Consider the following 55644-nt stretch of genomic DNA (forward strand, 5'->3'; position numbering starts at 1 on the left):
GTGTCTTCAAGCTGGACGGCCGGCCCTGCGGGGTGACGCCGGCCAGGTAGGGCCGCGGTCACAGGGGAGCGTTGCCCGCGGGCTGCGGCAGGTCCTCCCCGACGACGGGCCGGCCGGAGCAGCCGCGCTGCGCCGCCTTCCAGCGCCTGGCCGCACGGGTGCTGCGCACAAGGTGGTTCAGCACCGGATTCCTGTCCCCGGCCGGCTCCGCCACGTCCCGGCCCACCTGCCCGTCGATGGTGCGGGTGGGGCGGCGGGGAGCCGTACCTCCGGCATGAGGGGCGCCCGACCCGCGGGGCCGGCCGAGACGCTTCGGCCGGCCCGGCCCGGCGGAGACGTCAGGCGACCGTGTGCACCAGCTGCGAGGTCAGCTCGTAGCGGGCACCGACGACCGCGAGCTTCCCGGTGGCGATTCTCGCCGCCAGGTCGGGCTCCTGGGCGAGGAGGCGCGTGACCATCCCGACGTTGCGGGTGATCGTGGAGTCGACGCGTGCCGCGCCCTGCTGGGAGTGGTCTATGGCCGGCCGTATCCGGTCGGCGATGTACTGGATGTGAGCGGGGAGTTCCTCCCCGGTCTCCTCCGCGTGCACCGCCGCGGTCACCGCGCCGCAGGACTGGTGGCCGAGCACCACGACCAGGGGAATGTCCAGCTCCAGGACCCCGTACGCGACACTGCCGAGGACCGCCTCGTCGAGCACCTCGCCGGCGGACCGCACGGTCATCAGGTCGCCGAGGCCCTGGTCGAAGACCAGTTCCGGCGGCACCCGCGAGTCGATGCAGCCGAGGACCACGGCGAAGGGTGCCTGACCGGATATCAGTTCCTCGCGCACGGCAGCGGTCTCGTGCGGGTGCTGCTGCCGGAAGGTCCGCCAGCGGCGGTTGCCGGCCGACAGTTCGCGCAGGGCCCGCGCGGGAGTGTCCGGCCGTGGTCGGCGGGCCGTTGCCGGTCCGGGGGACGCCGAGGCCGGCGTGCCTCCCACTACGAGGGCGCCGGAGGCCAGGGCCCCGCCCGCGACGGCGGCGCGCAGCAGGGTACGACGGCTTCCGCCGACGGATGAGTTCGTTCCCGGTGTCTGCTTCACGAAGCGAACGTAGATCCATCGGCGGCCGGGCCGTTCGTTCATGTGTTTTCTTTGCGCACGCTTGATCAATCCATGCCCTGAGAGGCGTGACAGGGTGTCAGGCCGGTGACTTCACCGACATCAGCAGATGCTGATGGAAGTGCTGTCCCGCATCGTCGGCCGGCTGCGTGCCGGCGTCCGACGCACCGCTGAGCAGAGCCCGCTGACCGGGCCCCAGCAGGCGGAACCGCACGCTGTCCGTGTCGAACGACGACAAGGCGTCCGCGAGGTACGACGGGTTGAACGCCACGGTCATCTCCGGGGCGCCGTCCAGGGCGGCGGGCAGCTGCTGGGAGGCGACATCGTCCTCGTAGCCGGCGTGGAGGCGGACCGAGTCCGCGGAGAACGACAACTGCAGCGGGCTGTCGCCCTCCGCGACCACCGACACCCGCTTCACCGCCTCGAGCAGCGGCGCCCTGGCCGTGAGCGCCACGGCGCCGTCCGGCAGGGCGAAGAGCTTGTCGTGCCCAGGCAGCCGGCCGTCGAGGAGCCGGGTGGTGAGCCGCATCCCCGCGTTGTCGAAGCCGATCGTGCCGCCGTCCAGCGCGATACGGACCGTGCCCGACCGGTCCAGCGACCGGGCGATGTCGGAGAGCCGCCGCGCAGGCACCACGACATCCGCGGACGCCTGCGGCGACAAAGGCTTCCAGCCGAGCGTGCGCACCGCGTACCGGTACCTGTCCGTCGCGGCGAGCGTCATCGTCTCCCCGTCGACGCTCAGACGGATGCCGGTCAGCACGGGCAGCGAATCGTCGCGCCCGGCAGCCACCGCCACATGCGCCACGGCGGCGGCGAACACCGCCGCGTCCACCGCACCGCGGAATTCGGGCAGCGCCGGCAGAGAGGGACGCTCCTCGCACGGCAGCAACGACATGCCGAAGCGGGCGCCGGAGCCGCTCACCGCGAAACGTCCGCCGTCGACCGCGCACCGTACCGTCCCGCCCGGCAGGACCCGGCAGATGTCCAGCAGTCTGCGGCCCATGACTAGCACCTGCCCCGGCTGCTCGACGTCGGCCTCGACCTCGATCCGGGCCGAGGCCTCGTGGTCCAGCCCCGAGATCCGCAGCAGACCGCCGGCGCGTGCCTCGAGCAGCAACCCGCCCAGCACGGGCACGGGGGACCGCGCCGGCAGCACCCGCGCCGCCCACGCGACCGCGTCCGTCAGTGCCTCGCGCTCCATCCGGAAGTCCATACCAGCCCTCTTTCCTCGGTGATGGGGACCGTATCGGCAGCCACTGACAACGCCCGGTCGCGAAGCTGGCAAGATCGTCGGTCCGACGGGGAACGGAGCAACGGCATGAACGACGCGGACGAGCACCGCACCACGGGGCGCCGGGCCTTCGCACAGCGGCTCGGCATCCGGCTGCCGTCCAGAGGCAGTTGGGGTACGGACCACCGCGGCCACTCGCGTTTCCGCCGGGGACGCGTCCTTGCCGCCCTCGCCGTGCTCGTCGCCTGCCTGCTCGCCTTCCACCGCGCCGTGCCCAACGCCGTCGGCAGGATCGGCAGCCTCCTGGAGACGTTTCTCCCGTGGCTGGGTCTCGCCGTCCCCCTGCTGCTGATCGCGGCTCTGCTGCGCCGTTCCGTCACCGCGCTCGTCGCACTGGTGCTGCCCGTCGCCGCCTGGTCGTTCCTCTTCGCGCCGCTCCTGCCGCCCTCGTCGGGGGAACAGGCCGGCCTCGTGGCGGTGCAGCACAACGTCAGCGACGTGAACACCGACCCGGCAGGCACGGCACGGGCCCTCCTGCGCGTACGCCCGGACCTCGTCGCCGTCGAGGAGGTGACGCCCGCCGGGCTGCCCGCCTACGAGAAGGAGCTGGCGCGGCACCTGCCGTACCACGCGGTCGTGGGGACCGTCGGCCTGTGGTCGGCGCATCCTCTGGAGGACGTACGGCCGGTGGACATCAAGCCCCGTGGCTTCGGACCGGGATGGAACCGCGCGCTGCGCGCCACGGCCGTGACCCCGCAGGGTCCCGTCGCCGTCCACGTCGCCCATCTGCCCTCGGTGCGCCTGGGACCGCGGCACGGCTTCAGTTCGGCGTCGCGCGACGAGAGCGCCCGGCTGCTTGGCGCCGCGCTCGCCGCGGAGCGGGAGGCCAGTGTGATCCTGCTGGGCGACCTCAACGGCACGGTCGACGACCGTGGTCTCGATCCGGTCCTGGCACAAGTGACGGTGACGGGCCCGGGCTTCGCGTTCAGCTGGCCGGCGTCCTTCCCTGTCGCCAGGATCGACCAGATCCTGGCCCGGTCGGCGGCGGTGACCCGCGTCCGTTCGCTGCCCGCCACCGGCAGCGACCACCTGCCGATCGCTGCCACGATCACCCTGTGACCGCCCCGTCCGGCTGCCGGGCGCTCCCCACGCGACCGCTGCCGGTCGGCCGCCCTCCTGCGACCGCAGAGTCGGCCGCCGCCACGGTGACTGCCCGGGCGGCCTGCCGCCCGTAACCGCTGCCCGCCCGCACGCCCGCCCCCACGGTGAACGCCCGCGCCGCCCCGCCCGTACTCCACGGCAGCCGTCGAGCCCGAGGAGGTCAGCAGCCGATGACCGGACGTCGCCGTACCCCTGTTACCGTCACCGTCGCACTGATCGGCGCCGTACCACTGCTGCTGGCCGCCGGCGGACCCGCCCTGGCCCACGGGACACCGACCGACCCGGTCAGCAGAGCCGCCGTCTGCGGACTCGACGGAGCGCAGCGCGCGTCGGGCGCGTGCCGGGCCGCCGTCGCCGCGAACGGGGGAGCCGCGCTCGGTGCCTGGGACGACCTGCGGCTGCCCGGCGTCGAGGGCAGGGACCAGGAGGCCGTACCCGACGGGCAGTTGTGCAGCGCGGGCCTCGACGCCTACCGCGGCCTGGACACCGCGCGTACCGACTGGCCCGCCACGCCGCTGAAGGCGGGTGGCACGTTCACCCTCACCTACCGCTCCAGCATCCCGCACGAGGGAACCTTCGAGCTGTACCTGACCCGGCAGGGGTACGATCCGTCCACGCCGCTGCGGTGGGCCGATCTCGGCACCCGCCCGTTCGCGACGGCCACCGACCCCGCGCTCACGGACGGCGCGTACCGGATCAGCGGACGTCTGCCCGCGGAGCTCACGGGACGGCATGTGCTCTACACGGTATGGCGGAACACGGACACCCCCGACACGTACTACTCGTGCTCGGACGTGATCCTCACACCCGGGGACGACGGTCGGGCCGCGACGCAGCCCGGAACCCCGCCCGCGCAACAGCCTTACGACCCGGCCGGCCGGACCTCCGGCCCCGCGACGCCCGGACGGCCCGCCGAGTCCGCCCCGTCCCAGGTGCCCGGTGGACCGGCCTCTGATGAATCGCCGGGCGGCGCTCCTTCTCCGGCACCACCGTCCTCCGACCAGGCCGCACCGGCGCCCGCGGGCAGCGCCTCCGGCGACCGTCCCATGGTCCTGTTCGGCGCGGCAGCCGCCGCCCTCGCCCTGGTCTCCGTCTGCGGATCGGTGGTCCTGCGGCGCCGGAACCGCCTCTGACAAACCGTCACCGAGCGGCCGCGAAACCGGCTGCCCGGCGAAGGCACGCCCGCCGACAGCCCAATTCCGGGTGCCGAACGGACACCGGAGCCATCATGAAAGCAACCCCAGCGGCCCGCCGGCCCTCTTCCCTCCATGCAACGGGCCCACCGGGAAGCGCAGCCCGCCCGCACCACAGCTGCATGGAGTGACATGACAACGGTCCACACTTCGGTCGTCGTGCCGTGCTTCAACGAGGACGACGTCCTCGACCTGTTCCATCAGGAACTCGTCGCGGCACTCGAGCCGACCGGCACGGAATTCGAGATCTGCTACGTCGACGACGGCAGCGGCGACGGGACCGGAGCGCGCCTCAAGCAGCTCGCCGCAGCGGACCCACGCGTCCGCTACACGTCCTTCAGCCGCAACTTCGGCAAGGAGTCCGCGATGCTCGCCGGACTGCGCATGTCCCGCGGGGACGCCGTCGTACTCATGGACGCCGACCTTCAGCACCCGCCCCACCTCCTGCCCCGCATGCTGGAACTGCACCGCCACGGCTACGACCAGGTCGTCGCCCGCCGCGACCGCACCGGCGAAGGCACCCTGCGGACGGTCCTCAGCCAGGGCTACTACCGGCTCGTCCGCCGCTTCATGGACGTCGAAGTCCTCGACGGCGCAGGGGACTTCCGGCTGCTGTCCCGCAGGGCCGTCGAGGCCGTGCTGAGCATGCCCGAGTCCAACCGCTTCTCCAAGGGACTCTTCTCCTGGATCGGCTTCGACACCGTCGGCTTCGCCTACACCAATGTGCAGCGGGCCGCCGGAAGCTCCAAGTGGGGCGGCCGGCGGCTGCTCAACTACGGCATCGACGGTCTGCTGTCCTTCAACACCCGGCCGCTGCGCCTGGCGATCCACACCGGGCTGTGGCTCTTCCTGTCCGCGCTCGCCTACACGGTGTGGATCATCCTCAACGTCGTCCTGGACGGCGTCGACACCCCCGGCTACGCGACCCTGATCGCGGCCATAGTGGGACTCGGCGGAATCCAGCTCGCCACCCTCGGGGTCATCGGGGAGTACGTGGGCCGCATCTACCACGAGACCAAGCGCCGGCCCCACTACGTGGTCCGGGAGACCGAAGAGACAGGCGCCACGCAGGCCGGGGCGCCTGTCAGGGAAGCCGCTCTGAGTAAGTGACCTTGTCCAGCCGGTAGTAGTCGGCGACGCACTGCGCGGGCCACACCTTGCGCCCCTGCCGGCCGAACGGCTCCAGCATCCTCGCCACCGGCGTGGGCGTGTACGGGAGTTCCCTCGCGCCCCGTGCCGCTCCCTCGCGCAGATACCGGTCCTGGCGGTCCCAACGCTCCGCCCGCACCTGCATGTCGCGGCCCAGATCGACCAACGGGCCCACCAGGCTCAGCACCGTGGCCGCGCACACGGCCGCCACGGCCGCGACGGTCACCGCGGACCGCCGGCCGCGTACGTACGGCCGCAGCGAGCGCCCCAGGAAGGCCCCGGCCACGACGAGGAGCCCCACGAGGAGCAGCAGGTAGTCGTTCCACGTCCGTTCGGTGGTCACCACCCGTTCCCCGAAGACCGGATAGGTGATGACGGTGCACAGCCAGCCCGCGACCAGGAACGCCGCCGCGCCGAGCCCCACCAGCAGCAGCGGCCGCGGCAGCAGCACCGGGGCCCGGCCGGGCCGGCCCCGCGCCACCAGCCCCAGCAGCATTCCGGCGGCCACCGCGCCCAGATACTGCCAGGTGCCGAGGACCCTCCCGAGGATCTCCGCGTAGCCGTGCAGCGAACCCAGCAGCGAGTCGGGGGACAGCATCGACGCGCTCTCGGCGCCGTAGCGCTCACGGCGGTTGCGGGAGCCGGGGGAGAAGAACAGCAGCAGGGTCCCGACCACGACACCGGCCGCGCCCGCCACCGACCAGATCCGGGCGACGCGGCGCACCGGCGCCGCGAGGATCCGGTGCGCGAAGAGCACCACGCCCGCGAGCACCACCAGCGCGACGACCGACGCCTCCTCCGACAGCGTCCCCATGAACACGCCGGCGAACGCGGCCGACACCACTGCGGCGGTCCTGCCCGCACGGCCGCGTGAGCACAGCAGCGGCAGCACGGAAGCGCACGCGAGCACCGGCGCCACCGTGTGCGACACGGACGCGGCGGGCCAGTAGAACGTCTTGTACGTGTTGGGCGTGGCGAAGAGGAAGACGGCGCAGACCATCGCCGCGACGAACAGCGGCACACCGCGCGGCACCTCCTGCCCGGCCCTGCGCAGCAGCCGTACGACCAGGGCCCACAGCAGCACCAGCATGACGAGCCCGCTGACGAGCCCGAACCACTGGTGACCCGCGACCGGGAACTCGGCGTACAGACCGACGAGCAGGCCGTTGCCCAGCCGCCCGTTGTCGGTGAACCAGAACTTTCCGATCAGTCCGGAGATGCCGTCGTCCCGCACCACCGGCAGGAAGCACCACTCGTCGGCGCTGGGCCGCACATGACGTCCGAACCACGACGCGACCGCCAGCAGTCCGAGCGGCAGACCCGCGAGGACGAACGGCCAGAGCCCCGCCCACGCCGCCGGGCCACCACGCCGCCCCTCGGGTCGCCCCACCGCCCCCGCCGGCCCGCCCTGGTCGTCCACTTCACTCGCGACGGTGACGCCCGATGCGCCGACGGCCATATCACCACTGCCTTTCCGCAAACCACTGGTCCGGCACCGAAGAGGCGAATTCCCGGTGCACCGTTCCATCAGCATCCAGCGGCAACCGGCAGCGACGCCGGTGACGCGCAGGGGTGGACGCTCGGAGAGCGTCCAGCGGCGGCGGTCCCGGCCCGGCCCGCTCGGTCGGGCAAGGCCGTTCAGGACGGGGGTACGGGACGCGCGGCGAGGAGGGCGATGTCGTCGGCGCTGTCGGCGCCCAGCCCGATGAGGAGTTCGTCGCAGAACACGTCGAGAGGTTCATGTGCCAGCGCGGCGGTGTGCTGGCGGAGCCGGACCATGGCGCGGTCGAGGGACTCGTCGCGGCGCTCGATGAGCCCGTCGGTGTAGAACAGAACGGTCGAGCGGGCCGGCAGCATGTGCCTCGCCACGGAGCGCGGCATGTCGGGGTCCATGCCGAGCAGCAGGCCCGCGCCTTCCTCGAGGTAGCGGGTGTCGCCGTCCGCGGTGGTCAGCAGCGGCGGAAGATGCCCGGCCGAGGAGTAGGTCAGCTCCCAGGGACCGGCCGCTGGGCCCTTGACGAGTCCGTAGACGCAGGTCGCGGTGGCCTCCCGGTACAGGCTGTGGTTCGCCATGTCCAGGCGGCGCAGGACGGTGTCCGGCGGCTCTTGACGGTCGATGGCGATGCCGCGCAGCATGCTGCGCAACTGGCTCATGGCGATTGCGGCGTCGAGGTTGTGTCCGCTGACGTCACCGATGACCAGCGCGGTGTCCCCGTTGGGGACGACGAAGCTGTCGTACCAGTCGCCGCCGACCTGTGCGGTGGTCGAGGACGCGGCGTAGCGGGCGGCCAACTCAAGGTGTTCGACGTCCGGCAGCACGGGCAGCAACGAGCGCTGGAGGCGTTCGGCGATGCTCCTGGTCTCCTGGTACAGGCGGGCGTTGTCGACTCCCAGGGCGAGTCCGCGGACCAGGTCGTCGACCAGCGGCAGATCCGCTTCTGCCCCTACGGGTGGTCCCCTTGAGCAGGCAGGATCGTCCGGCCGCCCGTACCGGCCCCGGTATAAAGAACCCATGACTGCCGATGCCCCCGTGCCCACCCGCCCCGCGACGCTCGAGGACGTGGCCAGGGTGGCGGGCGTCTCCCGGGCCACCGTCTCCCGGGTGATCAATGGGGCGCCGACGGTGGACCCCGGGCTGCGGGGGATCGTCGAGGAGGCCATAGCGGCGACCCGTTACGTCCCCAACCGCGCCGCCCGGTCCCTGGTGACCCGCAGGACCGACTCGATCGCGCTCGTCGTCTCGGAGCAGGAGCAGCGGTCCGGCGCGACTCCGTTCGTGGGGCGGATGTTCACCGACCCGTACTTCGGGCGCGTGGTGAGCGGACTGCTGGAGGTGCTGCGGCCGGCGGGTGTCCAGATGATGCTGATGCTGGTCGACGACGAGACCTCGCGCGGGCAACTGCTGTCGTACCTGCGCCAGGGCCATGTGGACGGCGTCGTGCTGGTCTCCTCGCACGGATCCGACCCGCTGCCGCAGTTGATCACCGGCACCGGACTTCCGGCCGTGCTCTCGGGACGCAGCAGCCGCAGCGGCCGGCTGACCTATGTCGAGGTGGACCAGCGGGCCGGTGCCGAACTGGCCGCCGAACACCTGGTGTCGCTGGGCCGCCGCCGGATCGGCACGGTGACCGGGCCTCAGGACATGCCCGCGGGGCAGGAGCGGCTGGCGGCGTTCCGCAGTGCGCTCGCCCGGCACGGGATCGACGATCTGGCGTGGGTGGAGGGTGACTTCACGCATGTGGGTGGCGCTGCCGCCATGAAGCGGCTGCTGGCGCGGAGGCCCGACCTGGACGGCGTTTTCGTCGCCTCCGACCTGATGGCCATGGGCGCGCTGCCGGTGCTTTCCCGCGAGGGCCGGCGTGTGCCCGAGGACGTCGCCGTGGTCGGCTTCGACGACAGCAACGCCGCGCAGGCGTGCGACCCGCCGTTGACGACGGTACGGCAGCCGGTCGAGGAGATGTCGTCCGAGATGGCGAGGCTGCTGCTGCGGCAGATCCGCGAGCCGGGCGACCCCCTCCCCTCGGTGGTCTTCCACCCTTCGCTGGTGCTCCGCGAGTCGGCCTGAGCAGGCGCCGGGGCCGGGGTCTGAGCCGTGCGGTTGTGAGAGAGCGCTCCATCACGGGAGCGCTCTCCCTGCTCCGTGAAACATCGCCTGCGTGCGGCGTATTGGGTGAATCAGTGAAAGCCAACAGCACCTCCGGCACCCCTCTCTGGCCCCAAACTGCCTGAAAAAGTTCGGGACTTGAAGTCTACGGCCCCAATGTGCCGCCTGCTTCGGTGAGTTGTTGCACATGTCTTGACGGCGGCGTAACGCGCGGAGAATCATCCGTGTACCCGAGAGAGCGCTCTCTCGGCAGGTTGAGCCTGACTTCCGTGCACAGCGCCTCCGTACACAGCACCAGCACCCGCCCCTGACCTCCTCAGGAGAGACAGCCATGCCCGCTGCCCCCACAAGACAGCTCGGACCACCCCCGAACCTCGCGCACCACCGGCGGCGCGGCACCGTCGCGCTGATCGTCACCGCCATGGTCGCCGCTCTGCTCGGCCTGCTGCCCGCGGCTCCTGCGCAGGCCGCACCCGTCCTGCTGTCCCAGGGCAGGACGGTGACCGCCTCGAGCCAGGAGAACGGCGGCACGTCCGCCGCCAACGCCGTCGACGGCAACGCCGGCACCCGCTGGTCGAGCGCCTTCGCGGACCCGCAGTGGATCCAGGTCGACCTCGGCGCGAGCGCCACCGTCACCCAGGTCGTGCTGGCCTGGGAAGCGGCGTACGCCAAGGGCTACCGCATCGAGCTGTCCGGCAACGGCACCGACTGGACCACCGCCCACTCCACGACAGCCGGCCCCGGCGGCACGGAGACCCTGAACGTCTCCGGCACCGCACGCTACGTGCGCATGTACGGGACAGCCCGGGCCACCCAGTACGGCTACTCGCTCTGGGAGTTCAAGATCTACGGCACCATGAACGGGGGAGGCGGCCCCGAGATCCCCGGGGGCGGCGACCTCGGTCCCAACGTCCTCGTCTTCGACCCCTCCACGCCCGACATCCAGGGAAAGCTCGACGAGATCTTCCGCCGCCAGGAGTCGGCGCAGTTCGGCACCGACCGCTACCAGCTGCTGTTCAAGCCGGGCACGTACAACAACATCAACGCGCAGATCGGCTTCTACACCTCCATCTCGGGTCTCGGGATCGACCCGGACGACACCACGTTCAACGGTGATGTGACGGTCGACGCCGGCTGGTTCGACGGCAACGCGACCCAGAACTTCTGGCGCTCCGCGGAGAACCTCGCCCTCAACCCGGTCAACGGCACCAACCGCTGGGCCGTCTCCCAGGCCGCCCCCTTCCGCAGGATGCACGTCAAGGGCGGCCTCAACCTGGCCCCCAGCGGCTACGGATGGGCCAGCGGCGGCTACATCGCCGACAGCAGGATCGACGGCACGGTCGGGCCGTACTCCCAGCAGCAGTGGTACACCCGCGACAGCTCCGTCGGCGGCTGGACCAACGGCGTCTGGAACATGACGTTCTCCGGCGTCCAGGGCGCGCCCGCCACCGGCTTCCCGAACCCGCCGTACACCACGCTGGACACCACACCCGTCTCCCGCGAGAAGCCCTTCCTCTACATGGACGGCGGCCAGTACAAGGTGTTCGCCCCTGCCAAGCGGGTGAACGCGCGCGGCACTTCATGGGGCAACGGCGCACCGCAGGGCGAGTCGATCCCGCTCGACCGGTTCTACGTCGTCAAGCCCGGCGCGACCGCCGCGACCATCAACGCCGCGCTCGACCAGGGCCTCCACCTGCTGTTCACGCCCGGTGTCTACCACGTCGATCAGACGATCAACGTCAACCGCGCGAACACCATCGTGCTGGGCCTCGGGCTCGCCACGATCATCCCCGACAACGGCGTCACGGCCATGAAGGTCGCCGACGTGGACGGTGTGCGGCTCGCGGGCTTCCTCATCGACGCGGGGCCCGTCAACTCGCCCACCCTGCTCGAAGTCGGCCCCCAGGGCGCGTCGGCCGACCACGCGGCCAACCCCACCACCGTGCAGGACGTCTTCATCCGCATCGGCGGGGCCGGCCCCGGCAAGGCCACCACCAGCATGGTCGTCAACAGCGACGACACGATCATCGACCACACCTGGGTCTGGCGCGCCGACCACGGCGACGGCGTCGGCTGGGAGACCAACCGGGCCGACTACGGTGTCCGCGTCCACGGCGACGACGTGCTGGCCACCGGCCTGTTCGTCGAGCACTTCAACAAGTACGACGTCGAGTGGTACGGCGAACGCGGCCGGACGATCTTCTTCCAGAACGAGAAGGCATACGACGCACCCAACCAGGCCGCCATCCAGAACGGCGCCACCAAGGGCTATGCGGCCTACCGCGTCGACGACTCCGTGAACACCCACGAAGGATGGGGGATGGGCAGCTACTGCTACTACAACGTGGATCCGACGATCCGTCAGGACCACGGCTTCAAGGCCCCGGTCAAGCCCGGCGTGAAGTTCCACAGCCTGCTGGTCGTCTCGCTCAGCGGCCACGGCCACTACGAGCACGTCATCAACGACACGGGCTCTCCCACGTCAGGGACCTCGACGGTGCCTTCGACCGTCGTCAACTTCCCCTGACACGGCGACAGGCGGGCCGGCGCCGACGGCCCGCGGCCGCACGGGAGCGAGGGGCGTATCCCCCGGTACGGGCACGACGATGCCCGTCCGGCGGGTACGCCCCTCGACCACCGTCGCGGGAGAGTCCTTACGGGCAGCGGTAGGTGAACCGCGCCTCAGCGGAGTGCCGGGACGGCGAGACGACCTTCAGTTCCGCACTCGCGCGGTACTCGCCCCGTCCCTCGAACGTCCACAGCAGGTGCAGCCGGGCCTGCTTCTGGCCGCGCACCACCCGCTCGCGCAGCAGCCCGGAGTCGGTGCCGTCGCTGCGCACCCAACGGTAGGTCAGAGTGCCGGGCAGGCCGTCGGTTCGGACCACGCCGACGACGTCGGCCGTCCCGCCGCACCCGGGCCCGTCCGGCGAGGTCCTGACCACCACGTCCCGCACGGCCACGCCCGGCCCGTACCGCTGCCAGGCGAGGAATCCGAGCACGGCCAGGAGCACGGCGGCGGCCAGCGCGTACCGGCGCAGACCGCGCCTGCGCCCGTGCGGCCCGCGGCCGTCGGCGGGCTGCCCGGCGAGCGTCCCGTGCCACACCCCGGCGGCCGTGGTGCCGCTTCCGTGCTGCCGCACGAACGCGGTCACTCCCGGGCCGAAGCGCAGGACGTTCCCCTCGACGCGGTCGGGGACCGGCCCCGGTTCGGGACGTTGGAACCAGTGGCTGCCCAGCGCGGTCGCGCTGTACTCGTCGGCGTCGCCCGCGGGCGTGCGTGGGTCGCTCACAGGACCGGGCACCCCCTCCTGGTCAGGAGCTGCTGCGTGGAACTGCCGCTCGCCGCCGCCGGATCGGTGCCGGCCTGCAGGGCCCAGTAGCAGCCCGTGCCCTGGAACGTGTGGTCCAGAGCGAGGGTGTACTGCGTCGCGCCGCTCCGCTCGAAGGACTGTGTGCTCTCGACGGCGCCGAGGACCCCCTGCTCGTTGCTCGTGAACCACGAGACGACGACCTTCACGGGGCCGGTCCCGGAAGTGACGACGTCGACGGTCGCGGCGGCCGTCGACGTGCCGGTCTGCCGGAAGCCCGTCACGGAGACCGACTTGACCTGCACCGGCGCGACGGTCGGCGGGGCGCTGGTCGTCGGCTGCGTCGACGGCTCGGTGGAGACGGTCGGGGTGGGGGAAGCGGCCGGCGCGGACGTCGTCGGCGGGGTCGGCGGCGTGGACGACGTCGCGGGCGACGGGTCGTCGGGCCCGGTGGTCGTGACGGCCGACGGGGAGAGCGGGACACCGTCCGACGGCGACGGCCCGGGGCCGCCGTCGCTCTCAGCCACCGGCGAGGCCGAGCCGCCCGGCATCGCGCTGGTCGTCGCCACGGCCTGCGCGGTCGTCCCCGTGCCGGCGTCCTCACCGGCCCGCGCCGCGACGGCGATCACCGCGACCACGGCCAGCGCGGCGACGCCGACGAGCGCCTTGCGCAGCGCCGGGGGCACATACCCGCCGGCGCCGATGCCCGAGCCGATGCCCGCCCCCGCGCCGGGACCGGCGCCGATCGACGTCGTCGCCCTGTCGGTGGTCCCCGCGGGCCCGCCGGCCGACGGGAAGAGCAGGGGCAGCAGCGCGGCGAGCGCCGCCAGCTTGCGCTGCCCCCGCTCCTCCCAGTCGGGCCCGTACGCCGCCCGGGCGATCGTCTCGAGCTCGGCCACGAACGCCGCCGCGTTCGCGGGCCGTTCCGCCGGCGACTTGGCGAGCCCTCGCCGGATGAGGGGACGCACCGGCTCGGGCGCGTCATGGTCGGGGACCGGCGCGCCGATGTGCTGGAGCGCCAGCTCGGCGAAGTTGTCGCCGCGGAAGGGCTTGTGGCCCGTCAGGCACTCGTAGAACGTCGCGGTCGCGGCGTACACGTCGGCGGCGGGCGAGGCCGGTTCGCCGTTCCACTGCTCCGGCGCCATGTACGCCGGGGTGCCCGCCACCCCCGGTGTGCTCCCTCGGTGCGCGGCGATGCCGAAGTCGACGAGCTTGGAGGAGCCGTCCGCCGCGACGAGCACGTTCTCCGGCTTGTAGTCCCGGTGCACCACCCCCGCGCCGTGCGCCGCGGCGAGGCCGAGCAGCGAGCCCTTCAGCACGGCCAGCGCCGCCTCCGGACCGGTAGCGCCCTCCCGGAGCAGCAAGGTACGCAGCGCGATGCCGTCGACCAGCTCCATCACGATGGCGGCGCCCTGCGGCGCCTCGACGTACTCGTAGAGCCGCACCACGTACGGGGTGTCGAGACCGCCCAGCAACTGGGCCTCGGCGCGGAACTCGCGGACGAAGCCCGAGTCCGCGCGCAGCCGCTCGCTGAGGTACTTCACCGCCACCGGCACGCCGGTGGAGTCGTGTACGGCGAGTACGACACGCCCGCAGCCGCCCGCACCGAGCTCCCGGGACTCGGTGTACCCGGGCACCGACCAGGTGTTCATCACGTTCCCCCTGCCCACGCGCTGTCCCCACCACAGACACATTTCTTTCACGTCCGGTTCCCGCCGGGGGGAGGGCGTGCGGCGCCTGCGAAGCTCCGGCGTGCACTTGGCATGGACCTGACCCTGGAGTTCGGCTACGCTCCGGCCGAGCGCAATGAGAGCGCTCTCAACCCGTCTCTCGACACGCGCTCCAGTACGGCCTGTTCCATCCCCCACGATGCTGGAACAACGAAAGGTCAACGCCTTGAGACGCATGACAGCCATACGTACGGGCCTGTCCGCACTCCTCCTCCTCGGCTCCTGGGCAGCGGTCGGCGCCGGCCCCGCGGCAGCCTCCGTCCCCACCGCCGAGCCCAAGCTCTCCACCGGCCTGCTCGCGGCCATGCAGCGCGACCTGGGACTCGACGCGGACGAGGCGACAGCACGCCTCGCCGCGGAGAAGACCGCCACCGCCGTCGAAGGAAAGGCCCGCCGCGCCGCCGGAACGGCCTTCGGCGGCTCCTGGTTCGACGCGGACACCGGCAGACTCACGGTGGCCCTCACCGACGCGGGCAAGGCCCGCGCCGTACGGGCGACCGGCGCCGACACGGCACTCGTCCGCCACAGCGCCCGGCGGCTGGACGCGGCCAAGCGTGAGATCGACGCCCTGAAGGCACCTGCGGGCGTGGCGAGTTGGCACGTCGACCCGCAAGCCAACCGGGTCGTGGTGAACGTCGTCGCCTCCGAGGCGGGTGACAACGATGTCCGGGCCTTCCTGGACCGCGCGAAGGACGCCGGCCCGATCACGGTCAAGGAGACCGCTCAGGCCCCGACGCCGTTCGCCGCCGGGACCGTCGGCGGCGACCCGTACTACACGGGCAACGTGCGCTGCTCCATCGGCTTCTCCGTGCACGGCGGCTTCGTCACGGCGGGCCACTGCGGACGGGCCGGCGCGGCGGTACGCGGCTGGGACGGTACGCACATCGGCACCTTCCAGGGCTCCTCGTTCCCCGGTGACGACTACGCCTGGGTCAGCGTCGGCAGCGGCTGGTGGACCGTGCCCGTGGTCCTCGGCTGGGGAACCGTCCCCGACCAGCTGGTCCGCGGCTCCGCGGAGGCGCCGATCGGCGCCTCCGTCTGCCGCTCCGGCTCCACGACGCGCTGGCACTGCGGCAACGTCCTCGCCAAGAACGAGACCGTCAACTACAGCCAGGGCGCGGTCCATCAGATGACCAAGACCAGTGTCTGCGCGGAACCGGGCGACTCCGGCGGCTCGTTCATCAGCGGCGACCAGGCGCAGGGCGTCACCTCCGGCGGCTGGGGCAACTGCTCCGGCGGCGGCCAGACCTGGCACCAGCCGGTCAACGAGATCCTCGGCCGCTACGGGCTGCGTCTGCACACCGCCTGACGCACCCGCACCACACCCGCGAACGCTCAAGGGAAGGCGCGGGCCACCACGGCGGTGGTCCGCGCCTTCCTCGTTCCCGCTGCCGGGCACATCGACGTGCCCGGATCGCCACCCGCCGGCCGGCACGTCCGACGACCCCCGGCCGTCGCCCGGGTCAGAGCCGCAGGACCGTGGCGAGGTGCGCCGACAGCTCGGGCAGGGACGGCGGAGTCCGCCGCAGCGACACATAGCCGTCCGGGCGGAGCAGCAGAGCGGTCGGGCCGCGCACGTCGTAGACGCGCCCGAACTCGCCGCGACTGTCCCGCCACCCCTGGGGAAACGTGCCGTCCGCACCGATGGGGGCCGCGACGTCGGGGTGAAGGACGAGAGTGGACCCCACCTGTCCGTGCGTCAGGCGGGCTGCCTCGTCCGCCAGGCCCGCACACGACTCCCAGTCGCTCCCGTCGTCCGTGTACAGCAGCAGCGTGTGCGCGTCGCGGCCGCGGAGCACGTCGAACAGCCGAACCGGGAACGTGGCGATCGGTCCCACCAGACCACCGCAGTCGGGTGCGCGGTCGCCCGCGTCGGGACCGGCGTGGCCGCTGCCGCGGGAGGCGACGACCGGGCTGTCCGGGTAACCCACGAGCAGTTGGGCCTCGCGCAGCATGAGCATCTGCGGCTCCTCGGGATCCACCTGGACGCCGCCCGCGGTCGCATGGCGCACGGTGCGCCCCACCACCTCCTCGCCCACCGGGCGCCGCTCGGCGTCGTAACTGTCGAGCAGGCGCGGGTGCGCGGTCCCGGCAACGGCGAGCGCGAGCTTCCACGCCAGGTTGTAGGCGTCCTGGATACCCGTGTTCATGCCCTGGGCGCCGGTCGGCGGATGGATGTGTGCGGCGTCGCCCGCGACGAAGACCCTGCCCCGCGAGTAGCGGTCCACCAGCCGGTGGCTGATGCGGAACACCGACGACCAGCGCAGCGCCGACGCCGTGGTGGGCTCCGGAGCCAGCCGGTCGAGGACGGCCTGCACATGCTCCAGCCCCGGCGCTCTGCCGCCCTGAAGTCCGTGCGCCGCGCTGTCGGCGTCCCGCTGCTGCCCGACGGACAGCTCCGGCGGCACCAGCATCGACATCCGGTAACGGCGGTGTCCGGGCAGCGGGATGCACACCAGCAGGTCGTCGGCGGCGCCGTCGCCGACATGCGTGGCCCGAACGCTGTAGCCCGGCGGCAGGCCCCAGTCCACCTCGACGTCCGCGAGCATGTACTCCTCCGGGAAGGCGCCTCCCTCGAAGGTGAGGCCCAGCGACTTGCGGACGACGCTGTGTGCGCCGTCGCAACCCACGAGGTATCGGGACCTGATCTCCTCCGTGCGTCCGGACGGTGTGGTGACCGTGCTCCACACCCCGTCCTCGTCCTGGGCGAACGACACCAGCTCCGTCTCCCGTTCGACCCGGGTGCCCAGGCGGGCGAGGTGCTCCTCGATGATCCGCTCGGTCTCGTACTGCGGCAGAGCGGCGAAGCCGTACGGGACGTCCGGCGGCAGTTTGAGCTCGATCCGCATGCGTTCCACGCCGTTCACGTACGCCAGCTGGCCGCGCATGGGAGCGGCGGCGGCCAGGGCGTCGCGCGCGATCCCCATCCGGTCCCAGATCTCCAGCGTCCTGGGCTGGATGCCCACGGCCTTCGCGTAGGGCAGCCGGGCCGGCAGCCGGTCGATGACACGGCAGGTGACACCGCGTCCGCGCAGTTCGGCCGCCGCCGTGAGTCCGACGGGGCCCGCGCCCACCACCAGCACATCGGTCCGCTCCATCCGGCATCTCCTGTCGGGAGCCCCGGCGCGCGGGGCGATCGGCCCCGTTTCTCATCGTCGCCCCGTGAACGCGGCTGCGTCGACTCGGGGGACATGGCCTGCGGCATCGCACGGCGTGGCCCCCACCGAAGGTGCGCGCGTCGCGCGCCGACGCCCGCGGGCTGCCGTGCCGGGCGCGTCGGCTGCGGGCGGAGGCCCGCCCGCCGGACCACCGCATTGTCAGTGGTGGCTGCGACGCTGGGCAGCATGGACGAGCAGATCATGCGCGGACGCGTCTACGGAGCCGATCACGACGATCCCGACCCCGGCCCGCAGCCAGGACACGATTACGTCGAGCTGGTGGGCGGACCGCTCGACGGGCTGCTGCTGGACGTCACCGGGTGGACGCCCCGGCAACTGCACGAAGGAGCCGTGCTGGCAACCGAGCTCGGCCGTTACGGAGCCGGCGGCCGCTCACTGTACGGACCGAGGAACGGCACCCCCAGGCTCTTCGACTGGGAGGAGGACACGCCCTGAGCCCCAGGACCGCACCTTTCCCGGCCCTGCTCTGTGGGCCCGCGCCGATCGTCACGGTGCCCGAGGTGCGAGGAGGCGCCGCAGCGCCGTCGGCGTACGGCCCAGGTACTGGCGCACGGTCCTGCACAGGTGTGCCTGGTCGGCGAAGCCAAGATCGGCGGCGAGGGCGCCAAGGTTGCTCTCTCCCGCCTCCAAGCGGTCCAGGGCCCGGCCGACGCGGACGCGATTGCGATAGCGGGTCACCGACACCCCCAGTTCTCGGGTGAAGGACCGACTCAAGCGGTACGGCGAGACCCCGAGCAGTTCTGCGAGCGGAAGCAGTGCTTCGGAGGCCGGGTGGCCATCGCTGATCGCCTGGCGGGCCGCCGCGACGATAGCCGCTTCCGTCCCGGGCGCTTGCGACGCGCCAAGCCGTAGGGGTCCGGAGACGACCTGGCCGATGGCGGTGGCGAGCAGGCCGAGCACCTCTTCCGTCAGCGCGTATCCGATGTCGCCCGTCCGTGCGGCCGCCAGGAGCCGGCGATGGGCGAGGTCGAGGCGCGCGTCGACGTACACGCTCTGCGTGGCCGGGCGGGCGGCATCGCCGGCCATCTCTCGCCAGAGCGCCGGCGTCAGGCCGATCGATGTGCAGTCGTCGCCTCCGGCGGGGTGTGAGAAGCGCTCTTCCTCGCCCGGCACGCCCATGTAGGCCACCGTCGGGTCGAGGTCGGCGAGGGCGCCGTCGGCACGTCTGCGGAACCGGCCACGGCGCACGAGCACCACCCGGTAGTCGTCGCGTACCTCCGCCTCGGACCAGCGCGAATGGTCCTCCCGGCACGCCACAGCGGTGACGCTGAAGTCGGGCCGGACAGCGAGAGCGGTGGCTGACAGCACCCTTCAACGCTACGCCGGGGGTCCGACAGTCACCCGCGCAAGGATGTTCAAGACCGGAGCGTCTGAGGCGAGCAAGCTGGTCGACGTGACGCACCGGCGATGCCCCGCCGAGTTGTCACCGCCCTGGAGACCGCCGCCACGGGGCTGCTGGTGCTCACCGATCCCGCCCGACCCACGCAGAGGAGAGACGTCATGGCTCACGTTCACAAGGAATTCCTGGTCGACAGCACCCCCGACGACGTCTGGGCGGCGGTCCGCGACGTCGGCGAGGTGCACCGGCGCCTGGCACGCGGCTTCGTCACGGACACGCGCCTGGAGGCGGACACCAGAGTCGTGACCTTCGCCAACGGCGTCGTGGTGCGCGAACTCCTCGTCGACATCGACGACGAAGCGCGCCGGGTCGCCTATGCGGTGGTCGGCGGGGCACTGACCCCGAAGCACCATCACGCGTCCATGCAGGTCTTCGCCGACGGTAGGGAACGCAGTCGGTTCGTCTGGATCACCGACGTGACGCCGGACGACCTCGCCGACCCCATCACCGAGATGGTCGACCAGGGAGCACGCGTGATCAAGCAGACGCTGGAGACGGCGCCCACGCAGGACGACTGACCGAGCGGCCTGGAACTGCGGCCGTGGCTCCGGCGGGGCGGCCCCGTGACGGGCGGGCCGCGCACCCGCATAGGATCGAGCGCGTGTGCGCACACGTCATGGTCGCGGAAGACGACGAGAAACAGGCCGAGTTGGTCCGCCGTTACCTGGAACGGGAGGGCCACACGGTCACGGTCGTACGCGACGGCCGCTCCGCCATCGAATCGGTCCGCCACCGCGCACCCGACCTGCTCGTCCTCGATGTGATGATGCCGCGGGCCGACGGCCTGGACGTCCTGCGTGTGCTGCGCGCCGAGGCCCGAGAGCTGCCGGTGCTCATGCTGACCGCCCGCTCCACCGAGGACGATCTCCTGCTCGGCCTGGACCTGGGCGCCGACGACTACATGACCAAGCCGTACAGCCCGCGTGAGCTGATGGCCAGGGTCCGCACCCTGCTGCGCCGTCCGCGGCTCGCCGCCGCGGGCGACGCGGCAGCCCTCTCCGCCCTGTCGGTGGGCACCCTCGTCGTGGACCCGGACCGGCACGAGGTGAGCGTCGACGGCACCCCGGTCGACTGCACACCCGGCGAGTTCCGCATCCTCCACGCGATGGCGACCGAACCCGACCGGGTGTTCACCCGCCAGCGGCTGCTGGCGCAACTGCACGGCTTCGACCGCTACATCAGCGCCCGCACCGTCGACATGCACATCAGCAACCTGCGCAAGAAGATCGAGGCCGCACCGCACCGGCCCGCCCGGCTGCTCACGGTCTTCGGCGTCGGCTACAAACTGACCGACCCGAGCGCCTCCCGTGTCCCGTCCTAGGCCCCGCCTGTCCCGCCCCGGGCCTGCCGTGTCCCGCGGCCCTGTGCGGGGCGGGCGGCTGCCGCGCCGCAGAAGCCTGCTCGGCCGGCTGCTCGCCGTCTCCGCCCTCGTCGCCGTCTGCTCGGTCGGAGCGACCGCGTGGATCGCCGTACAGACCACCTCCGGCGCCATCAAGCAGGAGCAGGGCCAGAACCTCGCCGACGACGCCCGGATCTACCACACCCTCCTCGGCTACGCGGCGACCCACCCCCGGTGGGACGGAGTCGAGGCGACCGTACGCGACCTGGCACGCCGGACCGGCAGGCGCGTGGCCCTGACCACCGAGGAACGGGAGCCGATCACCGACTCCGCCACAGGGGCCTCGCCGCCGCGGCTGCCGCCCCGCGCCTCCGCGATCGTGGACCCGCTCTCCTCGGACACCGCCCTGGCTCCCGTGTCCGGCGACGGTTCCGAGGCCGGCGCCGACCGCATCGACCCGCGCGCCGTCGGCCCCTTCCGGCTGCCGGAACACGAACGCGTCGTGCTGCGGAAGATCGCGGAACGGACGGCCGACTGCCTGCGCGGGTACGGCATCGGCTCGGACGTCGTCGCCGGCCCCAGCGGGCGTCCGCGCATCGAGGTCCTGGGCGACGACTTCGAACGCGTCCAGTCCACCACCGCCTGCGTCGCCCGGGAACTGGACGAACCCACCGCGACCGAGGCCAAGGCACTGGCCGCGCTCAACAAGCTCACCGACGCGTGCCTGAGCCGCCAGGGCCGGGAACCCGTCAAGCTGACCCTGGGCCTGTCTTGGCGCAGCCCGAGGGCCGCGGCGCTACCGGGTGCGGACAGGTCCGCCCGTGTCACCGAGGACGCCGTGCCCGCGCCCGCCCCGACCGTGGCCCCCGCCCCGGCGGAGGTCCCGGCGCCCGCGGGGCCCGCCGGCGACGCCGACGACCGCGCTGTGGCGTCCTGCGTCACCACCGCACGCAGCGAACAGCTCAGCGCGTATGTCGCCTCGCCCGCCCTGCTGTTCATCGGGGACCCCGACTCCACCACCGTCCCCGGTTTCGACCTGTCACCCGCGAACACCGCCCGGATCGCCGGCGCCGCGGCGCTCGTCCTGGCCCTCACCGTCGGGGCGTCCGTGCTGGCCGCCGCCCGGGTCGTACGCCCGCTCCTCGCGCTCACCGGCGCGGCGCAGCGCATGAAGGACGGCGGATACTCCGACGCGGCCCCCGTCCCGGTACCGGCCGGCGCCGTCAACGAGGTCGGGCGGCTGGCCGCCGCCTTCAACGACATGTCGGCGCACCGCGCGCGCATGGAAGGACAGCGCAAGGCGCTGGTCAGCGATGTCGCCCATGAACTGCGCACCCCGCTCAGCAACATCCGCGGCTGGCTGGAGGGAGCACAGGACGGCGTCGCCGACGTCGACGGCGCCTTCGTGTCGTCCCTGCTGGAAGAAGCGGTGCAGCTCCAGCACATCATCGACGACCTCCAGGACCTGGCGGAAGCGGACGCCGGCGCGCTGCGCCTGCACCCCGAGCCGGTGCGGATCCACGACCTGCTCGGCCAGGTCGCGGCAGCACACCAGGGCCTGGCCGAGACGGCGGGCGTCACGCTCACGGTGGTCCCGGCTCCGGCCGGACTGCCGGGGGAGTTGACCGCGGACCCGGTCAGGCTGCGCCAGGCGGTCGGCAATCTCCTCTCCAACGCCGTACGCCACACCCCGCCCGGCGGCAGCGTCACCCTGCGCGCCCACGAGGACGCGGGAACGGTGGTGATCGATGTGAGCGACACGGGCGAAGGACTGTCACCCGAGGACCTTCCTCACGTCTTCGACCGGTTCTGGCGCGCGGAGAAGTCGCGCAGCCGACGGACCGGCGGCAGCGGACTCGGGCTCGCGATCGTACGGAAACTCACCGAGGCGCACGGCGGCACGGTGGATGCGGTGAGTGCCGAGGGGAAGGGTTCCGTCTTCACCCTGCGGATCCCGGCCGGCGGGCCGGCGGACAGCGGCCGTGAAGCCTGATGCGATGACGACAGCGTTCTGACAGGTTCCTCACAACTCCACGCCAGCATGGCGGGTGCCATCAAGGCACAACCAGTTGGAACGGAGCCACCCCACATGTCCCACCGTCTGTCCCTGCGAGCCCTCGCTGTCGCCACGGTCGCGGCCGGCGCGCTCGCCGTGCCGTCGACCGCCGCCTTCGCCGACACCAGCCCCGCCCCCGCCCCGACGGTCGAGCCCCGCGAGGCTGCCCGGAAGACCCCCGCCCCCGCCGAGCCGAGCGTGACGAAGGACAAGGAGGCGAAGGTGACACCGCGCGGCGGCGTCGACGCCGGTGAGCAGCCGGCCGGGACGGCCACCGGCGGCAGCAACGCCGTGGCCCTGGCCGGAACGGCCGCCGGTCTCGCCCTGGTCGCGGGCACCGTCACCCTCGTGGTCCGTCGCCGCAGCAACAGCTGACACCGCACGCCCGACACAGCGGCGCCGCCTTCGGGCGGCGCCGCACCCGTGCCGAACACGCCTGGAGACCCGGAGAATTCATGCCGCACACGCACCAACGGATGTGGTGGGCCCGCCCCTTGGCCGTGGTCGCCGTCATCGGCAGCCTCGGCCTGGCGGGCTGCTCGGCCGACCCCACCGACCCCACCGATCCCGCCGGCACGACGGAGACGGCCCCGGACACCCGCGCCACCCCACCACCTGCCGGCTCAACACCCCCGCCCGCTTCGGCTGCTTCCGGCGCACCCGCGCGCGTGAGCATCGCCTCGATCGGCGTGGACAGCGCGTTGATGCGCCTCGGCCTCAACGAAGACGGCACCGTCCAGGTCCCACCCGCCGAACAGGGCATGACCGCAGGCTGGTACACCGGAGCAGCCGTCCCCGGCGAGCCCGGACCCGCCGTGATCATCGGCCACAACGACACCCGCTACGGCAAGGCCGTCTTCCACGACCTCGCCAAGGTCACCAAGGGCGCGGACATAGCCGTACGCGACGCCTCCGGCGAAACCATCCACTTCACCGTCACCGCCAAGGAAACCGTCCGCAAGAACGCCTTCCCCACCGACAAGGTCTACGGCGCGACCGACGACCGTGCCCTGCGCCTGATCACCTGCTCGGGACGGTTCGACAGCCAAGGCCACCCGGTGGACAACCTCATCGTCTACGCCGTACTGCGCTGAACAGTGCTGGCCGCCGCTCGGGTCCGGCAGGCCTGTGCCGCTGTCGTCAGCCCGCGGCCCGGTCAGCCGCCCCTCGGGTGATGTCGGCGTAGAGGCGGAAGAGGGCCGGGCGGGCTTCGCCGCCTTCTTGTTCGCGCAGGGCCGCCCAGCACCGGGCGACGATCTTCCGGGCCTCGGCACCGGGCCACGGCCGGGGCAGGAGTTCGGGCGGCAGCAGCGGGTCGGGCTCCATGGCGCGGGTGAGTTCGGCGGCCAGTTCCACCGCGACGGTGAGGAGTTCGGGCGGGGGAAGACCGGCAGGGTCGGTCAGCCGGTCGAGTCGGGGCCGGGCCAGGCGGCCGAGGCGGTGGTAGCGGTCGGCGATCTCCGGCAACGGCCAGAGCGTGCGGGCGAGTTCGGCAGGATCCCGGGTTTCGCCCCTGCGCAGGTCCGTCGAGGTGAGGAGGGTGAGCCCGCCATGGGCGCCCAGGCGGTGGGCCGCTTCTTCGACGTACGGTTCCCAGGCGTTGGCGCACACGTACAGCCCGCCCTGGAGCGGGGCGCCGCCGAGGTGGACGAGCGTCTCGCGCAGCAGGTCCCGGGACGTGCGCTCCGATTCGGGCACCGCGAAGGCGGCCAGGTGCCAGACACCGTCCCACGGCGCGAGCCCGGCGTCCTGGTCGAACGCGTGCCGGAGGAAGTCCGCGTTGGGGGCGAGGGCATGCACGAGGGCCGGGGTCGCGTGCAGCTGCGCCTTGCGGCCCCGGCCCTCGTGGGTGAACCGGCCCTCGGCCACGAGGCGTTTGACGCACAGCCGCACCTGCTGGTCGCTCATGCCCAGGGTGTTGGCGACGGTGTACAGCTCGTCCGCGTCGACGGTGCCGTCCTCGCGGATCAGTGCGTGGACGAGCATGCGGGTGGGGATCGCGATGCGGTCGGTCATGGTGTGCGCAGTCCTTTTGGCCCGTTCGCCTCGACAGGGCGGCGCATGCTGGTCACCGCGCCGAACCCCAGCAGCCCGCGCAGGTACGGCGTCTGCTCGGTCCGTACGGCCGTGAAGCCGCGCCGCTCGTACAGGGCCCTGGCGCGCGGGTTGGTGTCGATCACGTCCAGTCTGATCTCCCGGCAGTCGTGCTCCGCCGCTACGGCGGCCACTTCCTCGAGGAGCAGACTCCCGACGCCGCGGCCGCGTATGCCCGGGTCCACCGCGATGCCGTCCATGACGAGCTGCCCGGCGGCCGGGTGGCGTTCGAAAAGGGCCAGCAGCAGGAGCCGGTGCAGTCCCCGCAGGTGACCGTAGGCATGGAGCACGGCGGAGGCGGAGCCCCCGGTGAGGGCCCGGCCGCCGAGCTGGTAGCCGGCGAGGCCGACGAGCTGCCCGTCGAGGAGCGCGCACACCGCCCGATCGGCGTTCATGTGGGCGGCGATGAAGGGCACCGCCTTGTCCGGCGGGTTCAGGGCGGGGCCGAGTTTGCGGCCGAAGGCGTCCCAGTACAGCTCGGCCGCCCGCCGCTCGGCTCCGGCCGGAACGCCCCGCCGGACCGTCACCGGCCCCGTAGCGGCACCCGTCTCGTTCTGACCCATGCCGTGCTCCCCTCGCTCAGCCGTCTCGAGCTCAAAACTATCATTTGTGCGACGATCGTTCTTGCTCTGATAGTTTCATGCAACCCGAGCAGAGGTGGTCAGATCTCATGAGTCAGAAGACCCGGCCCCGACGGCGCCGTCTCCGCATCGCCGCGTGGTCACTCGTCATGGTCCTGGTCGGGGCCACCGGTCTCGCGGGCGTGGTCCTGTGGCAGAACTCCTTCGAGATGGACGAGCAGCGGGTCTCGATCCGCCACGGCGGCCACATGCTCAACGGCGTACTGGCCACCCCCAGGGACGGCCGCGAACGCCACGGCCTGGTCGTGTACATCCACGGCGACGGCCCCATCGACGCCACCCACGAAGACGGTTACAAGCCCATGTGGGAAGCGAACGCCAAGGCCGGCTACGCCTCCCTGTCCTGGGACAAACCCGGCGTCGCGGGCGCACCCGGTGACTGGCTCGAGCAGTCCATGGGCGACCGGGCCGACGAGGCGGCCGCCGCCATGGCCTGGGCGCGCACCCGACCTGACATCGACGGCGACCGGATCGGGCTCTGGGGCGCCAGTCAGGCGGGCTGGGTCCTGCCGAAGGTCGCCGCCAGAACGCCCGTCAGCTTCGTCATCGCCGTCTCACCCGCGATCAACTGGCTCCGGCAAGGCCGCTACAACCTCCTCGCCGAGCTGCGCGCCGACGGCGCGTCGGCCGCCCGCACCCGCGCCGCGATCGCCGAGAGCGACACCACCCGCCGACTGCTGGCACGCCACGCCACCTTCGAGGAGTACGTCGGGGCGCGGGGCGGCGACGCGGACGGCATGACCGCCGGTCGCTGGGGCTTCATATCCAGGAACCACACAGTGGACGCGACGCAGGACCTCCGAGCTCTGCGCCGCGTCCCGGTGCTGCTGGTCCTCGCAGGCCATGACCTCAACGTGGACACCGCCGACACGGAGCGCGTCTACCGCAAGGTGCTGGACGCAGGCGGTGCCTTGACGGTCACCCGTCACCCGGACGCGACCCACTCGCTGCTCAAGCAGTCCGTCGAACAGTCGGATCTCAAGCTCACACTCACCGCGCTCTTCGCCCCCTGCTCGCTCTTCGCGGACGGATTCCTGGACGGCCAACGGCAGTTCCTCAACGGTCTCGGCTGCGGCGGTGACGCCACCCCATGACCCTCCCTGGGGCACACGCCCGTGGTGCCCGCCCGCGTCGCACGGCGGTGGATCCAGCGGTGCCGCCCGACAGTCGCCCGTGGCGCGATGCGGGTTCACCCTTCAGGGTTTCGCCGTCTGCCCCCGGTGACCTGAGCCCGGGACTCATCGCCGCCAGGCGGCGACGCGGCGACGACCCCGGCCCGCAGGAGCGGGCCGGGGTCGTCGTCACGGAGGGGCGAGATCGGCGCGCTCGAGGACCCGAGCGCAGCGGTGGGCACCGCCCCACAGCCTCACCGGATGCGGATCACGCCGCGCCCTGCGTACGGGCGTGGGCGAGGGCCGACGGGGTCAGTCGGCCGACGATGGCGGCGGCCTCCCGGACGAGGGCGTCGTCCTCCACCGCGGCGACCATGAAGAGGGCGAAGTCCACGCGACGGGTCAGGTTGCTCGCGAGGACGGGGTCACCGACGTGCCGGCTCCACACCGGCAGGCCCTCGCTCTCGCCCTCCTCCAGGTCGCTGCCGCGGACGACCGTCCAAGCGGTGTCGCTGGCGAAGATCGTCCGGCAGGCCTCCACCTGGTCGTCCAGGTCGGCCACACGGGCCAGCCTGGCCAATCGCCCGAAAACGGCCACGAACGCCCTGAGCCTGCGCGTGTAGACGTCCTTTCCGTCGCGGGTGATGTGCCAGCCGCAGGAGAACACCAGGCGCGCCCCCGCGGGCGCCACGTCGAGCACGGCCCGGGCCGTGCCGGAGGAGTAGTGGTTCATCCCCCATGGAGCCAGCACCGTGAGCACGGCTTGGCACCCCTCCACCGCCCGTGCGACGGCCGCACGGTCGTCGGTCGCCCCGGGGACCACCGTCATCCGCCCCTCGAACTCGGCGAGCTTGCCGACACTCTGCTCCCGGCATACGCCCACCACTTCGTAGCCCCGGTCCAGCGCGTGCCGCACCATGTACCGCCCGAGCTTCCCGGACGCGCCCACGACGCACATCTTCTTGCGCGGGCCCGGTCTTCGGGACTCCTCCGAGCTGATCGGCTCCATGACCTTCGCCCTCCCCGTCCTCGCCCCACCCTTACGTCGTAAGGGTGTGCCTTACGAAGTAAGGTTGTCAACCTGCAAGCCCACCCGAGGAGGAATCCGTGGCCACCGAGCCCGCCCGCACGCCGGCACGGCGCCGCCGACCCCTCAGCAAGGACACGGTCCTGCGAACGGCGCTCGCACTCGCGGACGAGGCCGGCACGGCCGCGCTCACCATGCGCAAGATCGCCGACCGGCTCGGCGTCGAAGCCATGTCGCTCTACCACCACGTCCGCAACAAGGAAGCGATCCTCGACGGCATGGTCGACATCCTCTTCGGCGAGATCGAACTCCCGCCCATGGACCTCCCATGGCGGCCCGCGATACGACGCCGCGCCGTATCGACACGCGACGCGCTGATGCGCCACCCGTGGGCGATCGGCCTCATGGACTCCCGCAGCAACCCCGGCCCCGCGACACTGCGCCACCACGACGCGGTCATCGGCTGCCTACGAGCGGGCGGCTTCACCATCGCCGGCGCCGCGCACGCGTTCTCCGTACTCGACAGCTACATCTACGGATTCACCCTGCAGGAGCTGAGCCTCCCGTTCGAATCGTCCACCGGCATCGACGATCTGGCCGACTCGATCCTGCAGCAGATGCCCGGCGACGAGTTCCCTCACCTCACCGAGATGATCACCCACCACGCCATGAAACCCGGCTACACGTACGCCGCGGAGTTCGACATCGGACTCGACCTGGTCCTCGACGGCCTGCAACAGAGGCGCGAGGCCTGGTCGTGATCCGTCCGCCGAACCCCACGACGCTTCAAGGCGCCGCGTGTTCACCGAGTCCTCCGCACTGACGCGATCCGTCGCAAGGAAGAATTGTGTAGCGCACGGGGGCGGTCGCAGATCACCATGCAGCGTATGAGTGATCAACCCGCACGATGGACCCAGGCAACCGTCTACCCCGACATGTGGGCAGACCCGGACGACGACCCCCGCAACAAGGAAAGTGTCAGTCCGGACGGCGAGCTCCCGACGCTGCTGGACTTTCTGACGGGCTACCGCATGACCCTGCGGATGAAGTGCGAGGGCCTCGACGCGGAGCAACTGGCCCGTCGGTCCGTTCCGCCGTCGTCGATGTCGCTGCTCGGCCTGATCCGGCACCTCGCCGAGGTGGAACGGGACTGGCGCAACTGGATCACCGACGGCGACCCCCTGCCGAAGCTGTACGGCCGCCGTGACGCGGACTTCGACGACGCCGCCGCCGACCAGGCCATGGTCGACGCCGCGTACACCGACCTGGAGCGTGAACAGGCGGCGACCGACGCCGCGTTGGCCGAGCACCCGGATCTGGGTGAGCGGGTGGGGAAGGACAAGACCTCGATCCGGGAGCTGATGGTGCACCGGATCGAGGAGTACGCCCGTCACTGCGGACACGCCGACCTGCTGCGCGAGTGCGTCGACGGAAGGGTGGGCCAGTGACGACGGCCGTACTCCACAACCACCCCGACATGCGAGTCACCACCGGCTGACTGCGTCACAAGTGACGGGCCCCTGCCCGCATCGTCGACGCGGGCAGGGGACGGGGCGCTGTGCGGTGCCCGAACCGGTGCGCACAGCGCCGCTCAGAACACCCATCGCGTATGGCTGTAGACCCCGTTGTCCCGACCGAAGCCGTACGCCGTGACCGGCGCCACCGCGAAGACCACCGCACCCCCCGTCCGGATCGTGTCCCCGAGACCGTGGAACGTGCCCTCGGGCGAGGTGATGTGCGGGCCGTACTTCGCCTCGTGCGCTGCGACCACCTCCTCCAGCACCGCCGGATCAGTGACCTGCTCCGCCTTGCCCTCGACCACGATGTCGAAGCCTTCGGTCAGCGCGTTCCTGCCGGTGGTCAGTGCGCAGTGCGCGTTGTCAGCGAGGTTCTTCGCCTTCTGCTCCTCCGGGCCGGTGGAGAAGTACAGCACCCCTTCGTGCCACGCCGCGATCACGGGCGTGACATGCAGCCGACCGTCGGGCCGCACCGTCGACACCCAGAAGATCTCGGCGGCCTCCAAGTGCCGTAGAGCCTCCGACCACTCGACGGCGGTGACACCCGCGGCACCCGGTCGGGGATTGAGTGCGGAACTGTAGCGGGCATCGAGCTCGGCCGTAGGCTGCTGGGCCGGTCCTGTGGGCATGGCGGATCTCCTTCTCGTCCCTCTCCTAACGACCGGCGGCCCACGCGGACATCATCACCGCACCCGTTCGTGTCCATCTGCCCGCCACACGAGGGACAACCGCAGGCCACGAGCGACCGCCTCCGGCCCCGCCACGGGCAGCTCCGGCACACACCCCCGACGCCGCACTCGCGACGCGGCAAGGTCCGGCCGCCCGCGCCGGGGCGCTCGTAAGGTGAGCCGCATGATCGTCCGCAAAGGTGAGGGCCACCGTCCCGGCTACGTCGCGGCAGCCCTGGTGTTCGCCATCGGCATGGCCGGCACGACCCTGCCCACGCCGCTGTACGGGCTCTACCAGCAGGAGATCGGCTTCTCCGACCTGATGGTGACCGTGGTCTTCGCCGTGTACGCCGTCGCCGTGATCGCTGTGCTGCTCGTCGGCGGAAACTATTCCGACGCAGTCGGGCGCCGGCCCGTCCTGCTCTGTGCCATGCTCCTGTCCGCCGCAAGCGCCGGATGCTTTCTGCTGGAAACCGGCCTCCCCCTGCTCTTCGCCGGGCGGCTGCTCTCCGGATTCGCGGCCGGACTGCTCAGCGGCGCGGCGACCGCCGCCGTCATGGAGCTCGCCCGACCCGGACAGCGGGCCCGGGCCGGGTTCGCGGCCACCGCGGCGAACATGGGCGGCCTCGGCTGCGGACCGCTGCTGTCCGGGATCCTCGCCCAGTACGCGCCCCGCCCGCTCGAGCTCGTCTTCTGGGTCCACATCGCCTTGGTCGCCGTCGCCGCCGTGATCATCCGCTTCCTCCCGGAGACCGTCGAGCGGCCGAAGCGCTTCCCCCCGCTGAAGCCCCAGGGAGTCTCCGTACCCCCCGAGGTGAGAGGAGTGTTCGCCCCCGCCTCCGTCGCGGCCTTCGCCGGCTTCTCCCTCCTCGGACTGTTCACCGCCCTCGCCCCCAGCTTCGTGGCCCGGACACTCGACGTGCACAACCTCGCCGTCACGGGAGCGGTCGTCTTCTCCGTCTTCCTCGCCTCCACCGCAGGGCAGTCACTGAGCGAACGCATCGGCACCCGGCGCGCGCTTCCCATCGGCTGCGCCGTCCTCATCGCCGGCCTGCTGCTCGTCGCCTCGTCGCTCGTCGCCGAATCCCTCGCCGTACTCGTGGCCGGGGCCTTGTGCGGAGGCGCGGGCCAGGGGCTGGCGTTCCGGGCGGCCCTGTCCCTCGTGGGCGGCGCGGCACCCGCCGAACACCGCGGCGGCACCATCTCGGCGTTCTTCGTCATCGCCTACACCGGCATCTCACTGCCGGTGGTGGGCGTGGGCGCCGCGGCCCAGTTGTGGGACCTGCGCACCGCGGGGCTCGTCTTCACCGGCTGCGTGATACTGCTCGCCGCGGGCGCGGGCGCCTACTCGGCACTGAGACCGCCGACCGAACTCACCCGGACCCGCGACGAAACCCGCCGGTGATCCGGTTCGACCGGCCGGGCGGCCGCGCCGAGTGCTGTACAACCCTGAGATGATCTACCACGTTGTCACGGAAAGGGACTGGTCGGCCGACCCGGACCAGCCCTACGCGCCCGCATCCCTCACCGATGACGGCTTCGTCCACTGCGCCCCCGACGAACAGACCACCCTCGCCGTCGTCAACGCCTTCTACCGCAGCACGCCGAGGCCGCTCCTGGTGCTCGTCCTGGACGAGAGCCGTCTCACCGCCAGGACGGAACGGGAAGCGGCCGTCCCGTCCCCGCCGCCCGGAGTTCCCGACGGAACCCTGTTCCCCCACGTGTTCGGTCATATCGACCGCGACGCCGTCGAACAGATCCTGGAAGTCACCTGGGACGAGCACGGCCGCGCCACAGGAACGAAGAAGATCACCTGACCCGTCGGGCCGGGCCCGGGCCACGCGTGCGTCGGTCACCGCGCGCGGTGGTCCTCGCGGCCCGGGCGCGGTCCGCCGCCGTGGGACTTCAGGGGCGGTAGCGCAGCGGGTGGTTCTCCGGCACCTCGACGACCGCGATGCGGACGCCGTCCGGGTCCGCGATCCACATCTCGATCAGCCCCCACGGCTCTATCACCGGAGCGCGCAGCACCTCCACGCCGGCTGTTCGTAGCTCCTCGAACGCCGCCTGCACGTCCTCGACCTGGAGCCACAGCTGGAGACCTGGCGCCGGCGGGTTCTCGGAGCGCCCCGAGACCTCCAGGAATCCGCCGCCCAGGAAATAGACCGTGCCACGTTCCGGTCCGGTCCCGAACTCGCGACTGACGGCGAGTCCCAGTGCTCCGCCGTAGAAGGCGCGGGTGCGGTCCGGATCCGTCGGGTGCAGCAGGACCCTGCTGCCGAGTACATGCACCATGCCTTGAACCTATGCCGTCTCCGGCCCGCCGGGCCGGAGATTCCGTTTCGCGCCTCGACCGCGCCACGGGGCGGGCAAGGGCGGACAGCGGCGAAGGCCGACTCCCGACGAGATCACGCGCCCGCAGAGGGCCCCGGTCCTCGCCGAGGACTCGGACTGCTCGATGTGAGCGTTCCGTTGCGCGATCGTCAGAGCACGTCGTAGGTCAGGTGCGTCGCCGTCGATGTCGAGGTCACGCCCCGCTGCACCAGCGTGCGCGGCGCTCCGCCGGTGAACAGGGGCGTCCCGGCACCCAGCACGACGGGCGCCAGGTGCAGGCTCAGTACGTCGACCAGCCCGGCGTCGAGCGCCGAGCCGATGGTGGCGCCGCCGCCCATGAGGACGACGTCGAGGTCCTTGCCGCCGGCCGACGACGCCGCCTCGGCACGCTCGCGCGCGGCGGTGACGGCGTCGGGCAGACCGGTGGTGACGAACGTCCAGTCGAGGCCGATCAGCCGCACCGATTCCGGCGGTGAGCTCGTCACGACGACGAACGCGGGTCTGCCGACCTCACGGGCGCCGTAGCCGGTCTCGTCGTCCCAGCCGTTCGGCCCGTCGACCACGTCGAAGAGCCGACGGCCGAGGACGACGGCGCCCGAGCGGGCGGTCGCCTCGCGCAGGACCCGGCGGTCGTCGGGGTCGTCGGAGAACGCCCAGGTGTGCAGCGCCTCGCCGCCGGTGCCCAGACCGTTGTCCGGGCCGGGATCGGGTCCGGTGACGAATCCGTCGAGGGAGACGGAGATGTCAGCGATGATTCGAGTCATGCCAGGGCAGACCCGATCCGCCGCCCGAACTCATCGCACACGCGCGCAGCGGCGTGCACCGGCCGCGAAACCGGTGGCGCCTCACGCGCGCAGCGGCGTGCACCGGACGCGAACCCTGGTAGCGCCCCGGGGTCCGCTTATCCGGATGCCGGGGGCGGTCCGCCCGCTCAATTCGTCCTACCGCTCCGTGGCCGGGGCGCTGCTTCCTTATCGTGGTCGTCGTGGCACGGTGCCGCACGGTGTGAAGCCGCGGGAGCGCCGGCCACACACCGTCACAGCGGTACTGCCGCATCGAGAGTCAAGGAGTGCCGTGGGCGTCAGCCTCAAGGACGTTGCCAGTCGGGCGGGCGTGTCCATCAAGACCGTCTCGAACGTCGTCAACAACTACCCGCACGTCACGCCCCAGATGCGGGCCAAGGTGCAGCAGGCCATCGACGAGCTCGGCTACCGGCCGAACCTCACCGCCCGTCACCTGCGCAAAGGGCGGACGGGCATCATCGCCCTCGCCGTGCCGGAGTTCGGCAACCCGTACTTCGCCGAGCTGGCCGGCGCGGTCGTCGACGCCGCCGCACGGCACGACTACACCGTCCTGGTGGACCACACAGCCGGACTGCGCGAGAAGGAACTCCTCGTCAGCCAGGGCTTCCGCGCCCACGTCATCGACGGGCTCATCCTCAGCCCCATCCACCTCGAGACGGAGGACCTCACCGCACGCACGGACAGCGCCCCGCTGGTGCTGCTCGGGGAGCGGGAGTACGAGGCGCCGTACGACCACATCGCCATCGACAACGTCGCCGCCGCCCGGGAGGCCGTCCGGCATCTCATCGGCCTCGGCCACCGCCGTATCGCCTTCCTCGGCTCCCGGACCGGCCGCGAGCGCCAGCCCGCCCACCTGCGGCTGCGCGGCTGGCGGGAGGAGCACGCCGCGGCGGGACTGAAGGCCGACGACGCCCTGGTGGTGGTCACCGACGGTTACAGGCGGGAGGACGGGGCGAGCGCCATGGCCGCCCTGCTCGACCGCGGCGAGCGGCCCGACGCGGTCTTCGCGTACAACGACCTCATCGCCGTCGGAGCGATGCGCACCCTCACCGAACGCGGACTGACCGTCCCCGGCGACGTCGCCGTGGTCGGGTTCGACGACATCGAGGAGGGCCGCTACGGGTCCACCACGCTGACGACGATCTCCCCGGACAAGGAGGCCATCGCCAGGCTGGCCGTCGACAGTCTCGTCGAACGCCTCGCCGGCGGCACGCCCCCCGAGCCCCGGCGGCAACGGCCCGGCTACCGCCTCGTCGTCAGGGAGTCGACCACCCGCCCGCCGCGGTCCGGCTGACCGCCCCGCGCCGACCCGAGCTGACCCGCCGCCGCGCACCCGCTGACCCGCCCACCACCCGTTTCCCGCCCGAAGGATCGCCATGCCACGCCCCACCGTCATCCGCACCCCCTACGGAACCCTCCCCGGCGGTGAGGAGACCGAGCTGTGGACTCTCGATTCCGGGCACGGGGTGCGGGCCGAGATCCTCACCTACGGCGCCGTCCTCCACTCGCTCACCGTCCCCGACACCCGGGGCGAGGACGCCTCGGTGGTCCTCGCGCTCCCCGGGATCGGCGACTACGCGGAGAAGAACGCCTACGTCGGCGCCGTCGTCGGCCGTTTCGCCAACCGCATCGCGAACGGCACCTTCACCCTCGACGGGACCCGCTACCACGTCCCGGCCAACGATCGTGGCCACGCCCTGCACGGCGGCCCGGGCGGCTTCGACACCAAGGTGTGGCGGGCGAGCGAGGTGCTCGGGGCGGAGACCGCGGCCGTGCGGCTGTCCCTGCACAGCCCTGACGGCGACATGGGCTTCCCCGGCGCACTCGACGTGAGCGTGACGTACAGCCTCGATACCGAGGGGACCCTCGCCGTCGACTTCACCGCCACCACCGACCGGCCCACCGTGGTCAACCTCGCCCACCACGCCTACTTCGACCTCACCGGCGAAGGCGACATCCGCGGCCACGCGCTGCAGGTCGACGCCGACAGCTACCTGCCCGTCGACGCCACCGGCATCCCCCAGGGCCCGGCGGCGGACGTACGCGGCACGGCCTTCGACCTGACCGAGCCGCGTGTCCTCGGCGAACGGCTCGCGATGCCCGACGAGCAGCTGCGCGCCGCCGGCGGCTTCGACCACTGCTGGGTGCTGGACCCCGCCGGCCCGGCCGCCGCACCGCGCCGCGCCGCCCGGCTCAGCGCGCCGGGCGAACTGCGCGTCATGGAGGTATGGACCACGGAACCCGGCGTGCAGGTGTACACGGCCAACCAGCTCGACGGGTCACTCGCCGCCCCCTCGGGACGGCGGCACGAACGGTACTCGGGCGTCTGCCTGGAGACCCAGCATCTGCCCGATTCCCCCAACCGTCCCGAGTACCCCAGCACGGTGGTGCGCCCGCACGAGCCGTGGCACAGCCGCACCGAGTTCCGCTTCCCGCACCTGACCGCGAAATCGCCGGGCGACGGTGTCGAAAGGAGCGGGCCCCGATCGACGCAGGGGTGAGAACTCCGCACACCCGCCCAGGAGGAGCCCCGTAACGGGCAGGACGATGGACGACACCGGGTGAGGTGCCGCGGGGCGACGAACCGCCGTTCCGCACGCCGGTGTTCGTGCTCGCCCACCGCCCCGTCGGCCGATCGTCGAGGAGGGCGGCACCCCCTCCACATGCGTCACGGACGGCATCCACAGCGCGCCGGCACGTCAAGGCCGCGTCCGGCGGGCGCAATGCCGACATCGCAGGCCCGCCCGGCACCGTCCAGCAGTACCTGCTTGCCGGGTCGATCGACGAGCTCCGACTCCATGTGGTTCCGGTCCTGTTCGGCCGGGTCCGCGCCTGTTCGACAATCTCGGGGCGGAGCGGCGACGCCTCGAGGTCATCAGGGTCGTCGACACCGCGCAGGCGACGCACCTGAAGTACAGCGTCCACAAATAGCCGTCGTGCGGCGGCCGTCCGGCTCCGCCCCGCGGGACCGGGTACGGTGCTGATGTGCTGATCACAGGGGAGAACCGGGAGAGTCCGGCTCCGGGTACCGCGCTGCTCCTCGCAGCCGCCCCGGCCGGCAAGGGGCGTCTCATCGACGCCGCGTCCGTGCTGCCCGCGCTCGCGGCCGTACCGGCGGACGTCCTCGCCGGCACGGCCGGCGCGGCCGCGGCCACGGTGATCGAGCTCGCCGACCCGCTCGATCCCCAGACCGTCCTGACCCGCATCCGCGCCGCCGCCGCCTCGCCCGGACCGCTGCACCTGTATCTGGCGGGGCAGTTGCACGTGGACCGCAAGCAGCGGCAGCTGCACCTCGCCCTCGCCCGCACGGCACCGGCGACGATGCGCTACACGGCGCTGCCCTGGCACTGGCTCGCGGGCGAGCTGAAGACCCGGCGGCCGGGAACCACCACGGTGGTGCTGGACCTCGTCGCCGACACCGAGGCCTGGCAGCAGGTCACCGGCGGCAGGTTGCTCCTCGGCGACGGGACACGGACGTACGGACGGATCGCCCCCGCTCCAGGCCGCCGCACCGTCGCCGCCCCCGTCCATCTGAAGGCCGTGGCCGCGATCTGGCGCAGCGGGGCGCGCCCGCCGCTCCCGCATCTCCACGAACAGGCCGCCGCGCAGTCGGCGTCCCAGGACGCTCCCGACGCGCTGCTGCTCGGCATCGCCCCGTCGAACGCCCCCTCGACCGCCGCCGCGTACGCCGGCTCCCCGCTGAGCCACCCCTCAGGACACACGTCGGGACCGGTGCACGGGCACGCCGCGGTGCCGGGCCCGCGCATCGCACCGGCCCCCACCGACGCTCCCGCCCCGGCGAGGGCCGACGCGCATCCGGTGAGCCTTGGCGCCACGGGGGCCGACGCGCATACGGCGAACCTCGCGGCCGAGCAGCACCCTGCGGGCCTCGCCGCCGCAGGCGCCGACCCGCATCCGGCGATCCTCGCCGCCGCGCGGGCCGGGCGCCACGACGAGGCCGCGGCCGCCGCGGCCTCGTGCGAGAACGAGGCGCTGCGCGCCCACGGTCCCGGCTCCGTCCAGGTGCTGCACTGGCTGGAGGTACGGGCGGACCTCGCGCGGCTCGCCCAGGACCCGGCCCGCAGTTGCGAGTTGTGGATGACAGCCGCCGAAGTGCGGCTCGGCCGTCAGCAGACCACCGACGATCCGGACGTCGAAGCGGCTGTGGACCGTGCGCATCACCAGTGGGAGCAGATCGGGGACGCGGCGAGGGCACGGCAACTCGCCCCGGCCCTGGTGGCGTTGCGACGGCGGGTGCCGGGACGTCAGCGCGGCGCGCTCCAGTTGCTCCAGCGGCGCCTGGAGCAACTGCACGACCACCGCGCCGGCACAACACCCTCGGCACCGGCTCGCTGACGCGACCGCCACCGGTGGCGGCACCGGGTACGCAACCCGCCCTGGTGGCAGCGTCGTACGCATCGGGACGGGCAGGCGAGGCGACAGTGAGGCGGACGACGCCCGACCGGTTCTCGCAACCGCCGGGCCCCGTCCGCCTCGTCACCCTCACCCCGCAACACGCGCTGTCGGAGGCCGCTCCGGTGTCGGAGTGTCAGACAGGTCCGACCGGGCCACGGCGCTCGTGCTTCTCGCGCGAGGCCCGCTCGGTCCCCTCGTCCGGCATCTCGGCTTCGATCCGCTCCTTGCGGACCCGGCCCTTGACCGTCTCCTGCTGTGTGTGCTCTTCGGTCGTCAGCCGGACACGCTCGACCGGCTCGACGCGGGTCTCCACGACCGGCCGCTCCTCGTAAAGGGTGACCTCGTGCTCGGCCTCGGAGATCTCCGGCCCGGACAGTGCCGCGCCACGGTTGGTCTCGGTGATCGGCTCACGCTCCACGCGCACCTCGTCGTGGCGGAGCGGAATCGTCTGCTGCTCCTCCTCCGTGACCACGTACTTGCGCAGCCGCGCACGGCCGATCTCGTGACGCTCGGTGCCGACATGCATGGTCTCCTCGGACCGGGTCATTGCCGAGTCGGTGTCGCCCCGGCGTTCCTGGCCCGCCATGCCCCGGCGTTCACCGGCCATGTCGCGTCCGCGGGTCTGGCCCCCCGCTGCCGAGCGTCCGTGGGCCGGCGTCTCGCCCGCCATGCCCTCGCCGGCTCCGGCCCGGCTCCTGCCTGCCGTACCGGCCTTCCCGGCCGTACCGGCCTTCCCGGCCGCACCCGCCGCCCCGGCCGCACCCGCGGCTCCTGCCGCACCCGCGGCTCCGGACTTGCCTGCCTGGCCCGTTCGGCCGGTTCCGCCGGAGTGGGCCCAGCCGCCCTCGGAGGGCTGGTTGGCGCGCTTCCACGCGGAGTCCCAGTCGATGCGGTAGTGCCGGTACAGGCGCTCTTCCTCCTGCGCCGAGAGATGTCCACCTGCGTCCACGTCGACGTTGGGGGCGTCCTTGATGGTGTCCTTCGGATAGGGGACTTCGAGGTGGTCCTCGACCATGTTGGCGTCCCGGATCGGCACGAACGACTCGTTGCCGCCGAACAGGCCCGTCTGCACGCTGACCCAGTCGGGCTCGCCGGTGGCGTCGTCGAGGAAGACATGCTTGGCGTTGCCGACCTTGTTGCCGTCGGCGTCGTATACCGGGTGGTCCAGTACGTTCCGGATCTGTGCTTTGGTGATCACGACTTCCTCCTTCTCGGACGTCCCTGAACGCCCGGGTAGCCCCTAGGAAAGCGACTAAACAGCCCAAAATGGTAGATAACTCCTTTGCTGGGACTACCTGCTGCCCTCCGTATCGCACGCTGCTGCCCCTTGCCGGGGGAGGTCCGCGAGGTTTACGATCCGAACCGGACCGGATTCGAATGAGGGGGAGGAACGTCATGCGAGTGAAGGACTTCGACCATCTGGTGCTCAACGTCCAAGACGTCGAACGAGCCCTGGAGTTCTACTGCGGACCGCTCGCGCTCGAGCCCGTACGTGTGGAGGAGTGGCGGGCGGGCAAGGTGCCGTTCCCGTCCGTGCGGATCACCCCCACGACCATCATCGACCTGGTCAGCCGCCCCCGGGGCGAGTCCAACGTGGACCACATATGCCTGGTCGTCGACCCTCTGGACTGGCAGGAGGTCATCGACTCCGGCGTGTTCAAGGTGCTGGAAGGACCGGTGGAACGTTACGGCGCCCGGGGCGACGCCTGGTCGCTCTACGTGCAGGACCCCGACGGCAACACCGTCGAACTGCGCTGGTACCCACAGGACGCCGCACAGTGACACCCCCCGCGGTCGGCCGTCCGCGCGACCCGGCGATCGACGCCGCGGTGGTGGCCGCGACGCTCGACGTGCTGCGGGAGCACGGATACTCCCGCTTCGCCCTCGAGACGGTCGCGGCGAGGGCGGGCACCACGAAGGCGTCCATCCGGCGGCGTTGGCCCACCCGTCAGAGCCTGGTGATCGACGCCCTCGCCTCTGTGCTGGTCACGCCCCCGGTGCCGGACAACGGCTGCACCCGCTGTGATCTGACCCAGAGCGTCGGCGTGCTGGCGGAGGCGCTTCTCGACCGGCTGCCCGCGGGCGTACTCGCCCCGCTCGTCGCGGAGTGCGCGCACGACGCCACTCTGCACAGGCGGTTGATCGACGTGCTCGTACAGCCCAGCAGGCACGCCGCCATGGTCGCGGTGCGGCGCGCCGTCGACCGCGGCGACCTGCGGGCCGGTGTCGATCCGGACCTGCTGGTCGACCTCCTCGCGTCGGTGGTCTACCAGCGGGCGCTGTTCGGCGACACCGGCCGGGCGGCCGCACGCCCACTGGTGGACCTGCTGCTGCAGGGTGCGGCGGTCGACTTCGACCATCTGGTCAGGGTGAGCGAGATGCCCGCGCACGCCAGGCACCGGCACTGACGCCGCGTCAGGATCCGTCGGCCGGATGGGGAACGAGCGGGCGCACCTCTTCGGCCACGAACCGTACGAAGCCCTCCGGGTCCGGCTCGTCGGCCGTCGGCTGGAGCACCACGGTGTCCGCTCCCACGTCCACGAGCCGCTGGACGGCCTTGGCCACCGCGCCCGCGTCGCCCGCCACGCCGAGCCCGGGTGTCGACGCCCCGCCGGAGCGATCCAGTTCAGCCGTGAGACGGTCCTCGGCGCCGGTGCCGGTCGCGGTGTGGAGATAGATGACGATCTCGTGACGGCCGGTGCGTCCGGCCGCCGCCCGGCCCTCGTCGATCAGCCGGCGGGCGTTTCGCACGCCCTCGGGCGGAACGGCCGCGTCCAGGATCGTTCCGTCGGCCGCCTCGCCGGTCAGCCGCAGTGAGCGCGGCCCGGTCGCCCCGGCCAGCACCGCGGGAGCCGTCGCCGGAGGCCAGTCGAGGGCGACGCCGTCGAGCTTCACGTACCGGCCGTCCACCGTCACCCGCTCACCCCGCAACAGGGCCCGCATGGCGGTGAGATGCTCACGCAGCAGCGTCAGCGGCGACTCGACGCGCGCGCCGACCTGCCCCATCCACGCCTGGACGCCGTGCCCGACGCCCAGGGCCACCCGGCCGGGGAAGAGCCGGTGCAGCGTGGCGGCCTCCATCGACGTCAGGGCGACGTTCCGCAGGGGGACCGGCAGCAGGCCCACGCCCACCCGAAGACGCTCCGACCAGGCGAGGGCGGCGGCCGCCGTGGCGACACCGCTCTCGAGGAAGCAGTCCTCCCAGAGCCACAACTCCTCCAGCCCGGCGGCGTCCGCCGTGCGGACCACCTCGCGCAACCGTTCGGGAGGCAACTGCGGACGGAAGACTGCGCCGAGAGAGGTCATGCAGAACCAATACCCGCCCGGCGACGCCGCCCACAACCGAGTTTCCTGACGGCGGCGGAGCGGCCGCGGTTCCGCGCGCGCGGAAGAGGAGCCGCGCCGGAATGCCCCGTTCGGCTCAGCGCGTCAGTTTTCGTGCCGCCCCGAAGGGAAGCGGAGTCACATGGACCACTCACGGACGCCGGTACTGGAGGCGCTGGCCGCGTACCACGCGGAGAATCAGACCCCCTTCACGCCGCCCGGGCACAAGCAGCACCGCGGCGCCGATCCGCGGGTCCGCGCGGTCATGGGCGACGAGGTCTTCCGGTCCGACGTGCTCGCCATCAGTGGCCTCGACGACCGGACCTCCTCGCACGCGGTGCTCGAGCAGGCCCAGGAGTTGATGGCGGACGCCGTCGGGGCGGAGCACACCTTCTTTTCCACCTGCGGCAGTTCGCTGTCCGTGAAGGCGGCCATGCTCGCAGTCGCAGGCCCGCACGAGAAACTGCTCGTCGGCCGGGACGCGCACAAGTCCGTGGTCTCCGGCCTGGTGCTCGCGGGCATCCGGCCCGTGTGGGTCGAGCCCCAGTGGGACGCGGAGCGGCGCATGGCCCACCCGCCGTCCGCCGACGCCTTCCGCGCCGCGCTCGCCGACCACCCCGACGCCCGTGGTGCTCTCGTGACGACACCCACCCCCTACGGGACCTGCTCGGACCTTGCAGGCATCGCGGAGGCGTGCCACGAGCACGGGGTACCGCTCATCGTCGACGAGGCGTGGGGCGCCCATCTGCCCTTCCACCCCGACCTGCCGACGTGGGCCATGGACGCCGGGGCCGACGTGTGTGTCACCTCGGTCCACAAGATGGGCTCCGGGCTCGAGCAGAGTTCGGTGTTCCACCTCCAGGGCGATCTCATCGATCCGACGGTCCTCAAGAGCCGTGAGGACCTGCTGGGTACGACGAGTCCCTCCACGCTGATCTACGCCGCGCTCGACGGCTGGCGCCGCCAGATGGTCGAGCACGGCCGTGCCCTGTACGACGCGGCGCTGGCCCTGGCCGGCGACGTCCGGGGCAGCATCGAGCACATCGACGGCATGCGCGTCCACGGCAGGGACGACCTCTGCGGTCCCGGCCGTGCGACCGACATGGACCCTTTGCAGGTCGTCGTCGACGTCAGCGCATTCGGTACGACCGGATACGGGATCGCGGACCGGCTGCGGCGGACCCACCGCGTCAACCTCCATCTCGCCGACCACCGGCGCATCAGCGCGCAGCTGACCCACGCGGACGACGAGACCTCCGCGCAGCGTCTGCTGGCCGCCCTGCGGGACGTGCCGGCCCAGGCATCGCAGCTGCGGCCCGCGCCCGAGGTGGAGGTGCCCGACCCCGCGGACCTGCGACTGGAACAGGTCATGCTGCCCCGTGACGCGTACTTCGGCCGGGTCGAGCAGGTCCCGTGGGAGAAGGCCGTGGGCCGTGTCAGCGCCGAGATGCTCACCCCTTACCCGCCGGGCATTCCCGTCGCACTGCCCGGCGAGCGCCTGAACGAGGCGGCGCTGCGGTATCTGCGCAGCGGTGCCGAAGCCGGCATGGTCGTCCCCGACGGCGTCGATCCCGAGGTCAAGACGGTGCGCGTGACCGTCGAGGACCGGCCCGGTTCCTGAGCGTTCCCAGATCGGCGGCTCAAGGGTGCAGGTTGCCGAGGTATAGGCGTAATGTCCACAAATGATGAAACCTGTACCTCGTCGCGCACCGATCGGCCGCCCGGAAGACTCCGGCCCGGGCCCCCGGCCCGGACGGCCCGCACCGCGTGTCCGCCCGACGGCGCCGCGCGGCGCGGATACGGCACGGTCCGCCCCGGCCGTAAAGGAATAGGTCATGGCACCGGCCGACGAGGAAGACGGCGCCGTGGAGGCCCTGCAACGGCTGCTGTCCCGGATGTTGAGGGAGACCGGCGGGTACGGCGGCGGGATCTACGTACTGCCTCCGGAGAGTCAGGTGCTCGGCGCCGTCGTCCTCGCCGGAGTGCCCTCCAGCCTCGCCATGCCGTGGGCCAGGGTCGGCGTCTCCGCCTCCGGCCCGCTCGCCCAGGCGGTCCGCGAGGACCGCCTGATCTGGGTGGGGGCAGAAGGCGAACTGGCACGCCGCTACCCCCGCCTCGGGCTGGCCCTGCCCTACTCGTTCGCCCTCGCCGCCGCCCCCGTCACCAGCACCGGCCGGACGTGGGGCGGAGTCCTGGTGCTCTGGCCCGGCTCGCAGTCCATGGAGATCGACCCGGCCCGGCGGAAGGCCGTCGAACGGACGTGCGGTCACATCGCGGCAGCCATGCGCCGCGCCGAGGAGAACGGCCACCCCGTCCTGCCGGCCACCGAACCCCGGCTGACGCCGGTGCCTCGCGGGCGCCGGGTCACCCAGTCCCAGGCCTTCGCCGCGGTGGACTACGCCGAACGCCTGCCGGAGGGCTGCTGCGCCCTCGACCTCGACGGCAGGGTCACCTTCGTCAACGCCAAGGGGGCGAAGCTCGTCGGCTCCGACATGGTCGCCCTGACGGGAGCGCGGCCGTGGGAGCTCCTGCCGTGGCTCGACGACCCCGTCTTCGAGGACCGCTACCGGTCGGCCGTCATGAGCCGCAGGCCCACCTCGTTCACCGCGCGGCGCCCCGACGGCCTGTGGCTGTCCCTCGAGCTCTACCCCGACGCACGGGGCATCAGCGTCCGAATCTCTCCCTCCCGCCTGGGCGGCGGCGAGACCACCGCCCAGCCGTCCGCCGGAGCCGCCACCGGGGCGCCCGCCGTGGCCGCCGACCCGCCCGTGCTCGAGCAGACCGGCACCGCAGAGGCACGGACCGCGCCCCGCGCCGATGTCCTCTACCGGATGGCGTACCTCGCCGCCGCGCTCACCGAGGCGCTCAGCGTGCCCGACGTGATCAAGCTCGTGGTGGACCAGATCGCCCCGAGCTTCGGCGCCCACGCCGTCGCCCTGCTCGCCACCCACGCCGGCAGACTGCGGCTGCGCGGCCACAGCGGCTACGGCCCCCATGAGGCCGAACACCTCGGCGGAGTTCCCCTGGCACCCGACAACCCGAGCGGCCGCGTGGTGGTCACCGGCGAGCCGGCCTTCTTCGCCTCCCGCCGCGAACTGGAAGAGGCGTTCCCGAACGCCGTCGGCGACGACGGCCATCACGCCTGGGCGTTCCTGCCGCTCGTGGCCGCCGGCCGCCCGCTCGGCTGCTGCGTCATGGCCTACGACCGCTCCCGGCCCTTCGCACACGACGAACGGGCCATGCTCACCGCGTTCGCCGGCCTGGTCGCCCAGGCCCTCGACCGGGCGCACCTCTACGACACCAAGAGCGGCCTCGCCCGCAGCCTCCAGACGAGCCTGCTCCCGCAGACCCTGCCTTCGCTGCCGAACCTTCAGGCCACCGCCCGCTACCTGCCCGCCACCCGCGGAATGGACATCGGCGGCGACTTCTACGACCTGATCCGCCTCGACGACACCACCGCCGCGGCCGTCATCGGCGACGTACAGGGCCACAGCGTCCCCGCGGCCGCGCTGATGGGCCAGGTCCGCACGGCGGTCCGCGCGCAGGCCCTCGCCGGAGCGTCCCCCAGCGACGTCCTCGCCGGCGCCAACCGCCTGCTCACCGACCTCAACCCGGGCCTCTTCGCAAGCTGCCTCTACGTCGAGATCGACCTCGCCCGTGGCCGCGCCTGCCTGGCCACGGCGGGCCACCCGCCGCCGCTGCTGCGCGACCCCGAAGGGAAGACACGGACCCTGGCCGTGCCACCGGGACTGCTGCTCGGCATCGAACCGGTCTCCGACTACCGGTCCGCCGAGGTCACCCTGCTGCCCGGCAGCGTCCTGGCCCTCTTCACCGACGGGCTCGTGGAACGACGGGGCACCGACATCGGGGTGGCCATCGACGAACTCGCCCGCTTCCTTGCCGTCGGCGCCCGGGACCTCGAGGTGCTGGCCGATCAGCTCATGCAGGCGCTGCCCACGGGCGACCGGACCGACGACACAGCGCTGCTTCTGCTCCGGTCGATGCCCTGACCGCAGGGCAAGGCCGGCGGCTCCCGGTCCGGCGCCGGCCGCCCGCCGCCGAGACGGGGCCGCCCGCGCGGGCCGGGATGAGGCAGCCCAGGACGGCGGATTAGAGTCGGTCAGCATCCGCCCGCCCCCGCACACCGGAGTCCGCTTTGCGTCAGCAACTCACCGTCGTCACCGGCGGAAGCCGCGGCATCGGCGCCGCGGTCTGCGCCCGCCTCGCCGTGGAAGGCCACGACGTGGTCGTCGGCTACCGGTCCGACGAAGCCGCCGCGCACGAAGTCGCCAAGGCGGTGCGCGTGGCCGGCCGCCGGTCCCTGGCCGTCCGCGTCGACACCGCCGACGAGCAGTCCGTCGACCGTCTCTTCGACAGCGCGGCTGAACTGGGCACCGTCACAGGCCTGGTGAACAACGCCGGCATCAGCGGGCCCAACGGCCGCCTCGCGGACGCCGACGCGGAAGGGATGCGCCGAGCGCTGGAGGTCAACGTGTGGGGATATCTGCTCTGCGCCCGCCGTGCCGTCCGTGACATGACCGCCTCCGGCGGCGGTGTGATCGTCAACATCTCCTCCGCGGCCGCCACTCTCGGCAGCCCCGGCCAGTACGTGCACTACGCGGCCACCAAGGCGGCCGTCGACGCGATGACGACGGGGCTGTCGAAGGAGGTCGCCGCCGACGGCATCCGCGTCAACTGCGTGGCCCCCGGCACCATCTGGACCGAGTTCCACGAGGACCCGCAACGGCCCGCGAAGGTCGCGGTCAACGTGCCCATGGGCCGGGCCGGACAGCCGCAGGAGATCGCCGGCGCGGTCGCGTGGCTCCTCTCGCAGGACGCGTCGTACACGACGGGAGCGGTGCTGCGCGTCGCGGGCGGCATGTAGGCGCCGGCACCACGGGATTCGCCCTTCGCCGAAGCGGTCCCTCTTCCACCGGGATGGGTGTATCCGGACTGCCGCGCCTCCGCCGGGGCAGAAGAATCGGCCGAGTATGCCGAGGCGGCGGAGACTCTCCGGCGTCCGGCACCCCGTATCCGTGGAGGACGCATGAACCGGAAGAACTCCGGAGCCGAAGGCGGCATCCCCGGCAGGCCGTCGCCGCAACCGCCGACCGTCGACGAACCGACGGAGCCGAGGCAGCCGCTCCCGCCCAAACCGGACCAGAGCGGACCGGCGACCGTGAGCCCGACGGGACAGGAGACGGGAGCGGACCAGGCGGCCGTCGCCCAGGCCGGTCCGTACCTGACCACCGCACAGGGCGCCCGGCTCCCCGACAGCGACCACTCCCTGAAGGCCGGCAGCCGCGGCCCCGTCCTGCTGCAGGACCACCACCTGCGCGAGAAGATCACCCACTTCGACCACGAGCGCATCCCCGAGCGGGTCGTCCACGCGCGCGGCGCCGCGGCGCACGGCGTCTTCCAGGGCTACGGCACCGCCGCGCAGATCACCAAGGCGGCGTTCCTCGGCAAGGGCGTCGAGACGCCGGTCTTCGTACGCTTCTCCACGGTCCTCGGCTCCCGCGGCTCCGCCGACACGGTGCGCGACACCCGGGGCTTCGCCACCAAGTTCTATACGACAGAGGGCACTTTCGACCTCGTCGGCAACAACATCCCGGTGTTCTTCATCCAGGACGCCATCAAGTTCCCGGACATCATCCACGCCGGCAAACCGCAGCCGGACCGCGAGATCCCGCAGGCGCAGAGCGCCCACGACACGTTCTGGGACTTCGTCACCCTCCACACGGAGGCCACCCACCACACCTTGTGGAACATGTCCGACCGGGGCATTCCCCGCTCGTTCCGAATGATGGAGGGCTTCGGCGTCCATACGTTCCGGCTGGTCAACGCCGCCGGCGCCACGACGCTGGTGAAGTTCCACTGGAAACCGAAGCTCGGCGTGCACTCCATGGTGTGGGAGGAGGCGCAGATCACCGGCGGGATGGACCCCGACTTCCACCGCAGGGACCTCGCCGACGCGATCGAGGCGGGCGCCTACCCGCAGTGGGAACTGGCCGTCCAGACCTTCCCCGACACCCCGGAGCAGACGTTCGAGGGCATCGACCTGCTCGACCCGACGAACATCGTCCCCGAGGAGCTGGCGCCGGTACAGCCGATCGGACTGCTGACCCTGAACGCCAACCCGTCGAACTTCTTCGCGGAGACCGAGCAGGTCGCCTTCCACCCGGGCCACCTCGTCCCCGGCATCGACATCACGGACGACCCGCTGCTGTCCGGCCGGCTCTTCTCGTACCTGGACACCCAGATCAGCCGGCTCGGCGGCCCCAACTTCGCGCAGATTCCCGTCAACCGCACCCACGCACCGGTCAACGACATGCTGCGGGACGGCATGCACCAGACCGCCGTGCACCGGGGTGTGGCGCCCTACCGGCCCAACTCGCTCGACGCCGGCTGTCCGTTCCAGGCGGGGGCGGACCTGGGCGCCTACGTCGAGGTGCCCGTCGAGGTGCCGGCGGCGAAGAAGGTCCGCGAGGCGCCGGACTCGTTCGCCGACCACTTCAGCCAGCCACGCCGGTTCTGGCTCAGCATGTCGCCCGTGGAACGTGAACACATCATCGCCGCCTACTCGTTCGAGCTGGGCAAGTGCTATGAGCAGGCGATCAAGGAGCGCGGCCTGCGGGTTCTCGCCAACATCGACCCCGAGCTGTGCGCCGGCGTCGCCGCCGCCCTCGGCCTGCCCGCGCCCGGGCCCACGGAGCCCCTCGCGTCCGTGGAACCGAGCCCGGCGCTCTCCCAGATCGGACAGACCTGGCCGCTGGACGGCCGCGTCATCGGGATCGTCGCCGACGCCGGCTGCGACCTCGACGGGGTCCGTTCCGTACGGCGGGCCGTGCTGGCGGCGGGCATGGTTCCGTTGGTCGTCGGCCCCGACGGTGGCGCGCTCGGCGGCGGCGGGGATCCGGTGGCCGTGCAGCGCACCTTCGCCACGGCGCGCTCGATCGAGTTCGACGCTCTGCTGCTCGCCGGAGCCCCCGGCCCGGCCGACGACGCGATCGGCGTCCGCGACGCCAAGGCGGGCGATCCCGCGGCTGGACGCGGCGGCGCGTCCGACCCGAGGGTGCTGCTGATGCTGTCCGAGGCGTACCGGCACGGCAAGGCGATCGGCGGCTGGGCAGGCGCGGAAAGCGTGCTGGCGGCGGCCGGTGTGCCCGCCGGCGCGCCGGGCGTGGTGACCGGCCGCGGCGAGGAGGGCACGCTGGAGGAGATCAGCCGGCTCCTGGGCAGCCACCGCGTGTGGGAACGCTTCGCGGCCGCCTGAAACAAGCCGATACGGCCGCCCGGCCGGTCCCCGCAACGGGGGCCGGCCGGGCGGCGCAGTGCTGCCTACCGGTCGGACACCTCGCGCAGCACGCCTGTCTTGTCGATGCGGTGCTCCGGGTTGCCCTTGTCGTCGCGCCAGAAGTTGCCCGCCGCGTCGTCCTCGGGGGTCGCGCAGGTGGAGAGGGTGATCATCGCCTTGGTGGGCCGCTCGCCGGGGTGGCCCGGTACCGCGGCCCGCTGCTCGGCGAGCGAACGCTCCGAGCGGAACGACGTCTGACGTGTCTCGGTGATCACGTACTCGTACACCGAACCACCCGCGGTCACGAACACGGAATCGCCCTTGTCGAGCGCCGGGAGGTCCCGCATGGGTCCGCCGGCGGAGAGGCGGTGCGCGGTGACCAGGTAGTTGCCGACCTCGCCCGGTCCCACGCCGCCCCGTTCGCCGTACGGACTCGCGGCCACACCCCGGTTCTGGATCCGGGTGCCCGGCCAGTCGTCGGTCGTGCCCTCGTACGGCACGACACGCAGGTCCTCCAGGCCGATGGCCGGGACGGACAGCACCGCGGTATCGGTGCGGGGATCGAACGCCGGGGCCGGCGGTTCCGTGGAGACGGGCGCACCGGAGCCCGGGGCGGATGTGGCGGGGCCCGGCACGCCGGCCGTGGCCGATGCCGGTGCCGCGGCGCTGACGGCGGCCTTGCCGGACGTGCCGGAGCTTTCGGCCGCTCCGGCGCCGGCACAGCCGGTGAGGAGGACGGCCACGCCTGCGAAGGTGGCGGGTGCTGTTCGGGGGAGCATCATGGGCAGCCGGAATCCGTAGCCGGGAACGGCAGGCACGACAGAGCCGCCGTCTCCTGTATGCGCTGAAAACACCACGATCCGACCAGATGTTCCCCTCGTCCGTCAATGCCCGCCGCCCCGGCACCGTGCCCTCGCTGTCAGTGCCCCGTGCCAGCATGGGGACCGTGACGAACCCGGCTCATCTACGGCAGCTGCGCCTCGCGAAGGACGCGATGGACCGCGACTGGGCCGAGCCGCTCGATCTCGACGCGATCGCCGCCCACGCCGGATACTCCCGCTACCACTTCGTCCGCGCCTTCAAAGCCGTCTACGGGCAGACACCCGGCCAGTACCTGTCCCGCCGCCGGGTCGAACGGGCGGAGGAGATGCTCCGCACCGCGAACCTCTCCGTCACCGAGATCTGCACGCTCGTCGGCTTCACCAGCCTCGGCACGTTCTCCGCCCGTTTCAAGAAGCAGACCGGACTCTCACCGAGCGAGTACCGCGCCAGGCACGTGGGCCGCGGCGCCGCCCTCATCCCCGGGTGCTACGCGATGCTCTGGGCCGGCGGTTTCTCCCCGTCCCGTGTTCCGGACAGGCCCAGCAATTCTGAAGAAGCAGGCTGAGGCCCCCGCTGCCTACGGTGGCAGGGCCGCAGAAACCTCTCATCCAGGAGCACGAAATGATCAAGGGCCTCGCCATCTCCACCGTCTGGGTGCTCGACCAGGACCGCGCGAAGGAGTTCTACACGCAAAAGCTCGGCCTCGAGGTGCGTACGGACATGACCATGGGCGAGGGAGGCATGCGCTGGCTGACGGTGGGCGCCAAGGACCAGCCCGATGTGGAGCTGACCCTGATGGTGCCGACCGCGTCCTCCATGGACCCCGAGTCCGCCGAGGCCATGACGACCCTCGTCTCCAAAGGCGTCCTCGGCGCGGGTGTCCTGGCCACCGACGACATCCACGGCGATTACGAGAGGCTCAAGGCACGCGGCGTGGAGTTCCTCCAGGAGCCGCAGGAGCGCCCTTACGGCACCGAGGCGATCTTCCGCGACGACTCGGGCAACTGGTTCTCGTTCACCCAGCGCCGCCAGGGCGGCGACCTCGACCCCGGCAAGGACTGGGCCTGCTGAGACGTCCGGGCACCGGCCGGGCCGGGCATGAGGACGTTCCGGACGCGGCGGGCAGGCGCCGGCGGGGCCTCACGCCTGCCGGGCCGGAGCGGGTCCGGCCTCCAACGCGTACAGCAGCTGCTGTGTCTGGGCCGCGAGCCCGCCCACCGCGGTCGCCGTCTCATGGTCGTGCGCCAGCAGGTGGCGCTTGAGCAGGCGATGGGCCTCCCAGGCCCGGCCCATCGCCTCCTTGCGCACGTCGCCGTCGAGCGGCGGGGCGACGGCCAGCGCGGCCCGGTCCGCCTCGCAGACGTCCGCCATGGCGCGGAAGAGCTCAGGCAGGCAGCGCAGGGCGGGCTCGGGCGGCGAGGCGAGGCTGCGCCACTCACCGGTCGTGTCCACCAGAGTCGCCGTGACCGACTCGAGCCGGTCGGCGAGGTCCGTCCAGTACGTGTCCCAGTGGCCCGGCGGCGGGGCCGGGTGGCGCCGCAGCCGGTGCCCCGGATTGAAGCGGTAGCTCTCCTGCGTCCACCCGCGGGCGCTGCGCAGGTCCTGGACGGGGCCGCCGAGCCGTCGGGCCCCCTCGTGCCACTGCTCGGCGCTCGTACGGTCGTGGCCGCTCTCCACGTCGTCGGCCATGGCGCGCAGCAGATCCGTGCTGTCACGGCCGAGCCGGTCGAGGCTGTCCCGCACATCGCGGAGGTGGACCGGGGGCAGGACCAGGGCGTTCACGCCGATGCCGATCACCGCTCCGACGAGTGCCTCGAAGAGGCGGTGGGCGATGGCCGTCCCGGAGAAGGAGCTGTACGCGAGCACGAAGATGGCGGTCGTCGACGCGTAGACGCCCTGGTCGCCGAAGCGCGAGTAGTTGCCCAGCAGCACCGCCGGTGGAAGGGCGAGGGCCATCGCCGCCATGGTGTTGCCGGTCAGCGCGGCCGCCCCGGTCGCCAGCAACGTGCCGAGCGCGATGACGACGAGTTGCTGTGTTCCGGCCCGGAGCGAGCGGTAGACGGTGCTCTGCACGAGGACCACCGCCGTCCACGGGGCCATCAGAGCCATCGGCGCCTTCCACCACCAGCCGACCAGCGCCCACGCGAGGACGGCGGCGCCGGCGGCCTTCAGCGACTGGACCGCCAGGTCCCGCTCCGGCCCGGCCTCCGTCACGGCCCTGCGTACGGAGGTCCACACCGCGGACAGCTCCCACGCCGCCCAGCGCCGCAAGGCCACCGGTCACCTCCACTTCGTGCACCGTCACCGGCCGGCCCGGCCGGACGCGACAACCATCACGGCGTCACAGGGTCCATGCACGTGTAACCAGCGGACGTCCGCCGAACCCTCCCACTGCGCCGACGGTCGCAGCCGTGCCCCGCAGGAGCGGTCGGCCGGCGTCGCTCAACAGCCACTACGCGGTGGCCACGAGCCCGTCCCGCCGGTGGGACCGTCGGGTGAGAGCGCGGCCGGCGCACTGCCCGTGTCCGGGCGGAAGCCGATGATCGCCTGCCGGTCGCTGGTCGCGCCGAGCAGGTCGTGCGGCCGGGCCCGGCGTCAGCAGATCACGTTCAGCGCGCCCGGCTGGACCCTGACCGTCACGGGAAGGGCCGCGTCGACCTCGCCGTCCGCGCCGTACGGCACGCTCCGGTCGGCCTCGATGCGGATCTCCCTGCCTCTGAGGATCTCCACCTGCGGGCGCTCGAGGTGCGCCCCCGTCTTCAGCTCGTTCATCATCGCGAAGAACAGCCGCTTGGGGGCGTGACCGATGACGACGACGTCCAGCAGGCCGTCGTCGAGCCGCGCGCCCGGCGCGATGTTGCGACCGAAGCCGTAGAAGCCCGAGTTGGCCGCGACGACCGTGTAACCGCGCCGTTCGTGCTCGGTCCCGTCGACGGTTATGCGGTATGTGGCGGGCCGCCAGCCGAGCACGGCCCGCAGTCCGCCCGCGTAGTAGGACGCGGCGCCCCGCAGCAGCCGCGAGGCGTTGGCGTGGTGGTTGGCCACCGCGTCCACGCCCGCGTACACGCTGCCCAGCACCGACGTCCCGGCGTGGACGGCGGAGGTGACCTCGATGGTGTCGACCGGCCGCGGTGGGCCGTTCAGCAGCAGGTCCGCCAGCTCCTTTGTCCGTGAGGGCAGGCCGAGCGCCCGGGCGAAGTCGTTGCCGCGCCCGGCGGGGACGACACCGAAGACGGCGTCGGAGCCGCTGAGCGCCCCGCCGACGCGGCCGGCCATGCCGTCACCGCCGACGGCCAGCACGACGTGCCCCTGCCCGGCGGCCTGCCGTGCCACCTCCTGGGCGTGCTCCAGACTGCGGCTGTACTGCGTGTCGAACCGTGCCCCGGCCTCCCTCAGGAGGCGGGCCAGCGGGAGCAGGGCCGCCGTGCCGCTCGACCCGCCCGCGGCGGGATTGACGACGGCGGTGAACTGTCGCATGAATGCGCCTCCGGAAGGCAGGGGGCCGGTCAGCGGACGGGGATGAGCACGCCGGGGTTGAGTGTCCCGGCCGGGTCGAGCTCGGCCTTGAGGGCCTGAAGGATACGGACCCCGAGCGGGCCGATCTCCCGCGCGTACCAGTCGCGGTGGTCGGTGCCGACGCCGTGGTGGTGGCTGATGGTGCCCCCGGCCGCGATGATCGCGTCGTTGGCGGCCCGCTTCGCCGGCGCCCAGTGAGCCACCGGGTCGTCCCCCTGCGCGCTGACGACGGTGAAGTACAACGACGCGCCGTTCTCGTACACATGGGAGATGTGGCACATCACCAGGGGAGGAGTTCCGGCCTCGGTCAGCGTGCCGGTGAGCGCCTGGCGCACCGCCTCGTAGAGCCCCGGCAGGGCGGACCAGAAGCACGCCGTCTCCAGCGTCTCCGCGAAGGCGCCCGCGTCGAGCAGCGAGTCGCGCAGGTAGGGCGCGTCGTACCGGCCGTGCGCCCAGCGCTCGCCGGGCTCTTCGCCGACGTACTCGCCACCGCAGGCGAGCAGCACCTCCCGGGCCCGGGCGCGCCGGTCGGCGGTGTCCCGCGCGGTGCCCTCGTAGCCGGCGATCGCCATACAGCCGGCGGGTGTCCCGCCCTCCTGCGTACTGCCGATCCGGTCCGGCTGGGCCAGGCCCACGAAGGTCTCCGTCTCGTCCGACAGTCGCAGCACGGTCGGACGGGGGCCGTCCTGGGCGAGCCTGCGCAGGGCCGCGGCGCCGGCCTCGAACGACGCGAAGCGCCAGCCCTCGTAGACCCGGGTCTCCGGCAGCGGCCGGATGCGTACGGTCACGGAGGTGATCACCCCGAGAGCGCCCTCGGAGCCGAGGACGAGCTGCCGCAGGTCGGGGCCGGCGGCGGAGCGCGGGGCCCGCCCGACCTCCAGGGTTCCTTCCGGGGTGGCGAGGGTGAGGCCGAGCACCATCTCGTCGAAGCGGCCGTAGCCGGCGGAAGCCTGGCCGCTGGAGCGGGCCGCGGCGAAACCGCCCACGGAGGCCCACTCGTAGGACTGCGGGAAGTGGCCGAGCGTCCAGCCCAGCTCGCCGAGCAGTTCCTCGCACCGCGGTGCGCGCATGCCCGGCTGGAGGACCGCCGTGCGGGAGATCTCGTCGACGGAGAGCAGCGCGTCGAGCCGGCGCAGGTCCAGCGCGACGAAGCAGTGCTTGCCCTCGGGGGCCAGCCCGCCGACGACGGACGTGCCGCCGCCGAAGGGGACGACGGCCACCGCGTGTTCGGCGCACGCCCGCAGGACGGCCGTCACCTCGTCGTGGCTGCCCGGCAGCACGACGGCCGCCGGGATGTCGTCGACCTCGCCGGCCCGGATGCGCAGCAGGTCGGGTGTGGACTTGCCACGGGTGTGCCGGACACGGCTCTCCGCGTCGGTGCGCACATACGCGTCCCCGCCCACGCACTCGGTGAGCGCCGCGCGTGCGGCGGCGGTGAGCGCGGACGGCGGAACGTCGATCGCCTCGAGCGAGGCAGGGCCGCTTTCGCGCGGTGTCACGCCGAGCAGATCGCGCAGCAGGCCGGTCACCGTGTCCGGCAGCGGGGCTGCCTTGGCCGGGTCGCCCCAGCCGCTCCACAACATGTCCACTGGGGCTGTTCCTCACCATCGGTTACGCGGGGGGTTCGCGGGGCGTACTGCCGCGCGGCCTGCACTGCATTACACTGTGACAGATGACGCCCATTCGTCACAACCACTCGGACGGAGATGCCGTCCTCGACGCGGCCCGCGACTGCGTCCTCGCCGTCGGCGTACGCCGGACCACCCTCACCGACGTCGCCCGGCGCGCAGGAGTCTCCCGCATGACCCTGTACCGCCGCTGGCCCGACGTGCGCACCCTCGTCGGCGACCTGATGACCAGGGAGTGGATCGCCCTCGCCGTCGGCGCCATGCCCGAACCGGAACCAGGCGCACCCGCACGACAGAGGCTGGTCGAGGGCCTGGTCGGCGGCGTCACCGCCTTCCGCGCCCACCCGCTCTTCCACAAGATCATCGACGTGGACCCCGAGCTGCTGCTCCCGTACATCCTCGACCGGCGCGGCGCCAGCCAGGACGCGCTGCTGGGACTCATCGCGGGCGGCCTGGCAGAGGGCCACGCCGACGGCTCGGTGCGCAGATCCCACCCCGACCGGCAGGCCCGCTCGTTGCTGCTCGTCGTGCAGTCCTTCGCGCTCTCCCTGCGCACCATGACCGAGGAGGACGAGCCCGAACTCGCCGACACGGCCTTCCTCGACGACCTGCGGACCATCCTGGAGAGGACCCTCACACCATGAGCCGCCCGAGCCGTTCGAGCCGCCCGGACCGTGCCGCCGGGGCGGCAGCCGGGCCCCCGCTCCAAGCACCGCGGGCGGCGTCCCTGAACGCCGGACGCCGCAGCCGCGAACTGGCCCGGCTCGCCGAAGGGGCCACCGTCGACGTCCTCGTCGTCGGTCTCGGAGCCACCGGCGCCGGAGCCGCCCTCGACGCCGCCTCCCGCGGACTCACCGTCGCCGCGATCGACGCCCACGACCTCGCCTTCGGCACCTCACGCTGGAGCTCCAAACTCATCCACGGAGGCCTGCGCTACCTTGCCACCGGCCACCTCGACGTGGCCCACGAGAGCGCCGTCGAGCGCGGCATACTCATGGAACGCACCGCCCCCCACCTCGTACGCCCGCAGCCCTTCGTCCTGCCGCTCACCCCTCTCGTCTCCCGCGGCCAGGCCGCCGTGACCTGGGCGGGGCTGCGCGCCGGCGACCTCCTGCGGGCCTCCGCCCGCACCTCGCGCACCACCCTCCCCGGACCCCGCACGCTCTCCGCCGTCGAGACCCGGCACATGGCGCCCGTGCTCCGGCCGACGGGGCTGCGCGGCGGCCTGCTCTCCTGGGACGGCCAACTTACCGACGACGCCCGCCTGGTGACCGCCGTCGCCAGGACCGCAGCCGCCCACGGCGCCCACATCCTCACCCGGACCCGCGCGCTCGCCGTGAGCGGAACCGGCGCCCGCGTCCGCGACGAACTCACCGGTGAGGAACTGGAGATCCGGGCCCGCACCGTCATCAACGCCGCAGGCGTATGGGCGGGCGGCCTGGTCGACGACGTCCGGCTGCGACCCTCCCGCGGCACCCATCTCGTACTGCGCTCCGAGGACTTGGGCGGCCTCACCGCCGGCATGCACATCCCGATCCCCGGGGAGTCCAACCGTTTCGTCCTCGTCCTGCCGCAGGGCGACGGCCGGGTGTACGTCGGACTCACCGACGAACCGGTCGAAGGGCCGGTGCCCGACGTGCCGGACGTGCCGGAGACGGACATCGGCTTCCTTCTCGACGTCCTCGGCTCGGCCCTCGACGTACCCCTGCGCCGCGACGACGTGGTCGGCGCCTTCGCCGGCCTGCGGCCGCTCCTGGACACCGGCCCGGCGGCAGGCTCCGCCGGACCCGGCCGGACGGCCGACATCTCCCGCAGGCACGCGATCCTCACCTCGGCCGGCGGTGTCGTCACCGTCGTCGGCGGCAAGCTCACCACGTACCGGCGCATGGCCCAGGACGCGGTGGACGCCGCACTCGTCTCCGGCGGCGTGAGCGCCGGCCCCAGCCGCACCGCCGGCCTGCCGCTCGTGGGGGCCGCCCCGGCGGGCGTGCTCGCCCGC

The 55644-nt window shown here is 72.4% G+C and carries 51 protein-coding genes and 1 pseudogene (2 of these 52 only partly in view); 31 read left to right on the top strand and 21 right to left on the bottom strand.

Annotation, left to right across the window (positions count from 1 at the left end):
- Positions 1–50, top strand: the 3' end of a protein-coding gene (locus ACTMTU_RS06475; RefSeq protein ID WP_441262607.1) for a glycoside hydrolase family 9 protein. 2500 nt of this gene lie to the left of the window's left edge; 50 of the gene's 2550 nt are visible here — the last part of the coding sequence; the start codon falls outside the window, past its left edge; its stop codon occupies positions 48–50.
- Between the two features lie 8 nt (positions 51–58).
- Here ACTMTU_RS06475 and ACTMTU_RS06480 read toward each other — a convergent pair whose 3' ends face one another.
- The 3 genes from ACTMTU_RS06480 to dnaN all read right to left on the bottom strand — a co-directional run bounded on the left by ACTMTU_RS06480 (position 59) and on the right by dnaN (position 2313).
- Complete coding sequence (locus ACTMTU_RS06480; RefSeq protein WP_441262479.1) at positions 59–184, bottom strand: hypothetical protein; 126 nt, start codon at positions 182–184, stop codon at positions 59–61.
- 154 nt (positions 185–338) lie between these two features.
- Positions 339–1082, bottom strand: coding sequence for a carbonic anhydrase (locus ACTMTU_RS06485; protein WP_441262480.1), 744 nt, complete (start codon positions 1080–1082; stop codon positions 339–341).
- A 97-nt stretch (positions 1083–1179) separates the two neighbouring features.
- Positions 1180–2313, bottom strand: coding sequence for a DNA polymerase III subunit beta (gene dnaN, locus ACTMTU_RS06490; protein ID WP_441262481.1), 1134 nt, complete (start codon positions 2311–2313; stop codon positions 1180–1182).
- 105 nt (positions 2314–2418) lie between these two features.
- Here dnaN and ACTMTU_RS06495 point away from each other — a divergent pair, with 105 nt between their 5' ends.
- The 3 genes from ACTMTU_RS06495 to ACTMTU_RS06505 all read left to right on the top strand — a co-directional run bounded on the left by ACTMTU_RS06495 (position 2419) and on the right by ACTMTU_RS06505 (position 5795).
- Positions 2419–3450 carry an endonuclease/exonuclease/phosphatase family protein gene (locus tag ACTMTU_RS06495; protein ID WP_441262482.1) on the top strand — a complete coding sequence of 344 codons (1032 nt, stop codon included), beginning with the start codon at positions 2419–2421 and terminating at the stop codon, positions 3448–3450.
- A 212-nt stretch (positions 3451–3662) separates the two neighbouring features.
- Entirely contained in the window at positions 3663–4625 is a 963-nt protein-coding gene (locus tag ACTMTU_RS06500; protein ID WP_441262483.1) for a lytic polysaccharide monooxygenase auxiliary activity family 9 protein, read from the top strand.
- A gap of 192 nt (positions 4626–4817) precedes the next feature.
- Complete coding sequence (locus tag ACTMTU_RS06505) at positions 4818–5795, top strand: glycosyltransferase family 2 protein (RefSeq protein ID WP_441262484.1); 978 nt, start codon at positions 4818–4820, stop codon at positions 5793–5795.
- Here the strand turns inward: ACTMTU_RS06505 and ACTMTU_RS06510 are convergent.
- Both ACTMTU_RS06510 and ACTMTU_RS06515 read right to left on the bottom strand, forming a co-directional pair.
- On the bottom strand, positions 5770–7293 hold the full coding sequence (locus ACTMTU_RS06510; RefSeq protein ID WP_441262485.1) for a DUF6056 family protein: 1524 nt from the start codon (positions 7291–7293) through the stop codon (positions 5770–5772). The genes ACTMTU_RS06505 and ACTMTU_RS06510 overlap by 26 nt on opposite strands.
- 179 nt (positions 7294–7472) lie before the next feature.
- Positions 7473–8273: pseudogene (locus ACTMTU_RS06515) on the bottom strand (PP2C family protein-serine/threonine phosphatase); the annotation flags it as partial.
- A gap of 73 nt (positions 8274–8346) precedes the next feature.
- Here ACTMTU_RS06515 and ACTMTU_RS06520 point away from each other — a divergent pair.
- On the top strand, positions 8347–9399 hold the full coding sequence (locus ACTMTU_RS06520) for a LacI family DNA-binding transcriptional regulator (RefSeq protein ID WP_441262486.1): 1053 nt from the start codon (positions 8347–8349) through the stop codon (positions 9397–9399).
- Between the two features lie 370 nt (positions 9400–9769).
- Entirely contained in the window at positions 9770–11965 is a 2196-nt protein-coding gene (locus ACTMTU_RS06525) for a discoidin domain-containing protein (RefSeq protein WP_441262487.1), read from the top strand.
- Positions 11966–12092: 127 nt separating this feature from the next.
- Here ACTMTU_RS06525 and ACTMTU_RS06530 read toward each other — a convergent pair whose 3' ends face one another.
- Together ACTMTU_RS06530 and ACTMTU_RS06535 are read right to left on the bottom strand one after the other, a co-directional pair.
- Positions 12093–12728: a hypothetical protein gene (locus ACTMTU_RS06530; RefSeq protein ID WP_441262488.1), complete on the bottom strand. Its 636-nt coding sequence runs from the start codon at positions 12726–12728 to the stop codon at positions 12093–12095.
- Positions 12725–14398, bottom strand: coding sequence for a protein kinase domain-containing protein (locus ACTMTU_RS06535; RefSeq protein ID WP_441262489.1), 1674 nt, complete (start codon positions 14396–14398; stop codon positions 12725–12727). The genes ACTMTU_RS06530 and ACTMTU_RS06535 overlap by 4 nt, the downstream gene beginning before the upstream one ends.
- A gap of 253 nt (positions 14399–14651) precedes the next feature.
- On the opposite strand from ACTMTU_RS06535, the gene ACTMTU_RS06540 reads away from it, so the two are divergent.
- Positions 14652–15785, top strand: coding sequence for a S1 family peptidase (locus tag ACTMTU_RS06540; protein WP_441262490.1), 1134 nt, complete (start codon positions 14652–14654; stop codon positions 15783–15785).
- A gap of 154 nt (positions 15786–15939) precedes the next feature.
- Here the strand turns inward: ACTMTU_RS06540 and ACTMTU_RS06545 are convergent, their stop codons facing one another.
- Positions 15940–17574: an FAD-dependent monooxygenase gene (locus ACTMTU_RS06545; RefSeq protein WP_441262491.1), complete on the bottom strand. Its 1635-nt coding sequence runs from the start codon at positions 17572–17574 to the stop codon at positions 15940–15942.
- Positions 17575–17820: 246 nt separating this feature from the next.
- On the opposite strand from ACTMTU_RS06545, the gene ACTMTU_RS06550 reads away from it, so the two are divergent.
- Positions 17821–18090, top strand: coding sequence for a hypothetical protein (locus tag ACTMTU_RS06550; protein WP_441262492.1), 270 nt, complete (start codon positions 17821–17823; stop codon positions 18088–18090).
- A gap of 51 nt (positions 18091–18141) precedes the next feature.
- On the opposite strand, the gene ACTMTU_RS06555 is transcribed toward ACTMTU_RS06550, so the two are convergent.
- Positions 18142–18963 carry a helix-turn-helix transcriptional regulator gene (locus tag ACTMTU_RS06555; RefSeq protein ID WP_441262493.1) on the bottom strand — a complete coding sequence of 274 codons (822 nt, stop codon included), beginning with the start codon at positions 18961–18963 and terminating at the stop codon, positions 18142–18144.
- A gap of 192 nt (positions 18964–19155) precedes the next feature.
- Here ACTMTU_RS06555 and ACTMTU_RS06560 point away from each other — a divergent pair, with 192 nt between their 5' ends.
- The 5 genes from ACTMTU_RS06560 to ACTMTU_RS06580 all read left to right on the top strand — a co-directional run bounded on the left by ACTMTU_RS06560 (position 19156) and on the right by ACTMTU_RS06580 (position 23543).
- Entirely contained in the window at positions 19156–19572 is a 417-nt protein-coding gene (locus tag ACTMTU_RS06560; RefSeq protein WP_441262494.1) for an SRPBCC family protein, read from the top strand.
- A 98-nt stretch (positions 19573–19670) separates the two neighbouring features.
- Positions 19671–20375: a response regulator transcription factor gene (locus ACTMTU_RS06565; RefSeq protein WP_441262608.1), complete on the top strand. Its 705-nt coding sequence runs from the start codon at positions 19671–19673 to the stop codon at positions 20373–20375.
- Positions 20376–20403: 28 nt separating this feature from the next.
- The gene (locus ACTMTU_RS06570) at positions 20404–22386 is read left to right on the top strand and encodes a sensor histidine kinase (protein WP_441262495.1); all 1983 of its coding nucleotides are present in this window, start codon (positions 20404–20406) and stop codon (positions 22384–22386) included.
- Between the two features lie 96 nt (positions 22387–22482).
- The gene (locus tag ACTMTU_RS06575) at positions 22483–22824 is read left to right on the top strand and encodes a hypothetical protein (RefSeq protein WP_441262496.1); all 342 of its coding nucleotides are present in this window, start codon (positions 22483–22485) and stop codon (positions 22822–22824) included.
- 80 nt (positions 22825–22904) lie between these two features.
- Entirely contained in the window at positions 22905–23543 is a 639-nt protein-coding gene (locus tag ACTMTU_RS06580) for a class F sortase (protein WP_441262497.1), read from the top strand.
- Between the two features lie 46 nt (positions 23544–23589).
- On the opposite strand, the gene ACTMTU_RS06585 is transcribed toward ACTMTU_RS06580, so the two are convergent.
- Both ACTMTU_RS06585 and ACTMTU_RS06590 read right to left on the bottom strand, forming a co-directional pair.
- Positions 23590–24465 carry a PaaX family transcriptional regulator C-terminal domain-containing protein gene (locus ACTMTU_RS06585; RefSeq protein WP_441262498.1) on the bottom strand — a complete coding sequence of 292 codons (876 nt, stop codon included), beginning with the start codon at positions 24463–24465 and terminating at the stop codon, positions 23590–23592.
- Positions 24462–25106: a GNAT family N-acetyltransferase gene (locus ACTMTU_RS06590; protein WP_441262499.1), complete on the bottom strand. Its 645-nt coding sequence runs from the start codon at positions 25104–25106 to the stop codon at positions 24462–24464. The genes ACTMTU_RS06585 and ACTMTU_RS06590 overlap by 4 nt, the downstream gene beginning before the upstream one ends.
- Positions 25107–25213: 107 nt before the next feature.
- Between ACTMTU_RS06590 and ACTMTU_RS06595 the strand changes: the two genes are divergently transcribed.
- Entirely contained in the window at positions 25214–26278 is a 1065-nt protein-coding gene (locus ACTMTU_RS06595; RefSeq protein ID WP_441262500.1) for an alpha/beta hydrolase family protein, read from the top strand.
- 286 nt (positions 26279–26564) lie between these two features.
- Here ACTMTU_RS06595 and ACTMTU_RS06600 read toward each other — a convergent pair whose 3' ends face one another.
- A complete protein-coding gene (locus tag ACTMTU_RS06600) occupies positions 26565–27305 on the bottom strand; it encodes an NAD(P)-dependent oxidoreductase (RefSeq protein WP_441262501.1) in 741 nt (246 codons plus the stop codon).
- A 98-nt stretch (positions 27306–27403) separates the two neighbouring features.
- On the opposite strand from ACTMTU_RS06600, the gene ACTMTU_RS06605 reads away from it, so the two are divergent.
- Positions 27404–28084, top strand: coding sequence for a TetR/AcrR family transcriptional regulator (locus ACTMTU_RS06605; RefSeq protein ID WP_441262502.1), 681 nt, complete (start codon positions 27404–27406; stop codon positions 28082–28084).
- Positions 28085–28201: 117 nt separating this feature from the next.
- A complete protein-coding gene (locus tag ACTMTU_RS06610) occupies positions 28202–28771 on the top strand; it encodes a DinB family protein (RefSeq protein WP_441262503.1) in 570 nt (189 codons plus the stop codon).
- Positions 28772–28914: 143 nt separating this feature from the next.
- Here ACTMTU_RS06610 and ACTMTU_RS06615 read toward each other — a convergent pair whose 3' ends face one another.
- Positions 28915–29469 (bottom strand): pyridoxamine 5'-phosphate oxidase family protein, encoded by a 555-nt coding sequence (locus tag ACTMTU_RS06615; protein ID WP_441262504.1) that lies wholly within the window; start codon positions 29467–29469, stop codon positions 28915–28917.
- A gap of 223 nt (positions 29470–29692) precedes the next feature.
- On the opposite strand from ACTMTU_RS06615, the gene ACTMTU_RS06620 reads away from it, so the two are divergent.
- The gene (locus ACTMTU_RS06620; protein ID WP_441262505.1) at positions 29693–30913 is read left to right on the top strand and encodes an MFS transporter; all 1221 of its coding nucleotides are present in this window, start codon (positions 29693–29695) and stop codon (positions 30911–30913) included.
- Positions 30914–30962: 49 nt separating this feature from the next.
- Entirely contained in the window at positions 30963–31325 is a 363-nt protein-coding gene (locus tag ACTMTU_RS06625) for a DUF952 domain-containing protein (RefSeq protein ID WP_441262506.1), read from the top strand.
- An 88-nt stretch (positions 31326–31413) separates the two neighbouring features.
- Here the strand turns inward: ACTMTU_RS06625 and ACTMTU_RS06630 are convergent, their stop codons facing one another.
- Positions 31414–31800: a VOC family protein gene (locus tag ACTMTU_RS06630; RefSeq protein WP_441262507.1), complete on the bottom strand. Its 387-nt coding sequence runs from the start codon at positions 31798–31800 to the stop codon at positions 31414–31416.
- A 188-nt stretch (positions 31801–31988) separates the two neighbouring features.
- Complete coding sequence (locus ACTMTU_RS06635; RefSeq protein WP_441262508.1) at positions 31989–32603, bottom strand: dihydrofolate reductase family protein; 615 nt, start codon at positions 32601–32603, stop codon at positions 31989–31991.
- Positions 32604–32913: 310 nt separating this feature from the next.
- On the opposite strand from ACTMTU_RS06635, the gene ACTMTU_RS06640 reads away from it, so the two are divergent.
- The 3 genes from ACTMTU_RS06640 to ACTMTU_RS06650 all read left to right on the top strand — a co-directional run bounded on the left by ACTMTU_RS06640 (position 32914) and on the right by ACTMTU_RS06650 (position 36998).
- Complete coding sequence (locus tag ACTMTU_RS06640) at positions 32914–33936, top strand: LacI family DNA-binding transcriptional regulator (protein ID WP_441262509.1); 1023 nt, start codon at positions 32914–32916, stop codon at positions 33934–33936.
- Positions 33937–34018: 82 nt separating this feature from the next.
- Positions 34019–35143: an aldose epimerase family protein gene (locus ACTMTU_RS06645; protein WP_441262510.1), complete on the top strand. Its 1125-nt coding sequence runs from the start codon at positions 34019–34021 to the stop codon at positions 35141–35143.
- Between the two features lie 484 nt (positions 35144–35627).
- On the top strand, positions 35628–36998 hold the full coding sequence (locus tag ACTMTU_RS06650; protein WP_441262511.1) for a hypothetical protein: 1371 nt from the start codon (positions 35628–35630) through the stop codon (positions 36996–36998).
- 193 nt (positions 36999–37191) lie between these two features.
- On the opposite strand, the gene ACTMTU_RS06655 is transcribed toward ACTMTU_RS06650, so the two are convergent.
- A complete protein-coding gene (locus ACTMTU_RS06655) occupies positions 37192–38256 on the bottom strand; it encodes a PRC and DUF2382 domain-containing protein (protein WP_441262512.1) in 1065 nt (354 codons plus the stop codon).
- Positions 38257–38453: 197 nt separating this feature from the next.
- Here ACTMTU_RS06655 and ACTMTU_RS06660 point away from each other — a divergent pair, with 197 nt between their 5' ends.
- Positions 38454–38840, top strand: a complete 387-nt coding sequence (locus tag ACTMTU_RS06660) for a VOC family protein (RefSeq protein ID WP_441262513.1) — start codon at positions 38454–38456, stop codon at positions 38838–38840.
- Complete coding sequence (locus ACTMTU_RS06665; protein WP_441262514.1) at positions 38837–39466, top strand: TetR/AcrR family transcriptional regulator; 630 nt, start codon at positions 38837–38839, stop codon at positions 39464–39466. The genes ACTMTU_RS06660 and ACTMTU_RS06665 overlap by 4 nt, the downstream gene beginning before the upstream one ends.
- A 7-nt stretch (positions 39467–39473) precedes the next feature.
- Here ACTMTU_RS06665 and ACTMTU_RS06670 read toward each other — a convergent pair whose 3' ends face one another.
- Entirely contained in the window at positions 39474–40364 is an 891-nt protein-coding gene (locus tag ACTMTU_RS06670) for an LLM class flavin-dependent oxidoreductase (protein ID WP_441262515.1), read from the bottom strand.
- Positions 40365–40524: 160 nt separating this feature from the next.
- On the opposite strand from ACTMTU_RS06670, the gene ACTMTU_RS06675 reads away from it, so the two are divergent.
- The 4 genes from ACTMTU_RS06675 to ACTMTU_RS06690 all read left to right on the top strand — a co-directional run bounded on the left by ACTMTU_RS06675 (position 40525) and on the right by ACTMTU_RS06690 (position 47658).
- A complete protein-coding gene (locus tag ACTMTU_RS06675) occupies positions 40525–42003 on the top strand; it encodes an aminotransferase class I/II-fold pyridoxal phosphate-dependent enzyme (protein WP_441262516.1) in 1479 nt (492 codons plus the stop codon).
- Between the two features lie 214 nt (positions 42004–42217).
- Positions 42218–44392, top strand: coding sequence for a SpoIIE family protein phosphatase (locus ACTMTU_RS06680; RefSeq protein WP_441262517.1), 2175 nt, complete (start codon positions 42218–42220; stop codon positions 44390–44392).
- A 146-nt stretch (positions 44393–44538) separates the two neighbouring features.
- The gene (locus tag ACTMTU_RS06685; RefSeq protein WP_441262518.1) at positions 44539–45267 is read left to right on the top strand and encodes an SDR family NAD(P)-dependent oxidoreductase; all 729 of its coding nucleotides are present in this window, start codon (positions 44539–44541) and stop codon (positions 45265–45267) included.
- Between the two features lie 162 nt (positions 45268–45429).
- Entirely contained in the window at positions 45430–47658 is a 2229-nt protein-coding gene (locus ACTMTU_RS06690) for a catalase (RefSeq protein ID WP_441262519.1), read from the top strand.
- A 65-nt stretch (positions 47659–47723) separates the two neighbouring features.
- Here the strand turns inward: ACTMTU_RS06690 and ACTMTU_RS06695 are convergent, their stop codons facing one another.
- Positions 47724–48461, bottom strand: a complete 738-nt coding sequence (locus tag ACTMTU_RS06695) for a class E sortase (RefSeq protein WP_441262609.1) — start codon at positions 48459–48461, stop codon at positions 47724–47726.
- A 155-nt stretch (positions 48462–48616) separates the two neighbouring features.
- Here ACTMTU_RS06695 and ACTMTU_RS06700 point away from each other — a divergent pair, with 155 nt between their 5' ends.
- Together ACTMTU_RS06700 and ACTMTU_RS06705 are read left to right on the top strand one after the other, a co-directional pair.
- Positions 48617–49066, top strand: a complete 450-nt coding sequence (locus ACTMTU_RS06700) for a helix-turn-helix transcriptional regulator (protein WP_441262520.1) — start codon at positions 48617–48619, stop codon at positions 49064–49066.
- 56 nt (positions 49067–49122) lie between these two features.
- Positions 49123–49572 (top strand): VOC family protein, encoded by a 450-nt coding sequence (locus tag ACTMTU_RS06705; protein ID WP_441262521.1) that lies wholly within the window; start codon positions 49123–49125, stop codon positions 49570–49572.
- A 69-nt stretch (positions 49573–49641) separates the two neighbouring features.
- Here the strand turns inward: ACTMTU_RS06705 and ACTMTU_RS06710 are convergent, their stop codons facing one another.
- The 3 genes from ACTMTU_RS06710 to ACTMTU_RS06720 form a co-directional block, all read right to left on the bottom strand.
- Positions 49642–50778: an FUSC family protein gene (locus tag ACTMTU_RS06710; protein WP_441262522.1), complete on the bottom strand. Its 1137-nt coding sequence runs from the start codon at positions 50776–50778 to the stop codon at positions 49642–49644.
- 318 nt (positions 50779–51096) lie between these two features.
- Positions 51097–51978 carry a diacylglycerol/lipid kinase family protein gene (locus tag ACTMTU_RS06715; protein ID WP_441262523.1) on the bottom strand — a complete coding sequence of 294 codons (882 nt, stop codon included), beginning with the start codon at positions 51976–51978 and terminating at the stop codon, positions 51097–51099.
- 29 nt (positions 51979–52007) lie between these two features.
- On the bottom strand, positions 52008–53606 hold the full coding sequence (locus tag ACTMTU_RS06720; RefSeq protein WP_441262524.1) for an FAD-binding oxidoreductase: 1599 nt from the start codon (positions 53604–53606) through the stop codon (positions 52008–52010).
- A gap of 83 nt (positions 53607–53689) precedes the next feature.
- Between ACTMTU_RS06720 and ACTMTU_RS06725 the strand changes: the two genes are divergently transcribed.
- Both ACTMTU_RS06725 and ACTMTU_RS06730 read left to right on the top strand, forming a co-directional pair.
- Positions 53690–54289 carry a TetR/AcrR family transcriptional regulator gene (locus ACTMTU_RS06725; protein WP_441262525.1) on the top strand — a complete coding sequence of 200 codons (600 nt, stop codon included), beginning with the start codon at positions 53690–53692 and terminating at the stop codon, positions 54287–54289.
- Positions 54286–55644 carry the 5' portion of a glycerol-3-phosphate dehydrogenase/oxidase gene (locus ACTMTU_RS06730; RefSeq protein WP_441262526.1) on the top strand. Its footprint extends 267 nt past the window's final position, so the window shows 1359 of its 1626 coding nt (coding positions 1–1359); its start codon is at positions 54286–54288; the stop codon falls past the right edge of the window. The genes ACTMTU_RS06725 and ACTMTU_RS06730 overlap by 4 nt, the downstream gene beginning before the upstream one ends.

The sequence above is a fragment of the Streptomyces sp. OZ13 genome, assembly GCF_052068155.1.
Taxonomy (GTDB): Bacteria; Actinomycetota; Actinomycetes; order Streptomycetales; family Streptomycetaceae; genus Streptomyces.

Bases quoted from the DNA above. Each gene is read 5' to 3' on its own strand.
- dnaN (WP_441262481.1), bottom strand. From the start codon at position 2,313: ATGGACTTCCGGATGGAGCGCGAGGCACTGACGGACGCGGTCGCGTGG.
- ACTMTU_RS06495 (WP_441262482.1), top strand. From the start codon at position 2,419: ATGAACGACGCGGACGAGCACCGCACCACGGGGCGCCGGGCCTTCGCA.
- ACTMTU_RS06500 (WP_441262483.1), top strand. From the start codon at position 3,663: ATGACCGGACGTCGCCGTACCCCTGTTACCGTCACCGTCGCACTGATC.
- ACTMTU_RS06505 (WP_441262484.1), top strand. From the start codon at position 4,818: ATGACAACGGTCCACACTTCGGTCGTCGTGCCGTGCTTCAACGAGGAC.
- ACTMTU_RS06510 (WP_441262485.1), bottom strand. From the start codon at position 7,293: ATGGCCGTCGGCGCATCGGGCGTCACCGTCGCGAGTGAAGTGGACGAC.
- ACTMTU_RS06520 (WP_441262486.1), top strand. From the start codon at position 8,347: ATGACTGCCGATGCCCCCGTGCCCACCCGCCCCGCGACGCTCGAGGAC.
- ACTMTU_RS06525 (WP_441262487.1), top strand. From the start codon at position 9,770: ATGCCCGCTGCCCCCACAAGACAGCTCGGACCACCCCCGAACCTCGCG.
- ACTMTU_RS06535 (WP_441262489.1), bottom strand. From the start codon at position 14,398: ATGAACACCTGGTCGGTGCCCGGGTACACCGAGTCCCGGGAGCTCGGT.
- ACTMTU_RS06540 (WP_441262490.1), top strand. From the start codon at position 14,652: ATGACAGCCATACGTACGGGCCTGTCCGCACTCCTCCTCCTCGGCTCC.
- ACTMTU_RS06545 (WP_441262491.1), bottom strand. From the start codon at position 17,574: ATGGAGCGGACCGATGTGCTGGTGGTGGGCGCGGGCCCCGTCGGACTC.
- ACTMTU_RS06550 (WP_441262492.1), top strand. From the start codon at position 17,821: ATGGACGAGCAGATCATGCGCGGACGCGTCTACGGAGCCGATCACGAC.
- ACTMTU_RS06560 (WP_441262494.1), top strand. From the start codon at position 19,156: ATGGCTCACGTTCACAAGGAATTCCTGGTCGACAGCACCCCCGACGAC.
- ACTMTU_RS06565 (WP_441262608.1), top strand. From the start codon at position 19,671: ATGGTCGCGGAAGACGACGAGAAACAGGCCGAGTTGGTCCGCCGTTAC.
- ACTMTU_RS06575 (WP_441262496.1), top strand. From the start codon at position 22,483: ATGTCCCACCGTCTGTCCCTGCGAGCCCTCGCTGTCGCCACGGTCGCG.
- ACTMTU_RS06580 (WP_441262497.1), top strand. From the start codon at position 22,905: ATGCCGCACACGCACCAACGGATGTGGTGGGCCCGCCCCTTGGCCGTG.
- ACTMTU_RS06585 (WP_441262498.1), bottom strand. From the start codon at position 24,465: ATGACCGACCGCATCGCGATCCCCACCCGCATGCTCGTCCACGCACTG.
- ACTMTU_RS06590 (WP_441262499.1), bottom strand. From the start codon at position 25,106: ATGGGTCAGAACGAGACGGGTGCCGCTACGGGGCCGGTGACGGTCCGG.
- ACTMTU_RS06595 (WP_441262500.1), top strand. From the start codon at position 25,214: ATGAGTCAGAAGACCCGGCCCCGACGGCGCCGTCTCCGCATCGCCGCG.
- ACTMTU_RS06600 (WP_441262501.1), bottom strand. From the start codon at position 27,305: ATGGAGCCGATCAGCTCGGAGGAGTCCCGAAGACCGGGCCCGCGCAAG.
- ACTMTU_RS06610 (WP_441262503.1), top strand. From the start codon at position 28,202: ATGCAGCGTATGAGTGATCAACCCGCACGATGGACCCAGGCAACCGTC.
- ACTMTU_RS06615 (WP_441262504.1), bottom strand. From the start codon at position 29,469: ATGCCCACAGGACCGGCCCAGCAGCCTACGGCCGAGCTCGATGCCCGC.
- ACTMTU_RS06620 (WP_441262505.1), top strand. From the start codon at position 29,693: ATGATCGTCCGCAAAGGTGAGGGCCACCGTCCCGGCTACGTCGCGGCA.
- ACTMTU_RS06625 (WP_441262506.1), top strand. From the start codon at position 30,963: ATGATCTACCACGTTGTCACGGAAAGGGACTGGTCGGCCGACCCGGAC.
- ACTMTU_RS06630 (WP_441262507.1), bottom strand. From the start codon at position 31,800: ATGGTGCATGTACTCGGCAGCAGGGTCCTGCTGCACCCGACGGATCCG.
- ACTMTU_RS06635 (WP_441262508.1), bottom strand. From the start codon at position 32,603: ATGACTCGAATCATCGCTGACATCTCCGTCTCCCTCGACGGATTCGTC.
- ACTMTU_RS06645 (WP_441262510.1), top strand. From the start codon at position 34,019: ATGCCACGCCCCACCGTCATCCGCACCCCCTACGGAACCCTCCCCGGC.
- ACTMTU_RS06660 (WP_441262513.1), top strand. From the start codon at position 38,454: ATGCGAGTGAAGGACTTCGACCATCTGGTGCTCAACGTCCAAGACGTC.
- ACTMTU_RS06670 (WP_441262515.1), bottom strand. From the start codon at position 40,364: ATGACCTCTCTCGGCGCAGTCTTCCGTCCGCAGTTGCCTCCCGAACGG.
- ACTMTU_RS06675 (WP_441262516.1), top strand. From the start codon at position 40,525: ATGGACCACTCACGGACGCCGGTACTGGAGGCGCTGGCCGCGTACCAC.
- ACTMTU_RS06680 (WP_441262517.1), top strand. From the start codon at position 42,218: ATGGCACCGGCCGACGAGGAAGACGGCGCCGTGGAGGCCCTGCAACGG.
- ACTMTU_RS06690 (WP_441262519.1), top strand. From the start codon at position 45,430: ATGAACCGGAAGAACTCCGGAGCCGAAGGCGGCATCCCCGGCAGGCCG.
- ACTMTU_RS06695 (WP_441262609.1), bottom strand. From the start codon at position 48,461: ATGATGCTCCCCCGAACAGCACCCGCCACCTTCGCAGGCGTGGCCGTC.
- ACTMTU_RS06700 (WP_441262520.1), top strand. From the start codon at position 48,617: ATGGGGACCGTGACGAACCCGGCTCATCTACGGCAGCTGCGCCTCGCG.
- ACTMTU_RS06705 (WP_441262521.1), top strand. From the start codon at position 49,123: ATGATCAAGGGCCTCGCCATCTCCACCGTCTGGGTGCTCGACCAGGAC.
- ACTMTU_RS06715 (WP_441262523.1), bottom strand. From the start codon at position 51,978: ATGCGACAGTTCACCGCCGTCGTCAATCCCGCCGCGGGCGGGTCGAGC.
- ACTMTU_RS06725 (WP_441262525.1), top strand. From the start codon at position 53,690: ATGACGCCCATTCGTCACAACCACTCGGACGGAGATGCCGTCCTCGAC.